Source organism: Sulfitobacter sp. 1A12157 (assembly GCF_043557345.1).
Taxonomy (GTDB): Bacteria; Pseudomonadota; Alphaproteobacteria; order Rhodobacterales; family Rhodobacteraceae; genus Sulfitobacter.
The window spans coordinates 110,273-150,907 of the sequence record NZ_JBIFFV010000010.1; the positions used below are offsets into that span (position 1 = coordinate 110,273).

Annotated in this window: 37 protein-coding genes, 1 tRNA gene and 2 pseudogenes (1 of these 40 running past the window's edge); 24 read left to right on the forward strand and 16 right to left on the reverse strand. The window is 53.6% G+C overall.

What is annotated here, in order from left to right; translation table 11 throughout:
* Positions 1-120, forward strand: partial view of a methylated-DNA--[protein]-cysteine S-methyltransferase gene (locus tag ACGYLC_RS16065; protein ID WP_394423868.1) — the end only. 336 nt of this gene lie to the left of the window's left edge; the window shows 120 of its 456 coding nt (coding positions 337-456); the start codon falls outside the window, past its left edge; the stop codon is at positions 118-120.
* A 15-nt stretch (positions 121-135) separates the two neighbouring features.
* Here ACGYLC_RS16065 and ACGYLC_RS16070 read toward each other — a convergent pair whose 3' ends face one another.
* The gene (locus tag ACGYLC_RS16070; RefSeq protein ID WP_394401360.1) at positions 136-831 is read right to left on the reverse strand and encodes a CDP-alcohol phosphatidyltransferase family protein; all 696 of its coding nucleotides are present in this window, start codon (positions 829-831) and stop codon (positions 136-138) included.
* Between the two features lie 269 nt (positions 832-1,100).
* Between ACGYLC_RS16070 and rpmB the strand changes: the two genes are divergently transcribed.
* A complete protein-coding gene (gene rpmB / locus ACGYLC_RS16075) occupies positions 1,101-1,400 on the forward strand; it encodes a 50S ribosomal protein L28 (RefSeq protein ID WP_067268014.1) in 300 nt (99 codons plus the stop codon).
* Positions 1,401-1,655: 255 nt separating this feature from the next.
* On the forward strand, positions 1,656-3,296 hold the full coding sequence (locus ACGYLC_RS16080; protein WP_394423870.1) for a BCCT family transporter: 1,641 nt from the start codon (positions 1,656-1,658) through the stop codon (positions 3,294-3,296).
* Positions 3,297-3,317: 21 nt separating this feature from the next.
* On the opposite strand, the gene ACGYLC_RS16085 is transcribed toward ACGYLC_RS16080, so the two are convergent.
* Both ACGYLC_RS16085 and ACGYLC_RS16090 read right to left on the reverse strand, forming a co-directional pair.
* Positions 3,318-4,016 (reverse strand): NAD-dependent deacylase, encoded by a 699-nt coding sequence (locus tag ACGYLC_RS16085; protein WP_394423871.1) that lies wholly within the window; start codon positions 4,014-4,016, stop codon positions 3,318-3,320.
* Positions 4,017-4,023: 7 nt separating this feature from the next.
* Complete coding sequence (locus tag ACGYLC_RS16090) at positions 4,024-5,019, reverse strand: LysR family transcriptional regulator (RefSeq protein WP_394423873.1); 996 nt, start codon at positions 5,017-5,019, stop codon at positions 4,024-4,026.
* A gap of 163 nt (positions 5,020-5,182) precedes the next feature.
* On the opposite strand from ACGYLC_RS16090, the gene ACGYLC_RS16095 reads away from it, so the two are divergent.
* The 6 genes from ACGYLC_RS16095 (at position 5,183) to ACGYLC_RS16120 (ending at position 8,435) form a co-directional block, all read left to right on the forward strand.
* Complete coding sequence (locus ACGYLC_RS16095) at positions 5,183-6,058, forward strand: carbon-nitrogen hydrolase family protein (protein WP_394423874.1); 876 nt, start codon at positions 5,183-5,185, stop codon at positions 6,056-6,058.
* A gap of 81 nt (positions 6,059-6,139) precedes the next feature.
* Positions 6,140-6,358: a translation initiation factor IF-1 gene (infA, locus tag ACGYLC_RS16100; RefSeq protein WP_005978431.1), complete on the forward strand. Its 219-nt coding sequence runs from the start codon at positions 6,140-6,142 to the stop codon at positions 6,356-6,358.
* A gap of 89 nt (positions 6,359-6,447) precedes the next feature.
* A complete protein-coding gene (locus ACGYLC_RS16105; RefSeq protein ID WP_394401344.1) occupies positions 6,448-7,026 on the forward strand; it encodes a Maf family protein in 579 nt (192 codons plus the stop codon).
* Entirely contained in the window at positions 7,023-8,057 is a 1,035-nt protein-coding gene (locus tag ACGYLC_RS16110; protein ID WP_394423876.1) for a ribonuclease E/G, read from the forward strand. Before ACGYLC_RS16105 ends, ACGYLC_RS16110 begins: the two co-directional genes overlap by 4 nt.
* On the forward strand, positions 8,054-8,245 hold the full coding sequence (locus ACGYLC_RS16115) for a DNA gyrase inhibitor YacG (protein ID WP_394401340.1): 192 nt from the start codon (positions 8,054-8,056) through the stop codon (positions 8,243-8,245). Before ACGYLC_RS16110 ends, ACGYLC_RS16115 begins: the two co-directional genes overlap by 4 nt.
* A gap of 115 nt (positions 8,246-8,360) precedes the next feature.
* Positions 8,361-8,435 (forward strand) — tRNA-Phe (locus tag ACGYLC_RS16120).
* A gap of 408 nt (positions 8,436-8,843) precedes the next feature.
* Here ACGYLC_RS16120 and ACGYLC_RS16125 read toward each other — a convergent pair.
* Positions 8,844-9,613 (reverse strand): annotated as a pseudogene (locus ACGYLC_RS16125) (IS3 family transposase); the annotation flags it as partial.
* Positions 9,614-10,134: 521 nt separating this feature from the next.
* On the opposite strand from ACGYLC_RS16125, the gene ACGYLC_RS16130 reads away from it, so the two are divergent.
* From ACGYLC_RS16130 to ACGYLC_RS16145, 4 genes are all read left to right on the forward strand, one after another.
* Positions 10,135-10,542, forward strand: a complete 408-nt coding sequence (locus ACGYLC_RS16130; protein ID WP_394423920.1) for a transposase — start codon at positions 10,135-10,137, stop codon at positions 10,540-10,542.
* Positions 10,536-10,889, forward strand: a complete 354-nt coding sequence (gene tnpB, locus ACGYLC_RS16135) for an IS66 family insertion sequence element accessory protein TnpB (protein WP_394423878.1) — start codon at positions 10,536-10,538, stop codon at positions 10,887-10,889. Before ACGYLC_RS16130 ends, tnpB begins: the two co-directional genes overlap by 7 nt.
* Positions 10,890-10,944: 55 nt before the next feature.
* Positions 10,945-12,537 (forward strand): IS66 family transposase, encoded by a 1,593-nt coding sequence (gene tnpC, locus ACGYLC_RS16140; protein ID WP_394423879.1) that lies wholly within the window; start codon positions 10,945-10,947, stop codon positions 12,535-12,537.
* A gap of 275 nt (positions 12,538-12,812) precedes the next feature.
* Positions 12,813-13,406 carry a hypothetical protein gene (locus tag ACGYLC_RS16145; RefSeq protein WP_394423881.1) on the forward strand — a complete coding sequence of 198 codons (594 nt, stop codon included), beginning with the start codon at positions 12,813-12,815 and terminating at the stop codon, positions 13,404-13,406.
* A 293-nt stretch (positions 13,407-13,699) separates the two neighbouring features.
* On the opposite strand, the gene ACGYLC_RS16150 is transcribed toward ACGYLC_RS16145, so the two are convergent.
* Complete coding sequence (locus ACGYLC_RS16150) at positions 13,700-14,383, reverse strand: DUF2290 domain-containing protein (protein WP_394423883.1); 684 nt, start codon at positions 14,381-14,383, stop codon at positions 13,700-13,702.
* Positions 14,383-16,545 (reverse strand): DEAD/DEAH box helicase, encoded by a 2,163-nt coding sequence (locus ACGYLC_RS16155; RefSeq protein WP_394423884.1) that lies wholly within the window; start codon positions 16,543-16,545, stop codon positions 14,383-14,385. Before ACGYLC_RS16155 ends, ACGYLC_RS16150 begins: the two co-directional genes overlap by 1 nt.
* Positions 16,546-17,054: 509 nt before the next feature.
* Between ACGYLC_RS16155 and ACGYLC_RS16160 the strand changes: the two genes are divergently transcribed.
* Positions 17,055-17,702 (forward strand): hypothetical protein, encoded by a 648-nt coding sequence (locus ACGYLC_RS16160; protein WP_394423886.1) that lies wholly within the window; start codon positions 17,055-17,057, stop codon positions 17,700-17,702.
* Here ACGYLC_RS16160 and ACGYLC_RS16165 read toward each other — a convergent pair.
* Together ACGYLC_RS16165 and ACGYLC_RS16170 are read right to left on the reverse strand one after the other, a co-directional pair.
* Entirely contained in the window at positions 17,699-17,890 is a 192-nt protein-coding gene (locus ACGYLC_RS16165) for an MbcA/ParS/Xre antitoxin family protein (protein WP_394423888.1), read from the reverse strand. The genes ACGYLC_RS16160 and ACGYLC_RS16165 overlap by 4 nt on opposite strands.
* An 86-nt stretch (positions 17,891-17,976) precedes the next feature.
* Entirely contained in the window at positions 17,977-18,327 is a 351-nt protein-coding gene (locus ACGYLC_RS16170) for a hypothetical protein (RefSeq protein WP_394423889.1), read from the reverse strand.
* 121 nt (positions 18,328-18,448) lie between these two features.
* On the opposite strand from ACGYLC_RS16170, the gene ACGYLC_RS16175 reads away from it, so the two are divergent.
* The 4 genes from ACGYLC_RS16175 (at position 18,449) to ACGYLC_RS16190 (ending at position 22,811) form a co-directional block, all read left to right on the forward strand.
* Entirely contained in the window at positions 18,449-18,652 is a 204-nt protein-coding gene (locus tag ACGYLC_RS16175) for a helix-turn-helix domain-containing protein (protein ID WP_394423922.1), read from the forward strand.
* A 262-nt stretch (positions 18,653-18,914) separates the two neighbouring features.
* On the forward strand, positions 18,915-19,325 hold the full coding sequence (locus ACGYLC_RS16180) for a helix-turn-helix domain-containing protein (RefSeq protein WP_394423890.1): 411 nt from the start codon (positions 18,915-18,917) through the stop codon (positions 19,323-19,325).
* Positions 19,326-19,479: 154 nt separating this feature from the next.
* Positions 19,480-21,372, forward strand: coding sequence for a tyrosine-type recombinase/integrase (locus ACGYLC_RS16185; protein WP_394423892.1), 1,893 nt, complete (start codon positions 19,480-19,482; stop codon positions 21,370-21,372).
* On the forward strand, positions 21,372-22,811 hold the full coding sequence (locus ACGYLC_RS16190; RefSeq protein ID WP_394423893.1) for a hypothetical protein: 1,440 nt from the start codon (positions 21,372-21,374) through the stop codon (positions 22,809-22,811). The genes ACGYLC_RS16185 and ACGYLC_RS16190 overlap by 1 nt, the downstream gene beginning before the upstream one ends.
* 183 nt (positions 22,812-22,994) lie before the next feature.
* Here the strand turns inward: ACGYLC_RS16190 and ACGYLC_RS16195 are convergent, their stop codons facing one another.
* Entirely contained in the window at positions 22,995-25,022 is a 2,028-nt protein-coding gene (locus tag ACGYLC_RS16195; protein WP_394423895.1) for a DNA phosphorothioation-associated putative methyltransferase, read from the reverse strand.
* A gap of 72 nt (positions 25,023-25,094) precedes the next feature.
* Positions 25,095-26,237: a cysteine desulfurase family protein gene (locus ACGYLC_RS16200; protein ID WP_394423896.1), complete on the reverse strand. Its 1,143-nt coding sequence runs from the start codon at positions 26,235-26,237 to the stop codon at positions 25,095-25,097.
* Positions 26,238-26,363: 126 nt separating this feature from the next.
* Here ACGYLC_RS16200 and ACGYLC_RS16205 point away from each other — a divergent pair, with 126 nt between their 5' ends.
* The 3 genes from ACGYLC_RS16205 to ACGYLC_RS16215 are packed head-to-tail and all read left to right on the forward strand — an operon-like array spanning position 26,364 to position 31,477.
* On the forward strand, positions 26,364-27,305 hold the full coding sequence (locus tag ACGYLC_RS16205) for a DUF4007 family protein (protein ID WP_394423898.1): 942 nt from the start codon (positions 26,364-26,366) through the stop codon (positions 27,303-27,305).
* Positions 27,295-30,645: a hypothetical protein gene (locus ACGYLC_RS16210; RefSeq protein ID WP_394423899.1), complete on the forward strand. Its 3,351-nt coding sequence runs from the start codon at positions 27,295-27,297 to the stop codon at positions 30,643-30,645. The genes ACGYLC_RS16205 and ACGYLC_RS16210 overlap by 11 nt, the downstream gene beginning before the upstream one ends.
* Positions 30,638-31,477, forward strand: coding sequence for a phosphoadenosine phosphosulfate reductase family protein (locus ACGYLC_RS16215; RefSeq protein WP_394423900.1), 840 nt, complete (start codon positions 30,638-30,640; stop codon positions 31,475-31,477). The genes ACGYLC_RS16210 and ACGYLC_RS16215 overlap by 8 nt, the downstream gene beginning before the upstream one ends.
* A 60-nt stretch (positions 31,478-31,537) precedes the next feature.
* On the opposite strand, the gene ACGYLC_RS16220 is transcribed toward ACGYLC_RS16215, so the two are convergent.
* The 3 genes from ACGYLC_RS16220 to ACGYLC_RS16230 are packed head-to-tail and all read right to left on the reverse strand — an operon-like array spanning position 31,538 to position 36,191.
* Positions 31,538-33,694 (reverse strand): DEAD/DEAH box helicase family protein, encoded by a 2,157-nt coding sequence (locus ACGYLC_RS16220; RefSeq protein ID WP_394423902.1) that lies wholly within the window; start codon positions 33,692-33,694, stop codon positions 31,538-31,540.
* Positions 33,694-34,158, reverse strand: coding sequence for a hypothetical protein (locus ACGYLC_RS16225; protein WP_394423903.1), 465 nt, complete (start codon positions 34,156-34,158; stop codon positions 33,694-33,696). The genes ACGYLC_RS16220 and ACGYLC_RS16225 overlap by 1 nt, the downstream gene beginning before the upstream one ends.
* Positions 34,158-36,191: an AAA family ATPase gene (locus ACGYLC_RS16230; protein WP_394423905.1), complete on the reverse strand. Its 2,034-nt coding sequence runs from the start codon at positions 36,189-36,191 to the stop codon at positions 34,158-34,160. Before ACGYLC_RS16230 ends, ACGYLC_RS16225 begins: the two co-directional genes overlap by 1 nt.
* Positions 36,192-36,531: 340 nt before the next feature.
* Between ACGYLC_RS16230 and ACGYLC_RS16235 the strand changes: the two are divergent.
* Positions 36,532-36,756: pseudogene (locus ACGYLC_RS16235) on the forward strand (integrase core domain-containing protein); the annotation flags it as partial.
* 328 nt (positions 36,757-37,084) lie between these two features.
* Here ACGYLC_RS16235 and ACGYLC_RS16240 read toward each other — a convergent pair.
* Positions 37,085-38,668 carry a DUF6538 domain-containing protein gene (locus ACGYLC_RS16240; protein WP_394423906.1) on the reverse strand — a complete coding sequence of 528 codons (1,584 nt, stop codon included), beginning with the start codon at positions 38,666-38,668 and terminating at the stop codon, positions 37,085-37,087.
* 120 nt (positions 38,669-38,788) lie between these two features.
* On the opposite strand from ACGYLC_RS16240, the gene ACGYLC_RS16245 reads away from it, so the two are divergent.
* Complete coding sequence (locus tag ACGYLC_RS16245; RefSeq protein ID WP_394423908.1) at positions 38,789-38,962, forward strand: CsbD family protein; 174 nt, start codon at positions 38,789-38,791, stop codon at positions 38,960-38,962.
* 61 nt (positions 38,963-39,023) lie between these two features.
* Here the strand turns inward: ACGYLC_RS16245 and ACGYLC_RS16250 are convergent, their stop codons facing one another.
* Complete coding sequence (locus tag ACGYLC_RS16250) at positions 39,024-39,182, reverse strand: YqaE/Pmp3 family membrane protein (RefSeq protein ID WP_394401336.1); 159 nt, start codon at positions 39,180-39,182, stop codon at positions 39,024-39,026.
* 167 nt (positions 39,183-39,349) lie between these two features.
* Between ACGYLC_RS16250 and ACGYLC_RS16255 the strand changes: the two genes are divergently transcribed.
* Positions 39,350-40,228, forward strand: a complete 879-nt coding sequence (locus ACGYLC_RS16255) for a mechanosensitive ion channel family protein (RefSeq protein WP_394423909.1) — start codon at positions 39,350-39,352, stop codon at positions 40,226-40,228.
* Between the two features lie 183 nt (positions 40,229-40,411).
* Here the strand turns inward: ACGYLC_RS16255 and ACGYLC_RS16260 are convergent.
* Positions 40,412-40,635: hypothetical protein (locus ACGYLC_RS16260; RefSeq protein ID WP_394423910.1), on the reverse strand; the 224-nt coding region annotated here is incomplete at its 5' end.

A 40,635-nucleotide genomic window follows, 5' to 3' on the forward strand; every position in this document is an offset into this window, starting at 1 on the left:
CTGATCCCCTGTCACCGCGTCATGGGGGCCAAGGGGCTTACTGGTTTCAGCGGCGCGGGTGGGGTGGAGACCAAGGTCGCCCTGCTGCGCCATGAAGGCGCGGCGGGGCTGTTGATTTGAGAGGTAGAAACGGGTTCAGTCGTCGCCCGACGGGATCAGCTGCTGCGCGGCGCCGGCGCAGATCAGGTAGACAGAGGTGATCACCAGACCCCAATGCGCCCAGCTTTCGGGGTGGAAGTTCACCCAAGCGGACCAGCCCGCAAAGAAGGTCCATGCCAGCGCCATGGGCAGCGTCACGGGGCGCCAACGCTCGGTCCGAACGGGGTGGACGAATTTGATCGGCAGAAACATCGCCGCTGCAAGGATGGTGACCACGATCAGGCTGACCCACCATTGGGGCTGCAAGGCAAAGAGCACCAGCACCAGCATGTTCCAGCAGCCGGGGAAACCTTTAAAGGAATTGTCCTTTGTTTTCATCCGCGTGTCAGAGAAATACATGACGCTGGCGAAGGTAATGATAATGATCATCGCCCAGCCGCTCCAGCCATCCATCAGCCCCGAGGTGAAAAGCGCGAAGGCCGGGATGAAGACGTAAGTCAGATAGTCGATGATCAGATCCATCAAGACGCCATCGAACTCGGGCGCGTTGGTCTTCACGTCATATTTGCGCGCCAATGGCCCGTCGATCCCATCAACGAAAAAGGCGATCACCAGCCACAGGAACATGAGGTCCCATTTCTCTTCCACGGCGGCAAGCATGGCGAGCATCGCCAGCACCGCTCCGGTGGCAGTGAAAAGGTGAACGAAGAGGGCGCGCATCTGTATGGTCATGCGTCTGCATCGCAAATCCGTCGCGGGGATGCAAAGGAAACTCTGGCGTCGATGGCAAAAACCAGCGTAGCGGGGGCAGGGCGTGGCAGCTGCGCTTGACGCAATCGGTGGCGGGTGCAGGAAATATGGCCAAGTCCCGCGCACCGGGTTGACGGCTACCGCGATTCCCCTTAAAGCCAGCGAACCAATTCAGGGTCGGCTCTGCGCGGCCCCCACGTTATGTGTGTTTCCGGATCGCTGGAAAGACACAACAGCAAAAGGATGAACCCATGTCGCGCCGTTGCGAATTGACCGGAAAAGGCCCGATGACGGGCAACAACGTAAGCCACGCCAACAACCGTACACGCCGTCGGTTCCTGCCGAACCTCAACGACGTGTCGTTGCAGTCCGAAGCACTGGGCCGCGCGTTCAAGCTGCGCATCTCTGCCGCAGCTCTGCGCAGCGTTGACCACCGCGGTGGTCTGGACAAGTTCTTGGCGAAAGCCAAGGACGTTGAACTGTCCGACAACGCGTTGAAAATCAAAAAGGCCATCGCGAAATCCAGCGCGACCGCCGATGTGCTGAGCTAAGGCTTACCGCATAGAGATTGGGGCCTCGATCCGAAAGGATCGGGGCCTTTTTCGTTTTGGGCTTAGGGATTTGTTAGGGTTTTCTGCTTATCGGAAGATGGGGCCGTGGCGGCCCGGGGTAATTTTCTTGCGTAGGGGCATGTTTTTATTCGGGAAACCTCGGAGCGGCGCGCTAATTGATCTTCCGACAATCGTTGTTTTGGCCATGCTACCTGCCGAGCGGGGGTCAGACAGTGCATCAAGAGCGGAGGATTCATGACTGACCCCACACCCGGCACGCCCAGTTCCACTACGCCACCCGACACGAACGAGATCGAGACGGACTTTGAGGTTGGCCAAGACAATATCGACGGCACCCTAGGGCCCTTGGGTTTTGACATTCACAACCCGGTTTTCATGGTCTCCGGCCTGACGGCGGTGGCCTTTGTGCTGCTGACCATGCTCTTTCCCGGTCAGGCCGGGGTGGTCTTCCTCGCGGTTCGTGATTTTGCCACCACCAAGCTGGATTGGCTGTTCATGATCATCGTGAACATCTTCGTTCTGTTCTGCATCGCGCTGATTTTCCTGCCGATTTCGAAGGTCCGGCTTGGCGGGCAAGAGGCCGTGCCGGAGTATTCCTATCTGGCGTGGTTCGCCATGCTTTTTGCCGCGGGCATGGGCATCGGCCTGTTGTTCTTTGGCGTGCTCGAACCGGTGTATCATATGAACGTCTCCGGCCCGCTGGGGGTGCCCCTGCCGATTGCAGAGGATGGCTCGATCATTCCCGAGAATGTAGAGGCCGCCCGCGCCATGGGCCTTGCGGCGACCTTTTATCACTGGGGTCTGCACGGTTGGGCGGTCTATGCGATCATGGCGCTGGCCTTGGCGCTCTTCACCTACAACAAGGGGCTGCCCTTTTCGATCCGGTCCTGTTTCTACCCGCTGCTGGGTGACCGGGTCTGGGGCTGGCCGGGGCATATCATTGATATTCTGGCGGTTTTCGCGACGCTCTTTGGTCTTGCCACATCGCTTGGCCTTGGTGCGCAGCAGGCCAATGCGGGGTTCAACTTCGCCTTCGGGCTTGAGATTTCGACCAATGTGCAGGTGATCATCATCCTTTTGGTGACCGCCGTGGCGCTGGTGTCGGTCTGGCGCGGGCTGGATGGCGGGGTGAAGATCCTGTCGGAGGTGAATATGATCGTGGCGGTCCTGTTCTTCCTCTTCGTGCTCTTCGTCGGGCCTACACTGGTGGGGCTGGACGGGTTCTGGACCGGACTGCTGGCCTATACGCAAGAGATCATCCCGCTCTCCAATCCCTTCGGTCGCGAGGATGATTCCTACCGCGAAGGGTGGACCGCGTTCTATTGGGCGTGGTGGGTCTCTTGGGCGCCTTTCGTTGGCATGTTCATCGCGCGCGTCTCGCGCGGGCGCACGGTGCGGGAGTTCATCATCTGCGTGTTGTTGATCCCGTCGCTGATCATCTTCATCTGGATGGGCGTCTTTGGCGGCATCGCAATCGATCAGATCCTTGCCAGCCCCGAGACATCGCTGGTCAAAGCCAATGTGATCGACAGCTATTCGCCGGAACTCTCGCTGTTCGGAATGCTGAATGAGCTTCCCTTTACCAAGATCGCGTCGACCATCGCGATTCTTCTGGCGCTGGTGTTCTTCGTCACCTCCTCGGATTCGGGGTCGCTGGTTGTCGATACGATCACAGCAGGGGGCAAGATCGACGCCCCGGTGCCGCAGCGCATCTTCTGGTGCATCGTCGAAGGGTTGATCGCCATCGTGCTGCTGATCGGCGGCGGGCTGTCGGCGCTGCAGGCCGGGGTCACCGCGACGGGGGTGCCCTTCGCGATCCTGATGCTGGTGATGTGTTACACGATCTACAAAGGGCTGCGCAGCGAACCGCGCTGACAGCCCGTGGCGCGCCGGTGATTAGCGGCGCGCCCCAAGCACCTCGGCCACCCATTCCGGCACGGTCTGGCTGGCTGGCCCGATGCGATGTTCGGCGAACTGATTGCCCACGGCGGAACGTTCGAGGTTGAACTCAATCGTATGCGCCCCGGCGCGGCGGGCCTCAGCGACGAAACCGGCGGCGGGATAGACATTGCCCGAGGTGCCGATGGCGGCAAAGATATCCGCCTCGGCCAGGTGATCGAAAAGCGCATCCATCTCATAGGGCATCTCACCGAACCAGACGATATCGGGCCGCGCGGCGGGGGCGCCGCAGGCGGGGCAGGGATCACCCGGGGCCATGACCATGGGCGCGGGCCAACGATGATCGCAAGCGGCGCAAAGCGCGCCTTTGAGCGCGCCATGCATATGCATGACCTTTTGCGAGCCGCCCTGTTCGTGCAGATCGTCGACGTTTTGGGTAATCACCACCACCTCGCCGTCCAATTCGGCCTCCAGCCGGGCGAGGGCGCGATGCGCGGCGTTGGGGGCCACTTCGGCGGCCTGCGCGCGGCGGGCGTTGTAGAAGTCGACCACCAGTTTGGGGTTGCGGGCGAAACCTTCGGGCGTGGCCACATCTTCGACCCGGTGCTGCGCCCAGAGGCCATCGGAGGCGCGGAAGGTCTCAAGCCCGCTTTCGGCAGAGATGCCCGCGCCGGTGAGGATCACGATCTTGGTCATGGGGGGATTATTCTCCGATCGGGGCCGTGTCTTCAAGCAGGTGAAAGCCCTCGGCCAGCCAGGGCAATTGCGCGATGGCGGGGGCGATCATATGGGTCTGCATCAACTGCCGCAGGGTTTGAGCAATGTCGCGCGGCACCGGGCCGGACCATTCAGCCCCCGCAAAGAGCGAGATGGTGCGCGCAGGCGGTTGGGCCTGTGCCGCTGCGGGCAGGGGATGCGCGGCGAGGCGTTCGTGGAAGCGCGCGGCGCGCATATAGCCCAAGGGCGTGGTCACCGCCCAGCCGATGCCGCGCGCCACCATGGCCATCAGCGCCAGATGGCTGCCAATCTCAAAACGGGCGGGCAGGTCGTGGCCCTCGGATGCAAGATGCGCCTCGATCTGCCGCGCGATCAACTGATCGGCGGCATAGCGCAGGAAGGGCAGGTCGGTATCGCCGCGCAGCAGGGCGTCGGGGTCGGCGGAGGTGCCCGCGGGGGTGATGAGGATAAAGGGATCGCGGGCCAGCGGGTATTCCAAAACCCCCGCCATCGGCCCGTCGATCTGCGCCGATAGCGCCATATGCAGGCTTTTGTCGCGCAGCGCCTTGGCCAATTCATTGCTGCCTGCGGTGATCATCCGAAAGCGGCATCCGGTCAGGCTGTCGCCAAGGATCGTGGCTAGGCGCGGGGTCAGGTCATCGTCGAAATCGTCGATCACACCAAGGTTCAGCGCCTCCAAATGGGCCAGATCCATCACCGTGACTTCGCTCTGCGCTAGGCGCAATTCGCCGAGCGCCTGCTCGGCGCGGCGCAGAAACATCTGCCCGGCTGGGGTCAGCCGCATGGGGCGGCGGGTGTGGTCGACCAGTTCCGCGCCGATGGCGGATTCGAGGTTGCGCATCTGCTGGCTGACGGCGGGCTGGCTGAGCCCCGTGGCCTCGGCCGCCTGCGCCACCGACCCGCTTCGCGCCAACGCTTCAAACACTTCGATGCCCCGCAGGGTGATGCCCTTGTTCAGCATATGGTCCCATCTCTTTCGGAACTTGTGAAACCATGGACAGGTCAGGTCAAGCCTTTGCCCAAGCGAGCGGCAGCCTCTCGGGCGTTTTCATGAAAGCGGTGCTGCTTGTCTTGAAGCCAGCGGCAAAGCTGCGCAGACTGCGCGGAAACTAGGAGCCATTCAAATGAAGATCGCCACAGCCGCCTATCCGCTCGATGTTCTGACATCATGGGCGCAATACGAAGACAAACTGGCCCATTGGGTCGCCGAGGCGGCGGTGCAGGGGGCGGAACTGCTGGTTTTTCCTGAATACGCCGCGATGGAACTGGCCACGCTCGACGGGGCCGAGGTGGCGGGCGATTTGGAACGGTCGCTTTTTGCGGTGTCGGACAAGCTTGAGGAGGCGGACCGGCTGCATGTTAAGCTCGCCGCCGAGCATAACGTGCATATCGTGGCAGGCTCCGGCCCCGCCGCGACCGAGAGCCGACCCGTGAACCGCGCCCGGCTGATCACGCCCGCGGGGCAGGTCGGGGTGCAGGACAAGCAGATCATGACCCGTTTTGAGCGTGAGGAATGGGGCGTGATCGGGGGCAATGCGCTTCAGGTCTTTGACACGGCGATCGGCAAGATTGGGATTCTCATCTGCTATGACAGCGAGTTTCCCCTGCTGGGCCGCGCGCTGGCAGAATGCGATGTGATTTGCGTGCCCAGTGTAACCGAAACGCTCGCGGGCTATTGGCGGGTGCGCATCGGCTCCATGGCGCGGGCGCTTGAGAATCAGTGCATTACCGCCATGTCATCGGTCGTCGGCAAGGCCGATTGGTCCAACGCTCTTGGCCAATCCTATGGCGCGGGCGGGATTTTCTGCCCCCCGGATCGGGGCTTCCCGCCCACGGGGATTTTGGGCCTGCGCGAGGTCAACGCCCCCGGCTGGACCGTGGCCGACGCCGATTTGGCGCAGGTCGCCGAGGTGCGCGCGGATGGCATCGTGCTCAACCGAAGGGACTGGCAAGACCAGATTGGCCGCGACGGAAAGGCGATAAACGTCGCTTTGCGCTGAATCCCCCTTGAAAAAGCGCGAAAATGCGCCCATTTAAGCCTGCGCCCTCGTTTTGGAGGGTTTTGTGCTCAAGGAGAGACCATGGCCAAGGAAGATACGCTCGAATTTCCCGGTGTCGTGAAGGAACTCCTGCCTAACGCGACGTTTCGGGTCGAGCTGGAAAACGGCCATGAGATCATCGCGCATACGGCAGGCAAGATGCGGAAAAACCGCATCCGTGTTCTGGCTGGCGACAAGGTTCAGGTGGAAATGACACCCTATGATTTGACCAAGGGTCGGATCAACTATCGCTTCAAGTAAGCGGCACCGCGTTCGCGCGTTGCGCGGCGCAGGCGGGGCCGTGCGCGGCCCCGACCGGGCCGCCGGCCTCAGGCAAAGAGGCCCATAAGATGCAATTCATTCTTGGATCAGGATCGCCGCGCCGGCTGGAGCTTTTGGCCCAGATCGGCGTGACCCCCGATGCCATTCGCGCCCCCGACATTGACGAGACGCCCCATAAGGCCGAACTGCCACGCCCCTATTGCGCCCGTATGGCGCGCGAGAAAGTGGCGGCGGTGCCCGCGGGTGCGGATGACATCGTGCTCTGCGCCGATACCACTGTGGCGCTTGGCCGGCGCATCCTTGGCAAGCCCGAGGATGAGGCCGAGGCCGAAGCCTTTTTGCGGCTGATGTCGGGCCGTCGGCATAAGGTGGTCACCGCCGTCGCCGTCAAGCGCGGCGAGAAGTTGTGGCAGCGGGATGTGCAAAGCAGCGTGAAGATGAAATCCCTGTCCGAGCCTGAGATTCGCCGCTACCTCGCTACCGGCGATTGGCGCGGCAAGGCGGGCGGCTACGGCATTCAGGGCCCCGCGGGCGCGTTGATCCCTTGGATCAGCGGGTCATTCACTGCAATCGTCGGCCTGCCATTGGCTGAGGCTGCGAACCTGCTGCAAGCGGCAGGCTACCCATTTGACGGAAGGACGCCATGAAGGGCCGTACGATCATTCTCGACCATCTCGGTGATATCGAAGCCGCCGCCCTGATGGTGGACGGCAAACTTGACGATTTTCTGATCGACAGCCACGGGCCGCGTGTCGGCACCGTGTACCGCGCGGTTGCGGATCGTCCGGTGAAGGGGCAGGGGGGCATGTTCCTCAAGACCCCCGATGGCGCGGCGTTTCTGCGCCAGATCAAGGGGCTGGCCCCCGGGCAGACGATTCTCGTGCAGGTCTCGGGCCATGCCGAGCCGGGCAAGGCGATCCCGGTGACCAATAAGCTGCTCTTCAAATCGCGCTATGCCATCGTGACGCCGGATGCGCCGGGGCTGAACATCTCGCGCTCGATCAAGGACGAGGAAGAGCGCGACCGGCTGCTGGAAATCGCCCATGAGGTTGCGGGCGGCGCCGATCTGGGCCTGATCCTGCGGTCCTCCTGCGCTGGTGCCGATGCCGAGGATATCGCCGAGGATATCGCCAATATGCTGAGCTTGGCGGATACCGTGGCCAATGATGACGGGCAGCGGATGGAGGTGCTGAGCGAAGGTGACGGTCCGCATCTGCTTGCCTGGCGCGACTGGACCGCGCCGGCCGAGGTGGTGACCGAGGCTGGCGGCTTTGACGACCACGGCATTCTGGAAGAGCTCGACCGTGTGGCCTTGGCGCAGGTGCCGCTGGGGGGCGGCGCGTCGATCTTTGTGGAGCCGACGCGCGCGCTGGTGGCCGTTGATGTAAATACCGGCAACGATGCCTCGCTCGCCGCCGGGGTGAAGGCGAATATGGCCTGCGCCAAAGCGCTGCCACGTGCCCTGCGCCTGCGCGGGCTGGGCGGGCAGATCACGCTTGACCTAGCGCCGATGCCCAAGAAGGATCGCCGGACGTTTGAAAGCGCCCTGCGCGCCGCTTTCCGCGCCGACGATGTGGATACGACGCTGGTCGGCTGGACCCCACTGGGCCATTACGAGTTGCAACGCAAACGCGCCCGCCCGGTTCTGGCGGAGGTGCTGGCAGGGGCAGGCCAATGAGCTGCCCGATCTGCAAAGCCGAAACCGTCAAGGCGCATCGCCCCTTCTGCTCGCGCCGCTGCGCCGACATTGATCTGGGCCGCTGGTTCAACGGCAGCTACGCCGTCCCCTCGCGTGACCCCGAAGACGTGGAAGCCGCCATCGACGCCGCCGAAGCGGCACAAGACCACCCCGCAAAGCCCCATTAATACAGGGAAATTTGCGTTTTTTGAAAAGAAGTGGGTTTCAGGGCAAAATGGGGCTGGACACCCCGCGCCACAGGTCCTAGAACCCGCTCACCCGACCTCGAAAGAGGTGACCCGTGCCCGGGTAGCTCAGGGGTAGAGCAGTGGATTGAAAATCCTCGTGTCGGTGGTTCGATTCCGCCCCCGGGCACCATTTTGCGATATATGAAAGTTGTTAAGTGGTTGGGAAAAAACCTATTTTTGCGTTTCTCTGCTCTTACTGTCTCATTTTTTGTATCACATTTTGTATCACATTTGTTCCGTCAACGCTCTTGGGATGTTGCTACCGAGAGCAAGAATTGCACTTCTTGCATCTGTGACAACCCCTAGCTGTCAGCGCCTATGTGAGAGATTAGTGGGGGCTCCAAGAATCTATGAAAACCCCAATAGAATAGGGATTGGAGGGTACCACATTCTGCCGAACGCAGGGCAATGCGCTCAATGAGTTGCAACAGAAGTGTACCACGGGAGACAGGATCCTGGTGGGTGAGCTCAGCTATTTTTTGCCTGGTGCTGAGATCTATGTGTTAGCTGGGGGTGCGGACAAAAACTTGGACTGTTTTCACGGTGTAAGGCCGAGGCTCTTACTGTATTCGATCGGGCTTCTACCACCAAGGGACAACTTGATGCGTGTTTCGTTGTACCAGCGGATGTGGGCATCAACCTCGTCAATAAACTGGGCCACGGTGAAGGCTTGCCAATCGCGATTATAGAAGAACTCAGTCTTCAGGCTTCCGAAGAAGCCTTCACATGCGGCATTGTCCCGCTAACTCGCCTTTCTTGACATCGAACGAACGAGCTTTGCTGCCTCGATACGTTCCAGCCAGCCCGGCCAGCGATAGTGCCTCCGCGATCGCTGTGGACGATGGGCCGCACTTCGCTGTCAGCGATGGTCTCTACCGCTGCATCAAGCATTGTGTTTACGAGATCGGCATCCAGTCTGGTCCCTATGGTCCAACTTAAGACCAGGCCGTCGAAGCAATCAATGATTGGGGAAAGATAGACTTTTCCCGCTCGGATGTGGAACTCGGTGATATCGGTCAGCCACTTCTCGTTTGGCGCTGCCGCCTGGAATTTTCGGTTGATGATATTCTCCGGCGCAGGACTAATCTCACCCAGATATGAGCTGTAACGTCGGCGCTTCGGCTTTGGGACGATCAAAGCTTCCTGCTTCATCAGGCGCCGCACCACTTTTTCGGAGATCGAGATAGAGTCCCGCGTCATATATGCTTTGAGGCGACGGTAGCCGTAGCAGCGATGGTTGCTTTCGAAAGCCTCCTTCATGGCCTGTCGAATGGGAAGATACTTATCTCCCTGTTTCATACGAGCTCTCTCTTCCTGAAGTACGACGCGGTGATGCACGAAGTGCGCAATCACCGTGCCACAGTGAGATTGCTTACGCAGAATAGCGAAGCGCGCCCAATTGCAGAGTTTGGATTTTTTGATTCTGAGAAAGGCATCCCCCTGAGCCTAAGCGCAACCGGACTGGGTTGATCCAGCATTTATTGCGCGCATTACTAACGTCTAATATGGCCCGATCATGCAGACGTACTCAACACTAACCACCATTCCGGGAAGCCCGTTTTTAAGTATAGCAGCCCTTGGCTAATCCGCAGCCAAAGTCTGCAATCGCCCCTCTATACGGGAGCTGTAGAGGGCGAACGACGTTTGCGGACACCTTCGCTTTGAGCTAGGCCATACGCCAAGTCCCGCAACTTCTTGCCAGGACAAGATCTGCTTGCTGCGCGGCAGCGAGCCCAGTTTGACCGTAAGCGTTGGCCCGGGGTCACGTTGTAGGGTGTGATCCGGGCTGCGAGAACGAACGCATTTTATGACGGGGAGTGCGTTTCGCAATGTGCGCTACAAATTCGTTTCTCAGATCGCTTGGCGTCGAGATTTATGCGTCCGGCCATCGCCGTTGGTCGGATACCGCAAAGGCCCAGGCGGTGGCGGAGACGCTTGAGGTCGGTGCAACGGTGAACGCTGTTGCTAAGCGATATGGCATCCTTCCGAACCAACTATCGGCCTGGCGTCGACAGGCCAAGCAAGGAAAGCTGTTGCTACCCGCGCCGGATGCCGACGCGCCGCTCTTCGCTCCACTGGTGGTCTCTGCTGGGCCGGAAGAGGCCACAGAAGCTCTGACTGTTCCGAATGAGGCGATCAGATTGATCTTTGGAGAGATCGCCATCGAGCTGCCGCTGCAGACATCTGCCTCTCGGATTGTAGAGATCGCCCACGCGCTTGATGCTTCTTCATGCTGATGCCATCGCAAGGCGTTCGGATATTGGTTGCGACGCGGCCGGTGGACTTCCGTAAAGGACGCGATGGATTGGCTTCGATGGTGCAGTCGGCATTGGCCCAAGACCCCTTTACCGGAACAGTCTTTGTATTCCGCGCCAAACGGGCCGACAGGATGAAGATTTTGTTCTGGGACGGCAGCGGGCTCGTGATGACCTACAAGCGACTTGAGGAGAACAGCTTCATTTGGCCCGCCATTCGAGATGGCGTGATCACCTTGAACCGCCCCCAATTCGAGGCGCTTTTTGCAGGGCTGGACTGGCGCCGGGTGCGCTCTTTAGAACCCCGCAGACCGGCTGCGGCAGAGTGACTCGGAGGCGCAAAAGGCCTGCCCATTTGGGCGTAAATCAAGCTATACTCCGGGCATGTCCGACCTGCCGCCCATCGATATATCTGCCATCCCCGAGAGCCAGCGTGAAGCTGTCTTGGCGGTGCTGCGCGAGAACAAATCGCTGAAGCAAGAGACGACCGGGCTACAAACCAAAACATCTGAGCTGGAAGTTTTGGTTAAGCGTCTGGAGCACCTCATTGCCGAGCTCAAGAACGCCACACATGGCAAGCGCTCGGAGAAGTTAAGCGAGGATGAACGGCAGCTGGCTTTTGAAGACCTTGAAGTTGCCGTCGCTGAAGTTGAGACTCAGCAAGCTGAGCAGACCTCCTCAGAGGCACGGCCTCGCAAAGCTGCCCGGCGCAATCGTGGCAATCTTCCCGTAGGCCTCCCGCGGGTTGAGCGGGTGGTCGAGCCTCAGAGTTTGAACTGCCCCTGCGGGTGTGGCGAGATGCACCGTATAGGTGAAGACCGCACCGAGCGGCTGGATATCATTCCAGCGCAGCTACGTGTCATCGTCACTGTTCGCCCCAAATATGCTTGCCGTTCCTGCGCCGAAGGTATCACGCAGGCCCCGGCTCTTGCGCATCTGATCGAAGGCGGGTTGCCGACTGAGGGCGCCATCGCACATGTGCTTGTCAGCAAATTCTCAGACCACTTGCCGTTGTATCGTCAAAGCCAAATCCTTGCCCGCTCCGGCATCGATATCCACCGCAGCACTTTGGCCGATTGGGTGGGCACAGCGGCTTTCCATCTGAGCCCTGTCGTGGACCGCTTGGCTGAGCATGTAAAGAAGTCCGGCAAGCTATTTATGGATGAGACAACGGTCCCCGTTCTGGACCCGGGTCGAGGCCGCACGAAGACAGGATACCTTTGGGCACTGGCGCGCGATGACCGAGGATGGGGTGGAGATGATCCGCCAGGCGTTGTCTTCACCTATGCCCCGGGTCGTGCAGGGCAGAATGCAGAGCAGATATTGCAGGGCTTTGACGGCACTCTGCAACTGGACGGCTATGCTGGCTACAACCGACTGACGCGCCCGTCGCGGAAAGGTGGCGCGCCGATCACTGTCGCGTATTGTTGGGCACACGCACGCCGCAAGCTGAAAGAGGTCTTTGATCGAGACGGCTCAGAGATCGCCGCAGAAGGGCTGCGTCGGATCGCAGAGTTCTACCGCATTGAAAGCGAGATCCGTGGGATGGGTCCGGGTCAGCGCCTCTCGGCACGTCAGACCCGCACGGCACCATTGATGGCAGAGTTCGGCGAGTGGCTTCAGAGCCAACGGCGCCGGATCTCCTCGAAGTCCCGCCTCGGCGAGAAGTTGACCTATATCCATCGGCAATGGAGCGGGCTGCAGACCTTCCTGCACGACGGCCGGGTCGAGATCGACTCCAATGCAGTCGAGAACCTGATCCGCCCAATTGCATTAACGCGAAAGAATGCGCTTTTTGCCGGTCACGACGAAGGTGGCCACGCCTGGGGCCGCATCGCATCTCTCATAGCGACTGCGAAGGTCAATGATGTCGAACCGTTCGCATACCTCAAAGCGACCCTTGAAGCGATTGCGTCAGGTTATCGGGCCAATCGCATCGATGATCTTCTTCCGTGGAATTTCCAGCCGTCAAGCTGATCCTAAGTGCTGCGTAGCCGCCGCTTACGTTTGACCGATGCTGCGACATACACGAACGGCAGCTCTGCGCAGATAGCGACCTTTGCAAAGTCTTCGGATCTGGCAGCATGGCGAGCACTCTCTGCCGCAGGCGCAAAGGGAAAAGCTGCCCTTCGCCGCACGTGCAGCCGCCGAACACCTTTAGATGTCGGCTGTGCGGACAAAGGCGACATCCCATTCCAATCTATTGTTGACGTCAAACTTGACAACTGGATCTCAGTTAAGAACAAGACCTCATGGATCTATTTGTGAAATTACCTAATTTTGCCCTCAGTATTCTGGTCACTATATTGCTCTTGATCACAGTCGTGGGCGGATCGGCACAAGACAGCTTATCAAATGGGGAGCCCACACTCTTATGGCATGGACAGACTCTAAGCGAGCGCAAGGATACACTACGCGAAGGTGAGTTTTCTCGATATCAAGATGCGTTTGAAGAATTCCCTACCGTTGAAAACTGCATGGAGGAGAAGGCGGACAATACTGAGCTTGAGGACAGAAAATTTGTTTGGAACCAGATGCCTACACAAGAGATGGTGGAATGGTGTGTGTTCCTAATTGCAGTAGAGTTGCAAAGCGTAGAAAAGTTGACCGAGTGGTTCATTCGGAATGATTTGAAGCTGCTGAAAATTGAGAAAGATCAACGCAGAATGCAGATTTACCGGTATAACGGTCCAGGTGTTGTGTTCTCCGCCTCGCATAACCTTGAAGGTCCTAATAGCCCGCTTGGGTGGTGGTCACGATTTATGGCATACGGCCTTTCTATTGTGGTCGCTACGACAACCGATGGAGTGCCGCTATCGGTGGGGTCTACTTTGCTCATACTTTGATTGCATCGTAAGAAACGGAAGTTTGGGCTCGAAGCCGACTTGCGGCAGCGCCGCACCAGGTCACTGGGATACCGCATCTGGTCTTCGCCTCCAGATGACCCCAGCCAGCCCGAAGCGGACAAGAGGGCGCATCCGGCTCTGACAAAAGCGGACCTTCGCAGGGATGTCACCTACGACAGGTGGGCGGGACAGAGCAGACATTTTCCAAGGTTGCGAAAACCCTCAACTTGTGGCCATTTTCTTTGCACGAGTGGCGACAGACTGACTTGAAGCGAAGGACAGGAAGCCTGAACTTATGTGTCCACTGCGAAGGTCATATGCAATTCATAGGCATCGGGTTCCGTGATGGCTCTAACTCGATAGGGCGCGGGGTGCTTGAGGAGACCTTCTACGACCGGTAGCTGGTCTGGATAAAAATTTTTGAAGATGAAACGAGAAAACGAATTCCAACACATCGAAAGGGCTACGGGGATCCGTGATGATGACGGGCCAATATGGACATGGTTCGTGGGGTGACCGTCTCCAGCATTTCTGGGATCGAGTTCAAATCTGAAAGGGGCTCGAATACACAGGCGAGCCTTTAGTTCGGCCGATGGAAGCTCCTCAATGAAATCTTCTAAAGGATATAGCTCCTCACCAACTTCGAGTTCTGACTTTTCGAACCGGACTGGGCATGGAATGTAGTAGAAGCGACTCTCTATGATCTCGGATCCGTCGAACTGCGCAGAAACTTGAATTAGCCCACCATCCATAAGCAGTATTGAAAAATCGTTGCAGCGAAGGCACTCAAGATACTCCTGCAGGTCTAGATCGTTAACCCGTCTATAAGTCCGCACGCGACTGGTGGCCCAGTTGACAGAAAAGTGGTTATTCCCTAGAGGGCGAGCGACATGGGAAGATATGTTAAGGGCAATACCTTCTTGGAGGCAATGCGCGCAAAAATCATCTAAACATCTGGAAAATGTTGTCGCACTCATCAATCGCCTCTAGGTACAATTTTTGAAAGCGCACTCAGAAAATCTTCCGGGAGGGCATCAGTGGAAAGTTCCCCCTTATTGATCTGTTCAATAATGCTAGAGAAATCGGATACGCTTTTATTGATTTCCTTTTGCTCGGCTTCAGATCGATCCCGATGAATTCTTCGCATTTTCTTGATTTCTTCGGCGTTCGGGTAACTGAACTTCAGATGGAAACCTTCGGCAGCAATTTTTTCGAACTCAGCACTTAGCTTTTCGCTGGCGGCTCCAACACCATATACTCTTACCCAAGCGCGGGACCGAGTTATAGCCGTGAATAGCGTATTTCTCTTCTTAGCCAACTCAAGTCCAGCAAAGCACTCGTGTGAATTTAGTACATAGACCATGGCCGCCTCATTTCCCTTTGCTCGGTAAATGTGGGAAACGGCTATACTATCATCAACAAATATTTCATCTCGGCTGGAATTGACACCCGCCAGATGTGACTGAATACCTCTGTTCATGAGCTCGCGAAAAACTACGGAAAATTGACTTTTTGAGGTGTAGGCATTAGGTAGAATGATCAAAATATCTCGGGCGAGAAGTTCATCTTCTAGAAGGTTTTTTTCAATATCAGCGGCAACCGATTCAGCTTGTTTTTGCGCGCTTTCAAAGCTCCGAAACTGAACTGCGTCCTCTGGAGAGATAAGTGCCCTTTCAGGATCGGAGAAAAATGCAGGCGAGCACTCTGGTTTGCGCTTCAATGAAACGCCTTTTCCAAGGGCAAGTTCGCCTTTTGCCGTCTCATAACCGATCTCCTGCCAAAGTGCCGGTTCGTCAAAGATTTGAACCAAACTTGGTGTCGATTCTGATGGGGCTTCGCGTGCAATTCCGAACCCAAGACCATGTGCAACAGTCAAAGCCCATGGTGTATTTCTGTAGCAGACAGGAAGCACGATATCTTGAGGTGGTCGATTTGGGTCCTTTCTCAACTGCACCAAAGGCTGACCTTCGCTGTCGTTGCCAAAGAGTGCTTCAGGAGAGGGCATGCTGTATTCGCCGAGGTTCTGCAGCTCGTCGTATGCCCAAACAATCCGTTTGGGTGCTTTGCATACTGAGTAGGCCATTCTAAAGAACGAAACCGGTAAGTCTTGCGCTTCATCGATCAGTATTGCGTCAAAAAGCTCGGTAGGATTGTCGAACTTCTTTAGGGCGGTCAACAACTCGGTACAGGCCCCGTCAAAGCTCTCCTTTCCATATTTTCGATCTGCGGCACTCCATGTCAGCGGCTCAACATCATGAGCTCGTGCTGCTTGAGAATAAAATCCCGGCTCGGATCGACTGCCCCAGCAATGGAAAATATGAATTTTTGACCAGTCTGGTTCATCTTTCTTCGTCTCATACATAAAGCGACGAACTAGATCTTTGAACTGTTGCTGTAGAGCGCGGCTATAATAAGTGACGGCAATATCCCAGTCTGGATGACGCGCGTGTAGGTAAGCGGCCTTCAAGGCTAGAACAATAGTCTTGCCTGATCCAGCTAGACCACGAATCCGCTGTGGGCCTTCTGGGTATGCAATTGCAGACTTCTTCTGCCACGAATCTAGGTTTGCTACACCTGCTTCGATTTTCTTTAAAACTGCTCCGCGTGAATCATCCCTGCCAACGTTGAGCCTTTTGTTATTAGGTTTGATAGTCGTTACGCGTTGAATCGTGGCATTAAGAGACGCCTCATGATCCTCGTTTAGACCCGGAAATGCCTTGATGATTTCAAGTAAATTTTCGGGAGATGCATGCAGAACGTCTTCATCATCTACTTTGATATCGTCGGAGAAATAAGTGATTATCTGAGGTTTCAGAACTAATTCGCGACGTTTAACTAGGTTTTTATTATCGAAGAGCTTTGAGTTGATGTTCCGAAAAATTTCGTCTTGACGGTCAAGCAGTTCCTCAACCCACTCGTAGTGGTTGGAAATCCCCTGTATCGGTGCTGTCAGGTCAAACAACACGAGTCCATGTTCACGAGTTACAAGCAGAGCGTCAGCGCTGACTTGCCCATCTGCGCTATCGAATAGAGGGTAGGCAAAGTATAGTGTCCCTTCTAGGTCGGCTTTCGAAAGCACATCGCGAAGGCTTGTTTCGGCAACTGTTTGACCAGCGGAACCAAATACAATGTCGAGCATCACTTTCCCCTCAGACACATCAAGACAGTCGTCCTGATGCTGTTAGCCTATGATGTTAAAACCGCAGTCAGCGTAGGCTGCATGTCTTCTTCTAACGATATTGGGCGCTTACGGCCAGTACGCTACAATCAGAATTTGAGGCATCGAGCAAGCGCTGAAGCCCGTTCGTCCCCGTACAACCTCGTTACCGAGCAAACAACGGTATTGGCTCAGGCAGCAAATGCGGCACCAGCGAAAGACTGAGAGGTGACCGACGGCCGCAATGGACTCCAAAGCAACCGACCTCAATGTCTATCTGGATGTCCGCTTCGGTGATTGCGCGAGGCTTTGCAAAGCCCGCTTCCTGCGCTTCGCTGACATCTGTTTAGGATGCAGCATCGCCTGGCCCTACTGAGCAGATTTGAAGGTCCGCTTTCGGGAAGCCTTTCGCGCATGCAGCGTCCCCTTCGCTGCGCTTTGCATGAATGTCGTGGTTGGGCTGGAAGGAGACATTGGTACAGTGTCTGACTGTGGCAGAATTGTCCGCAGTGCGAACCTTGGATTGTTGCGCCGCAAACGTCCGGAGTAAACCCAAATTGACGATGGCTTGCTGGCAGCGCATTGTCACCGATCAAAACCAAGATGGTGAAGGGGTTGGGTTGAAAATGGTGGCTCGATACTTTCTTGTTTTCGCAATCCCTCTTCTGGCTTCATGGCTCCTGTTCTATGGCAGCTTCCCTCTCAGGGCAGAGGCGGATCAGCTCTCCCACGAGTTTCTGAGCCTGGCGCTGTCCTCAAACGAGGAGGACAAAGAAGCTGCATTTACGGCCCTTGATAAAGGTGAACAGACGAAAGTTATCAGGATGGTTGAGTATTTGGCTATTCTCACCCTCCTGCTCACCAGTTTTATTTGTGCCTTGGTTGTCCATCCTAATCTCCCTTCTAAACGGAAACTAAATTTGCTTACAGCGACGGTGGTGGGGCTCAGTGCTGCAAAGTTAACAATCGGTTTCGGGTTCCTGAACTGGCTGGATTTTGGAAAGGCGTCGGCGGCCGGACTGGTTCTCGCAGGCGCAGTAGTCTGGTTGCGATCTGCTGTTATGCACCAGGCGAACCGCTGCTACGGACGGGAGCTTCGTCCGCATAGCGAACCAACACGGTCTGCGGACACCTCCTAGATATAAATGCCGCCTTGCACACGCCTCAGAAGCAACTCAATAGTATTTCTACCTTCTTGGGTATCCATAAGGTCAAGGGGCCGCTTTCCGGCCAAAGCGGGAGCTTTTCCAATCATCCAGTTGATAGCCAGCTCTGCTTCGCCGCTCATTACCCTTACGCAGAATGCCATTAGCTCCGCTTGATCCATAGTTCTTCTCCCTAGTATTCAAGTTGCAATTATCGTCTTCAGGCAAGAACTTCTCTTTAACCTTTGGCTAGGAGCGCGGAGGACTGTTATTCTTCGCGCGAAGCCTTCCAAGTATCGGCCATCGGGGCCTTGTTGTATACGTAGGCCCGCTCTTCTGTAACGTGTCCGAATTTTTCTAATAGATAAGCAAAAACGCGCGGCGCATCAGCTGACTCCATGTTTAAGAGGACCTCGACTTCGCGCCGCCCGCGCCTTGTCAACTGCGCAGTCCGAACCGGGGTCGCAAGACCTGAGACGTTTTGCAAGACGATTAGTCGCTTCCGCAATGCGATGGCGCCTTGTCGTTTCGATAGCCGACCAAACCAGACTAAATGGAAGGGCAGGACGAGGCTTGAGCGCGCGTTCTGTCTCGTTAGCAAGATTATCGGTTCAGTCATGAATCACTCCTATTTTGGGAGTGATTCATGACTCGGTTAAGGGTGCTTGTCGAGTGGAATCGGAGTAAGTTTTTTGGCAGGTGCAGTCCATACCGAAGCATACGGGTTTCTCCGGGGGGAGTTGGTCAAGCTTCGACGTGCGGCCGGGCTGTCTCAGGCAAATCTCGCGGAAAAGCTCGGTAAGCCAGCTTCGTATGTCGCTAAATATGAGCTAGGAGAGCGTCGCCTTGATGCTGTCGAGCTGTGTATTATCCTCAAGGCGATTAGTTCAGAACCAGAGATGTTCTTCGGTATGCTTCTCAGTGTGACGCCCAGTAAGCTATGACCCTAGGGAAGTGGCTTGTAGTTTATCGGCAGATTTAGTGGTCTCGAGACTACCGAACTGTAGTGGAGCAATGTAATAAATTCGCATCTCGGGCTTGAGTTGTTCCCTTGCGAGACATTTGACCTGAGAAAGATTTTCTAGTTGTCGGATTCAGTCAGCGCCCATATGTTTTTTTCTCGATATTGGTTTCACCAGTTTCTTTAGCGCTAATTTAAATTTACTACTTTAGCAGTGTTCTCATAAATTAAGTGAGAATACAGTTTTGAACAAATCGATATTTAACAATTCCTCAAACTTGGACCGACATCAAAGTCTCTTTGCGGTAATGCTTTTGTCCCGCATTGATCTAATAACGAGATGGCGATGTGGTAGTACTGCCTTTTTTCAACGTGCTGAAACCGACGGGCTCCTAGTTAGTCGCCGTAATACCGGGCGTGTCGGGTACCGCTGGGAAGATGTTTGGACCTTCGAAGGCGGCCTCCCACCGCAGGAGCTGGAAGACGAGTATCGCGCGGATTTAATTACTCCTGACGAACTCGCGGAGGTCTGCCCGCTCAAAGCCAAGACGCTGATCCGCAAAGCCGCTGCGGGCGAGATTCCGCACCGCCGGATCGGACGCTTTATCCGCTTTGTGCCCGCCGAGGCCGCCGCCTGGCTGAGGAACTGGTCATGAGCGGTTCCAGCGCTGAACGGCGCTCATCTTGGATGTGCTTGAAAAAAAGCAGTCTGAATGAAACGGCCCCGCAGCTTTTTGGTCCAAATCTCCACACCCGTTCCGTTCAGAATGTCTGAACGAGCAGTAAAACTTTAGATGACGAGTAAAATACATGAATGAACAAAACGTGAATCGAGTGAACACTTTGAGGGACGTGGCCTTGCTGTTGCCGCAGATCTACTCGGAGAGCTCCGCCAAAGCCTACCAGGCTGCATTCCACCGCGTCGAGAAACTCACCGGACAGCGGCTTGCGCACCTGCCTGCCGACGAGAAGTCCTGGTCTGACCTATCTGCAAAAATCGTGTGGGCGGGGACCTTCAAAGGCCGGACCCAGCAGGCCGCAGAGCGTGCGTTCGAAACGTGGCGCGGTAAAATCTCGGCTGCGATCAAACGGGCGAAAGCACAGACAGGCGAGATCCCCGAAAATCAACTAGATGCTGCTCAAGCTTGGGATGTAATCCTCGGCTACGTCAAGAGCGTCCAGAACACCTTCAACGCTGAAGATGAACGTATTCTGCCGAACATGTCCTCCCTGTCGATTTCCAATCTACGCGCGCGTTTTAACACACATGCGCCAGCCAATCTGAGCACTGAAATCGCTGAAACCACCTTGCTTGCGCTGCCCGCCGACAAGGCTGCGACCTTCCGGCGCTCAATTCGCTTCTTCGACCGTCTGATCGCCGAACGCGACCAGCATAGCCCGATTGCAGCGCTGCTTCCCGGGGCACCTCTGGGGCCGCTGCGCAGTCTGCGCGATAGGCCGATTGTGTGGGGACGGTTTCCGGATAGCTTTCGGATTTCTCTTCAGCATATGATCAAGGTTGCCATTCGTGGCCACGCGCCACGGCGTGATCCACTGGCAGACCAGCTTGGTGAGGATCCTCTCGCCATTCGAAGAGCCGCCCGAAAAGATCGCCGCAAACCGGTCAAAAATGCTGAAGTTGCCGAGAAAAGTTACAAGGCCGCACTCTCTTGGCTCGCACGACACGCTTATGTGGATCGCAGATCTGTCTATGAGTTGGCCGATGTTAGGGGATTACTCACAGCGGAAGCCATTGATCGGGCCACCGCGCGTTATGTTAGTCGCGCTGAGGGCGATCCCGCCCTCATGAAAGTTCAGACTACATCATCCCTCAGTTCATATCTTGCTGTGCTTTCAACGCTCGCGCGCACCAATCAATGCGACGAGTCCGTTCTGCATGCGATCGAAGACGCCAGATGGGATAGGGGGAATTGGTCTCCGTACTCGAACGAAATGTCGGGGGTGCGTGAGGCTTTTGTAAAGAAGATCGATCGGGACCCTGAGATCGTACGCAACATTCTGAAGGGGCCGCGCACGCTGATCCAAGAGGCGCAGCGTGACTTTCAAAACTGGAATCAGCTCTCTTCTCACGCACGCTCACGGACTTTGCACATCAGTATGTCAGCCGCGATCTTGGCCCTCCAACTGGCGCGCCCACTTCGAACCAAGAACATCAACCAACTCACGATTTCCGGCGCTACGCCGGACCTGACCGCGCCCCGGGGAAAAGACAAGCCAGCCTGGCTCGACATCAGCCGTGTTGCTGTGAAAAATCACCGCAACATTGAATGCCCTCTTCCAGGCTCGACCTGGAGCGTTCTAAATTTCTGGATCGTTAATGGTCGGTCGCAGTGGCTTGAGATGCATGCCGACAGTCAGGTCTCCAATGACGTACATCTATTTCCGGGAAGCAAAAATGGGCGGCCGATCTGCCGACAGACATTAAATACCGCTTGGAACCGTGGGATTGCCCGGCTGGGTCTCACCGGCATGACCCCACATATGATGCGGCATGTGGCAGCAACGATCTTTCTGACCCAGTACCCCGGGCAATACGGCGCTGTCGCTGACCTGCTGGGTGACCGCCGAGAGACCGTTGAAGCCTTCTATGCGCGTGGGGCAGGCCAGGCCGCCGCCCGGTTGTTCGCGGAGGTGCTCGAAGAGCTGGAGCCGTCCCTTAAGCTCGGTCGGAAGGCGCGCTGATGACTGGACCCCTAAAATCCCGACAGGATCGGGCGCTGGTCCTACTAAGCCGTATGCCGCATGTGCCCAAAACCGTGAAAGGCCGTTTCCAAGAGGCCTTTCTCCAAGCCGATCCCAGCCCCCGTGGCATGCCAAGAGCCCTCGAGCGCTTTTACGCGCATCTGGAAGCGGTAGGCCGAAGGCCAGAACAGGTAATATCAGAAGATTTCAAAACACTGTCATCGTCGCGGACAGCCCACCGCACGCTGCTCGCCGCGTTGCGTAAATTCGCTCCGGAGGTGCCGCTTGCCGCTGCACGTTCCACTTCCCAACGCTGGGATCACTGGCTGAATAGCCGGTACAATCAGAAACCAAAGAAGCCGACGAAATCGAGCCGGATCGCGCTCATTCAGGAAGACTGGCCCATGACATGGAAATCAGCGATACCTACGCTTGATAAAGTAGTCCGGATCGACGGACAGCGGTTTCGTAAGTTGGCGTCTAAAACACGAGATTCTGTGACCCAAGCCGTCGGCATGCTGGGCGCCGCCCGGATTTGGGCCCGAGAACGCGGTGTGGATCTGGATGCGTCCTACTCGGCGGAGCTGTTTGAAGCTTTCACGCGGTTCATGCTGCTTGAACGTGAAGCCAGCGCACGGACCGTTGCGGACTATTTAGAACGCATTCGGATGTTCGCTGCGCGAGGTGGTTTACTTACCGTTCCCGGCAGCGTTGCGATGTCTGAACTGATCGGTGCTCTGCGGGATGAAGCGGCAGAAGAAGAACCAACTAAGCGCGCCAAGGTCCGAAGCTTCAGGGAGCGATTTACTTTGGCGGATGTGCTGTCTCGTGCGCTCGAATTGTCAGTTGAAGCGGACGCTGCCCCGGACGGCAGTGCCGAAGCCGAGCGCAAACGCCGCAATGCTCTCATTCTCGCGCTTTTGGTGAATACCGGCGACAGGCAAGGTGACCTCTCCCATCTGGCAATAGGAGCGCATGTGACCCGCACAGAGGGCGGTCTGTGGTCCATTCGAGTGCGTCAGGCTAAGACGAGACGTATTAAAGACCTAGGGGTTCTCTGGCCCCTCACAAGCGCTCTTATAGATGACCATATCTTGGCCGGGCGTCCCAAGTGGCAGATCGAAGACCAAGTGCGCGTCTTTACCGGTCGCAATCTTCTGAGTCTGTCGGCGGAACCGTTTCATACTTATTACTCTACACAAGTGCTGCGGGAAGAATTCGGGATATCAGGTCATCTCGTGCGTACGCTGATCACCGACCTTCTGCGAAACGAACGCCCTGACGCAGCTTGGGCAGCGCAAGAACTGCTAGGACATTCGAACCAAAGGATGCAAGCTACCTATCAGAGCGATTTTCGTGTTACTGCATCCGTCCATAAATGGCAGGGGATCGCTAACGCCTACCTGAAATCGATGCGAAAATCGGAACGTGACTCTTAGCGATTTTAAGCTAAGGCGGAAGTGGTCCTGCTTTTACATTAATCCACCGGACCAAACTAGTGTAGTGTAGGGCAGGTCAAACCATTGATGGCCAGTACCTCTGTTTTCACGCCGCCCCGCATGAATATGCGCAGTTGGAGTGGTTAAGAGCATTTTGTAGCGACTTACCCAAATGGGCTTCATTTAGCTAGGAATCTTTACACCCCCCTTTCGAAGGGTCCGGGCGAACTCCCGAAAATTCGGTCCCTCATTGTTGAAATTGAGAGTATTGAGGTCCAAGATTTCCTGGTCGAACGCTTTCTGTGCCTCTCGCCGAGGATCAGCATCTGACATGTAGCGTGATTTTAAATACAGAAGTCGAACATCATTTTCTGCCGAATGGTCTATGATAGAAGTATCGAAGGTGTCGAATTCGACTTTGACCCGGGTCATCAATCGCGGCAGAAATGATGTCTCAAAATCGGCATAGGTTAGGGCGGTCAGCTTGCGACTGTTTATGTGTATTTTAAGAAGAGTTGCTTCGGACAGATCACCCGCCAGTCTCTCCGCGAGTGCCACATACCCCCGAAGCCCGACGGATAGTTCCTGGCGCCTATGGGCTAGGAATTGAAATCTGCCTTGTTCTAAATACCCAACTCCTGCAGCGGCTGCCGCAGCCGCATCTTCTAGCAGAAGATCTTGGTTTCCGATTGAATAGAGGAGCTCTTGTCCAGCTTCCTGCGCTCTCTTGTGGCTGCCAAAAAAAGCCCGAATATCGCGCCTCAGTTCTGGAGGAAATGAGCCATACGATCTTCTTTGCGAGAATGCGTGCATTGCGAAGTGGAGGGTTAGGTCTTCAGTTCTGGTAGCAACGATTTCTTCAAGTTCTTCATGACCTATGTCTGCAATTGCTTGACCTGCCGCATACTGAAGGCCCTGTTTCGAGCGCGAAAGCTTTGTCACAAGGCTTTTGGGAAGTTCTGAGATGTCGGGCTGGCGGCCAAGGCCCCTGATCTCAGCAGCCAGGTCTCTTATTATTGTTTTGTTAAGGGTTTCGGTGGGTTTATTTGGGATGCCTTTGTGCGTCGCACTTGGTTTTGGGACGGAGCGGTACTCACGCCCCTTGAAACCTATTTGACGTCTTAGCAGATATCTCTGCTCTTCTAACTCGTCCCGAAAGACCAAAAATATGCCTTGGCCTACAGCCATGGGTTCGACATTCAAAACGTTTCTGATGAACTCTCTGAGTTCAGCCTGGGTATAGTACTTTTGGAATGTCTGTCGGGACGTCAAATATCCGTCACGGTAGGGCCGCGCGCCAGTCAGGTCAGCCTTGCCGTACAGCATGACGGATACGGCTAAGCAAAGATCTGTTAGGCTGAAGGCGCGCTTAAGTGCCTCCGAACGCTCTTCAGGATCTTCAATAACGTTAAGAACAAACCCAAGATTGGTCACTTGGCTCTTTTTTAGGGTACTAGGATCGGGTTGATAGTGGGGGTCCCAACCTTCGACGGTATAGCCATCAGACTGTAGGGCTCGGATGTCATCACCTTGACCGCATCCATAGTCCAAAACGGTTCTATCGTGACGGATCAGACCACTTGTAAACAGCAGGTACATTGGCGCAGAGAGCGCAGCTCGCGTAATCGCCGTTTTGTGGCGCTCAACAATGTTTCTCTCTAGGCCATTCATGACATCGGTTGATGTCTTGGCGGCCTCTTTTGAGATAGAACCGCTCTGCACGATGTTTGGACCCTCGACGGTCAATCCGGCTTCAGCCAGTGTCTTCATCCAAATCCGCCGCGTTCCCTTGTTTGCCATGTCCTTAAAGAGCCCCTTGCCCTCTAAGGACTGCGTCACCTTTGCAAAGTCATCTCTTAGCGGATGATCCGGGGCTAGGAGTAGCTCCTTTCTGTGGAGAATGGGTGGGTTTGCGTCAGAATATTTTCTTAGTTTTGCGCCTTCTTCTGCGAGGTTGACGAGTAGGCTGGCCCGCAGCTCTGGAAAAGCCACTGCGTTGAAGTCTTGATAGTCCAAAAACGAGAAGGTCTGTTCGCTTTCCCCCGAGATCTTGAGCACTGACCATTGGAAATCGTCCGGAACCCTCTGCAGAGCAAGGCTCAGCTTATCCTTCGTGCTCGTCTGAAGGTGGTAAACCGCGCTACGATGCACGTAGATCGCCTGGCCTACCTTTTTTCCAACCGCACTTTGAAGAGATTCTTTATTTTGCAAGTTTCACCTCTCGTGTCTGGATCTTTCTAAAAGTTCTTTTGAAACATCCTACCTGACCAAGAGGCGATCGAGCTAGAGTACTGCAATTATGGCTTCGGCAGCTTCTAAAGCTTCATCCGATGTATTGGTGTGCCCAAAACTAAAGCGTATGGAGGCTTGTGCTTCATCTGAAGTGAGCCCGACTGCACGGAGTACGTAGCTTGGTTCCGGAATTCCCGAAGAGCAGGCCGAACCTGTAGAAGCTGACACGATGGGTTGTAATCGTTGAAGTATTTCTCCGGCATCGCGTCCTTCGAACCTTAGATTCGCATTGCCAGGATGGCGCGAGCAAAGCTTATCTCCATTTAATCCAATATAGTCGCGATTCGATTGCAATTTGTGTACGAAGAGATTTCGTAGACCTGCGACCCGCGCTCTCAAAGCAGTACCGGCTTCAGAGGCATAAAACTCCGCCGCTGAGCCAAGACCAACACACAAGGGAAGGGGCAGTGTTCCAGACCGAAACCCACCCTCTTGCCCACCTCCGTGAAACAGAGGTTCAATCCGGTCCTTCAACTCACGGCTCACATAGAGTGCGCCCACCCCCATTGGCCCACCAAATTTATGCCCCGATAAACTAACCATGTCAGCCAAATCTGAATATTCTTGGAGATTGACTGCGCTTGGTGCCTGAGCGAAGTCGGAATGGAGGATTGCGCCCATCTCGCGGCAAAGTGCTGATATTGAGCCAAGATCTTGGATGGTCCCAATCTCATTGTTGACCAATGCCACGCTTACCAGAAGAACATTCTCGCTTAGCATGTCTTGCAGTTTGTCGAGGTTAACGTGGCCTTTCCCGTTGACCGGAATCTCTCGAGCCGTAAATCCCTTCGTCTGAGCTACACTGGCTGCACTTTCCAATACGCACTTATGCTCCGTAGCGGAAACAAGGATAGTCGTGCGCTTACCTTGCCGTTGTTTCGGAGTGCTCAGACCCTTAATGGCAAGATTGTTCGCCTCTGTAGCGCCGGATGTAAAAATAATCTCATCCGGATCGACTCCAAGGAGGTTGGCCACTTTGGCCCTTGCAGTCTCGGTAGCCCTATTTGCAGTCCACCCTATGGAATGTTCGGAGGAGTGCGGATTGCCATGGAACTCAGCCCAAAACGGCTGCATTGCGGCCCGAACTGTTGGCAGCATCGGAGTGCTTGCTTGATGGTCAAGGTATATCGTCAAAGGGTTTTCCTGCCAAATCGAGGGTTATCTGTAGACCAAGCTTGATCCTGGGGTCAAGCACCAGGTGATCGTTGACGTTCCCCTTCGAGGATCTCTATAACCACCACTAAGCGGGGTAGCAGATTAATGAAAAAGCAAACAACATTCACACAGGACTACAAGCCGCAGTTCTCCGGCCACGAGACCTTTCCGTTGCGCTACGGATGGTTGGAAAAGGCTTTTGAAGCCGTTGATGCTAGCGGCCTAAATAACAAAAGAATTTTTTCAGAGAGCGAGGCGATCGCGCATTTTGGCGTGGGAAAGAACATGGTGGCGGCAATTCGATTTTGGGCACAGGTCGCAGGGATTCTTACTACGGATGGTAAAGATGTAAGGACGACCGAGTTTGCTCAGAAATTATTTGGGCCCAATGGTTGCGATCCATACCTCGAAAGCGCTTCGTCTCTTTGGAAGATACACTGGGATATCGCCTCTAATCCTAAGCATACAGCCACCTATTGGTTGTTCAATGTTTTCAGTGAACCCAACTTTGATCGCGATACTGTTCTGCGAAGACTGATGGAATTTATTGGTCAGCGTGGTTGGAAATTGCCGACAGAGAAAACGCTATCAAACGATATCGGCGTATTATTGGCTAACTACGTGCCTAGCGTTCCAAAGCGGGGCCCAAGCGAAGAGGCATTCAATTCTCCGCTGGCCGAGCTGGGACTAATACGGCGGCGTTCTAATGGAAAATTTAGTATGAATCTGGGGCGAAAGCCAAACTTGTCTGACGGCGTTTTCCTCTATGCGGTGTGCGATTTTTGGGAGCGAACGTCGTCCGCAAATACACTTAGCGTCCAGACAATGCTATTGGAGCCCGGGTCTCCTGGAAGGGTTTTCGCACTTGAAGAGTCGGAGCTGATTGATCGATTGGCCGATGTAGCTGATATGACCGACGGATTGATCTCTTGGTCGGAGACAGCTGGATTGAAGCAGCTCCTCAGGTCTGGGGAATTTTCCACAGATTTTGTAGAGAACCTATGGTCCACGGACATTTCCGCACTGAGGGGGTTAAATGCCGCTTAACGAAATTGTTTCGGTGAATGGACGCTTCCTGCGATCTGTTCGAATTGATCAAGATGATCGCAATGAAGCCCTCGATGGCTTTGTCTTTTCATCATCAGTACGGGAAATTCTCGGAAACTTTTCACACCAACAATTTGAGAGCGGGCAAGGTGCGTTCACCTGGACCGGTCCATATGGTAGCGGTAAGTCGAGCCTTGCCCTTGCCCTCTCTGCGTTGTTGAGCGGAAGTAAGCAAGAGCGGGCTATGGCTGCCCGGAAAACTGACCCAGTGTTCGCAAAGGAGCTATGGAGGTTGCTCCCTCCGAAGCGAGATGGCTGGAAGTGTGTGTCGATCGTAGGGCGTAGCGCGGAACCATTCCAGCTGATTGGTGATGGTATCAAGGATGCAGGACTTGCAGCGCGCCATAGGAAGTTTGATACGCCTCACAAAGTCATTGAGTACTTACAGTATCTTGCCTCTGCGGAAAGTAAAAATTCGGGTGGTCTGATCCTCTTTTTGGATGAAATGGGGAAGCTCCTTGAACACGCCGCCTCGTCATCAGGAGATGCATATTTTTTCCAGCTGCTTGGTGAAGCGGCTTCGAGAAGCAGCGGCCGCCTCATCGTTGTCGGTATCCTGCATCAGTCATTCCAAGAATATGCAAGCCGTTTGGCGCGCGATATTAAAGACGAGTGGGGAAAGATCCAAGGTCGCTTTATTGACATTCCGGTCAACGTAACTGGCGATGAACAGATTGAACTGGTGAGCAAGGCTATCATAGCTCGAGATCGGCCGGGCAGCGCTAGACAAAATGCGGAGGCCGCTGTCGAACTACTTGTCGAAGCTCGGCGGGGCGCACCTGCGGTTTTGAAAGAGTTACTCACAAACGCTTGGCCTCTTAACCCGCTTGTTACATTGGTGCTCGGACCTGCATCCCGACGGAGTTACGGGCAAAACCAGCGTAGCATTTTTAGCTTTCTAGGGTCATCCGAGCTGTTTGGCTTTCAGGACTACCTTAAGAAGGTGCCCATAGAGGAGTCGAAAGATTACGGATTGGCGGATCTTTGGGATTATCTCGATTTCAATCTGCAAGCTGCAATTGCCGTGTCTTTGGATAGCCATCACTTCGCAAACGCGAGGGATGCAATTGCGCGGTGGGAAGCGAAAGATGGTGGTGAGTTCGGTGTGCAACTGCTTAAGTCGTTAGCCATATTAGAGCTAACACAAAAGCAAACCGGAGTAGGCGCGACGTTGGACGCACTTTGCTTGTCAATAAACCAAACAAGGACTGTAGTTGAGGAAATTTTGTCAGAACTTGAGGCAGCGTCAATTGTTGTTTTCCGAAAGTTCAGGGGCACTTACTCTCTCTTTGATGGCAGCGACTTTGATATTGAAGTGGCGCTGGATGAGGCATTGAGAGAAAGATCGAGCACCGATCTCAGCTCAGTTTCAAAGGTTTTGTCTTCATCAAATATCGTGGCGAAACGCCACTATCGTGAAACTGGTGCTCTGCGCTGGTGCGAACTCAAGGTAATGCTCGAGAGCCAGGTAGAGAGCTACGCTACCAGCTTTGTGCCTACAAATGGATGCTTCGGCGCAATTATCATTGCACTGGATGATGCGACGCCAAATATTGTTGAAGATTTCGAAGAGTATGGGTGGGCGGGCGACTTTGCGGTAATGCGGTCTGAAAAGTCGAAGAATCTCGTGGCACTCGCACGAGAGCACTCTGCTTTGAGAGATATCTTGGCATCGAATGCCGAGATACATCGGGACAAAATTGCGCGCAGAGAGCTTAACGATCGTATCGAGGCGATCGGGGGCAGAATTGAGCACGAAGTCTGGCAAGTGATCGCAAGCGCCGAATGGCAAACTGCAATTGCTGATCTTCCGGCTCCAGCGCGTCGAAACCTTTCAGCTTTGGTGTCAGAGATGGCAGACCGCCGTTTTCCGATGTCGCCAAAGTTAAATAACGAATTGCTAAACCGGACCAAGCCATCCGCATCTGCCAATTCGGCTCTCAAGTTGTTGTTGCACGCCTCTGTCCTAAAAGAAGGCACTCCTGGACTGGGGTTTAAAAAGTTCCCAGCAGAAAAAGCTCTGTTCGTATCGCTTGTGGAGGCTAATGGACTGTACCTAGAAGAAGGCAACGAATGGCAGTTTGTGCCACCATCCGGAGAGGACCCCGCAAATCTGTTACCCATTTGGAAAGCAACCAGAGCCTTCTTGAAGAAGCGGGGTAACCGCAACGTACAACTTACCGACGTTTATGACCTATGGCGGGCACCTCCATTTGGATTGAAAGACGGATTGATGCCGTTTCTTGCTGTAATGTTCATGCTAGCTGAACGACGAAACCTATCGAACTATCGGGAAGGTATTTTTCTGTCGACTATTTCGGATGTGGACGTGGACTATGTTCTGAAAGCGCCGCAAATGGTCCAGCTACGCTGGATCGAAATGAACCGAACGACCAAGAAGCTACTTACTGAGCTGGCAAACGCGGTCGGTGAAGTAGTGGACAAACCAATATCAAATCTAAGTCCGCTAGAAGTTGGACGGGCGCTCATTGCTGCTTACGAAACTTCAGCACCTTGGGTTCAACGAACCGCGCGTCTTCCTGAGCACGCAAAGAAAGTTAGAGCGCTCTTCAAGCGTTCTAATGACCCACAGAAATTTGCCTTTGACGACATTCCTGCCCTCTATGGACAGGACGTCGACATCCTCACAGATAAAGGTATCTCTGAGATCGCGCAAAACATCAAAGAAGGTCTCATTGAAATCCGCGCGGCTTACCCTGCGATGCTCACAAGAATGCGCGAACACATTCTGAATGAGTTACAAGTTCACGGGCGCACTGCGAAGGCGTACCGAGAGCTGAATGAACGCGCGAAAAATATCCGAGATGTTGCAGGGGACTTGCGGCTTCGATCTTTCATCACCCAACTCACAAGCTTCGGAGATGACCTACAGTCGATGGAGGCACTCGCGGGGCTGGGCATCAACAAGCCTGCTAAAGCTTGGATCGATAGCGACATAGACCGGGCATTTGTTCAACTCACTTTGCTTGCGCAACAGTTCAACCAGCACGAATCTGTCGCGCGTGTGGCCGGGCGGAAGGACAAGCGATCGGCAATGGCTTTGATTGTCAGCGTTGATAATCGGCCTACGCCCATGATGGAGGAATTTGATGTCTTGGAGACCGAAGATGAGGAAGTGAACAAACTTAGTAACAAAATTGAAGAGGTATTGCAGCAGGCTGCGGAAGGCACCGGTAGAAATGTAATCCTGGCTGCTTTGGCGAAAGTCGGTGCTGCGAGGATCAAACAGTTAGGCGAAAGTGAGGAAGTAGATGGCTGACAAAGTAAAACATGTTCTAGGTTTGTCTGGGGGCAAAGACAGTTCAGCCCTCGCGATCTACATGAGCCAGGCTCACCCAGAACTCGATATCGAGTATTTCTTCACTGACACGGGCGAAGAACTGGAAGAGGTGTATGAGTATCTAGCAATGCTTGAGGGTTTCCTTGGCAAGAAGATCCGGTACCTAGACCCAGGGCGAGATTTTAAGTTTTACCTAGCTCAGTATAATCAATTCCTTCCGTCCGCTCAGACCCGTTGGTGTACGAAAGACCTAAAGATTAAACCTTTTGAAAAGTGGGTCAGATCGGAATTTACCGAGGCGGGATACACTGTTTACAGTTATGTCGCAATCCGTGCTGATGAAGATTTTCGGCAAGGCCTGAACTCGAAGAATGGAAATTTGATTACCAAACTGCCTTTCAAAGATGATGGGATCGACAAAGCAGGTGTTTTGGAAATTCTTGAGAACTCGGGGCTTGGTCTTCCAGCATACTATGATTGGCGTTCCAGGAGTGGCTGCACGTTTTGTTTCTTTCAACAAAAAATTGAGTGGGTTGGGCTAAAAGAGCGTCACCCTGAAGCCTTCGAGAGGGCTAAGCAAATGGAGAAGACCTCTCTAGACCACGGGTCACCGTTTTCATGGAGCGAAGGGGAGACTCTGCTCGAGTTGGAAAAGCCTGAACGCATTGCTCAAATTCGCGCAGACCATGAAAAGCGCGTCGAGAGAGCTAAGGCGAAAAGGAAGGTTGATCCTTTACGGCCGGAACAAGGCGCTGTTGACCTAGATGATATCTATGGCCAACAGAAGGTATGTTTGGCGTGCCACAAGTGAGTCAAACTACCAGCGGGACGAACAAGTCCGGGTAAGGACCATCCCGTTAGGAGAGGCGCTCTAAACAGCCATGTGTTCCAAATCGTACTTCCGAAGCCATGGAACGAGAGGTTCGATTGAACTGGCTGGAAACAATGAGTTGCGTGCAAAATCTGCGACGCGACCAAGTTCATTACGCAAAAAGTCGACTGCTCTATTTTCGGCAGATATGTGGCCCTCGGGCATTACAACTACCAGATCATAGATCGTCGCTCTTTCCTTATCTGGTGATCTTCGAAGTATTCTTCCTCGGCGTTGAATAAATTGCCGTGGGTTGCGAGAACTTGCGACCAAGTATGCCGTTTGACATGCTGGAACGTCAATACCTTCGTCGAGGCATCGTATGGCCACCAATGCTTCAGTTTCACCGTCCTTGAATTTGCTAAGTATTTCTCGTCTTTGCTGACGGTTTTCCTCGGAGGTGAACGGGGATACACTTACACCCTTTTGCATCAACAGCTTGGCAACTGCATGCCGCTGCTTCAACTCTACTGAACTCGCCTCGAAACCTAACTCATCATCATCAGTCATCAATGTCTTTCCGTCGCTACAGTAGAAAAGCGAATGTGTTTTCACAGGATTCCTATCAAGTAAACGCTCTAGCTCAGAGATTTTGTTTTCGGCAGCTCCTACAAGGCGAGCTCTCCGCATCAATAGCGACTTTAATCTCTTTTCTCCTTTGCCTTCATCGGCGCTTGTTGTGGAAGCAAACATCCTGGCAATCTGATCACTCATTTCTATGTAGTCTTCTGCTTCCTCAAGCGTCAGCTCAACGGGTATCGGTATGTACTCATATGGTGTAAGTACGTTGTCGCGGACTGCGTCTGCGAGGTCATATTTAAAGACAGAACGATCGTAAATGGTTCGAAGCCGTTCGTTCGCTTCATCGTCGAGATAATGAAAAGGCGTCGCAGAGAGCCCAATACGAAACCGTGCCCCAGGGAGCAACTTATCAACAAAACCTCTTGAGCCATGGTGATGACATTCATCACCAATAAAGAAAGTGCGCGACAAATCAAGTTGGCTAGCAAACGATTGAAAATGCGTGGATTTTAGTGTCTTATTCACTACCACGATAGCAATGAATTCACTCTGCACTCCACGATTACGCCGAAGATAACTGTTTACCAATGGCTCCCAAGCTGATCTCGAGCCGTAGCATTGAATAGCATTGATGTTGAACATGCGGAGTTCTTCACACCATTGGTCAGCGAGGTCTTGGTAGGGGACAGCAATAACTAGAGCAATTCCTTCATTTGCTTCGATTGTCTTAGTGGCTCCGTATATTGCCGTGATGGTTTTACCAGCACCGGTCGCTAACTCAAGAATGCCGTTGTAGTCATTTCCGCTCCAAGCTCTAAGCGCTTCAAGTTGGTGTAGGCGCATAGAGAATTTTCTCCCGTGTATCTTTTCAGGAACCGATGGCTTTAAACGCTTTTCTGCTCCTCTATTTTCGAAGAATACTCTAACGCGCTCGTTCTCTACTTCAGTTGTCGGTTTATCTGGAAATCTCTCTGATACGAAGTTCAACCCCTCCTTGATAGCTTCTGGCAAGGTGCAAACGACTGTCGAGCTTTCTGTCTCACCGGACCACAATTTTGCGAAACGATCTTGGTGTCGCAGAACGTAATTTCGTTGCCCACCATTCCATGAACGAAAGACTGTTATTTCTTCGGAGTTATAGCGTGGGTCTAGAGCACTCATGGTCTCATTCATCGAGCCACTGAAGCTGATCAAGTCTCCATAGCCATCTTCCATTATGCCAATCTTTTTGTGAAATAGACCCTTTGGACGCAGCGCGACCTTCATTTCCAGGCGTCCGGCTGAGAAAAGCCATGCCAATAGACGAATGCGATACTCTAGCAAGCTGTTTGAGTTTTGCTCGATAATGCTACGAAAATCAGGAAAGACGTCAGTTGTGAAAGGTTCCGCCAAACCTTTTCGAATCGCTTCAAAATCTTCAGGCGCTACAAGCTTTCCAAAGATCAGTCTGATGCTACCTTCGTTCTCCACAATTCGCGACATCGCCTCAGGCGCTTTTAGCAAGACACCTAATGAAAAATAGCCAACAGCCCTATCATAGTTGATCGCATCGCGAAGGGATGGGAGGAAAAACTCAGAGTAAATGTTATCCACTTCAGAATCGTATTCATCTTTAAGATTCAATTTTCGGAACATTAAAATTCTGGCTCAATTATATCTGTCTCTCGATCGTTAGTTCTCGGTGGTCTCACTCCAATAGAATTGAGCCCGCGCCAAACACTGTCCTGAACATCGAGGTCAGCGTGGCGCTCTATCCATGACTGTACAAGCTCCAATCCTCCGTTCGCATATTCTTCATATGTCTGAATACAGTCCTTTTCGCGTTCAGGCCTGAGAATGTCGGAAGAACCGCTATCAGCCAAAGCTAGTGCAAAAACAACGTCTACTGCTTCATTTAACTGATACTGAGCCCCTGCAATATCCTCGGTGCCCACATGTGGATCAAGTGGTAATTTGCGGCGCTCCTTATATCCAAGTATTGCACAGAAGGTTAATGCTTCCCTTAGTGTCGGAAACATCGATGCGTCTCTCCCGCCCAAGAGCTGTAATGTGGCTTCAAATTTCTTACTACGCTTTACAGGCAAATGAATAATACGCATCAGCCTGTCACCTCCACAATGCAGGTACCTTCGATTTCACTATTATATTTCGTGAGATCATAGCTTTTGCCACGGATCTCAAGTGTCTCAGATACCTTGTTTTTCTGTTCACTGCGATTGTGCCTTGTGAGAACATACTCGCTCCCTATTTTCTTGCCCAGTGACGCCATCACTGCATCCGATGCCTGTGATGTCGAAACTAGCAAAATCACTTGAGACGCCAATTTCGGAAGAAACTCGGCAACACTACCTCGATACAATGGATCCAAATGGCCAAAAGGAGAGTCGACCACGAGCGGCGCTACGGTACCTGGCAACAAAATGTCGTCATTGTCATTTTCTCGCTCTTTGGCATATTTTGCGATTGCTCCTGTGAAAGCCAAACCAAGCAGTTGGTTTTCACCCGTACTCTTTGCTACCTCTGTCTGTCGTTCATCAAGTAGAAGGAGCTGATAGTTGCGGTCCAGCGAAACCTTTGCTGGCTTCCGCATGAACTTCTGTACAATCTCGTCAATTTCCCTCTCGATTGCTGATCTTGCATTCTCTTCTTCGCGCTTAAGCCTCTCTTCAAGGCGGTTTGTGAGTGCAGCTGAAAGTTGCGCCCTTTTGACGTAGCGCCGCGCAGCCTCCGATTTTTCAGTAAGTTGGTTGAGCTGGAGTTTTAGATTATTCTTTTGAGTTTCGTAACTATTTATCGCAGTTTTCAACTCAATTGTTCTTGCTTCTGCCTGACGCTTTTGCGTAATAGCTCGAGAGCGCGCGGCTTCCTTTTCCGATATATCCGTCAGAGGGTTTTCGGAAAGTTCCTTTGAGATTTCCAATAAATCAGAATCAAGGCGTGCAACCTCGCCCGTTAGAGTTTTTAATTCTTCATTGTTTCGCTCATAATCCACCCAGGCATTTTCTGCCTTTGCACTGAGATTTCCAAGTGCAGACGTCGTAGACATCACCCGAGACATAACTGCTTGATCTCCGGCAGTGTCTAAAAGTGACTTAATTTTTTCGAATTCAATGCTTCCTTTTTCGAAAGGTCGACCGCAAATACAGTTTTCGTCCTCTAAGATTTCATCGACAAACTTTTGATCATATGGGGCTGGGAGTTTCCCTCTGGTGTCTTCTTGTGAGATCACTTTATTAGCTTCACGGACTAGTTCCTCCGCGAGAATGGCGGTCGAATATCGTTGAAACCATTTTTGAGATCGGTCTTCTGCCTTGCTCTTATGCGTTTCCTTTAACTTGATCTGCGCTTCTAGACCGGCTCGTATTTTCTGTGCCTTTTTAGTTGGCTCAGCGCCAGCTAGTTCTTGATTTAGCCTCTCTATGCGGCTGTCCGCTGCTGAAATCTCTGTTTCTAGCTTTCCCAGTTGTTCCTCTGCACTCGCGATTCGTCCGTCGACAGTCACTATTTGGCTTTCAATATCTTGGGCTTGAGACCCAGTATTGTCCGCAGCTTGCTTGTTATAGTCTCTAAAGGCTTTCTGGAGGTCCCCAAGCGCCATCCGGGCGACAGTTGAGCCGAGAATTCCTTTTACAGCCTCACCAAATTTTTTGGCTCCTGATGAGCCTGTATAGCGACTAGTAGCCTCACCGTAGAAGAAGAAATGCGGAGCCATCTCTCGCGGAATGACTGAATTGATGAACCGGTCAGGTCTTGCTTTTGATGTCGGAACTTCACCACCGTCGAGAATTTCGCTCAATGCAAGAGGGTTTGTGGTTTCTGTTCTTTGATCATAGGTTCTGGATGCTCGGTATGTCCTTCCATCATGAATGAAATCAATTTGCACTTGTGCTTTAGACGCTCCATCTGCCTCTATGGAAAATTCATTAACGAGTTTCGTTGGGTTTTCGAACTCGTTCTCACTGGGCAAGATGCCAAAGAAGCACCAGTTTATCGCAGCCAACAGGCTCGTCTTTCCAACGCCGTTTTCCGCCCGAATAAGCGTAACATTCTTTAGAGGGTCAGTTGAAACCCACAAGTCGTTTTCACCATAAAAGCTACGCCAGTTTTTTATTCTAATAAATTCAAGTATCATTATTACACTCGATCAATATTGGCTTCGATAATTTTTTTAACTTCCGACGGAATTCCCCTCGCGGTCTCGCCATTCTCAAAATAATTGAGGCGGACCTTGTCGACGACTTGTCGTATAATTTTGTCCATCTCTTGTGCATTGAACGGATGGTCTCCTGTTGAGGTCATATTTTAAGTCTCCATTCTTGACCGCTCTTATGCTGACCGTAAGAGCTTTACCAAAGAGCTTGTTACGACAAAATAAAGTTGCTTGATGTGATCTTTGAACGCAACCCCTTGGTCGATCTCGACTTGCACTTTCTGATCCGCCGTATGAAACGCTGGGATGCCCCCGCTGGAGTTCTCGATACGGAAAGCCTACGGGCAATGCCTTCATCGAAGGGTTTAACGACAGGTTCCGTGCAGAGCGGCTGAACGCGCACTGGTTCATAGGCTATGAAGGTACGGTCGAAACATTGAAGGCTTGGCGTAGGTATTACAACGGAGAACGACCGCACGGCGCAATCGGAAACAAAGTCCCGGTGGCGCTGACGAACTTGCTAGACGCAACCAGGCCGTCTGCCTGATAAAAATGCGGAAAATGCAGTCCTGATTGAGTGCGCTTTGGGTAGCACAGCATTACCTGAAATAGCGGAGTTTAAGGTGGGCAGGTTGGCGCCTTTAAATCGTGTTTTAAGCTGCCTGTGATAATTTATGCCCATAGAATGGGTGTAGGCAGATGATTGATAGAGAAGGGGCGATCGAAGCTGGATTGAAGTATATTGCCAAAGCGATAGTGACACGCGCTGATGGACACATGTATGTTCCTATTTTCGAACGCTTGGAAGAGGAATTGCAGCGCATACGATCGGAGAGTAGTTTGAAGAGCCGCATACGCAAGATTGCAGATATAGACTAAAGCGATGATGAACTAATCCGGTGTCCTTCGTCCTCAAGTATCCTGTCAATCAATGCATGTATTTGGTCTGGGGGGCGTGGATGCCACGTCGCCGTTGGAAAAACGACTAGCTCTGCTAAAAGCGCTTGGATTTCTAGCTTCGTTCTGTTCCCATATACTTCGCGGCCGCGAATCTTCTTTATCGAATGGCCCATCATGAACCCGCGCTCTTCGTTATCTATCCGAGCTCTTCGCATCCTTGTTTCGTAGCTGTGCCGGAGGCCCGAAAGTTGGTGGTCCATTGTTGGCAGCAGATGGTTCTCTTTGAAATACTTAGCTACGGTATTGCTAAAACTTCCTTTACCACGATACGCGGGAAAGCCGAAAGGGTTTCTTCTCATCGCGTCGAGAGCGGCCCCGACGAGCGGTACTTTTCTTGTGGAGGCCCTAGTTTTGATCTCTCGCTTGTGGTCTCCGGATGTCTCTAATTTAATGTCGAGGTGTGGTACGTTTTCAGAAAGTTTAATCGATGACTTTGGCAGGTCGTAAATTTCAGTTTGTCTACATCCGGTCTCAGCACAAATGATTAGGATATCTCTGGCCTGCTGGTTCAAGCCTGCAAGTTTCTCACCAGTCAGTATCGTTTCTTTGATCCATTTGGGGGTGAACTCCGGTTTTTGATATTCTTCGGATAGTTTTTCCCAGTTGGGCTTCTCGATGGGGTTCAAATCCTTGAAAGGATTGATGTACTCATCAATCTCAAAGTTGGTGTAGAATGCGTCTACCAATGAACGAAGATACCCAATGTGTTTTTGTGCGTACGTTGTAGCGATTTCTTCCGTATACACACGGTTCACCCAGTAGCGCCTCACTAAGTACGCATCGTCTCGGGTCACATTGGCGATAGGTTTATCTTGAACGGCTGCTACAAACGCTGCGGCTGCGCGTTTATATTTATTGGCCCAAGTTCTTTTTTGACGCGCATTCTTATTTTGCACGTGCGTTGGAAGGTACTGGGCCATATTCTCGGCGGCTTCAGTTATCAAAGTTTGCGGTAACTCGAATCCTCCAAGCGTCGCCGCAAAAAGTGCGCTTTGTGCAGCTGGATCTCGGGTCTGTAGTTGCAATAACCTACCGAGGAGTGCTTCGAGGCTGCCGTTTGCAAGTTCGTTTGCGGTAGTGGGCCGCAGGCCTTCACTGTTAGCTAGCTCTACCATAGCTTTGAAAGCATCTGCCGAACTGTTGAAGGCTTTCCCCGAAGCTCGAGCTTTGAGCTCAATGAGCCATCTTTGTTTGACCTGCGGCGATAGGGCCTCTGCCTCCATCCTGCTGTCAGTCCGTAAGGACTCGGTTATGTAGGTTGAGCTGAAGACGTGCTCGTATCGTTTGGGGCGTCGCATGCGAAACCAAAATACGTTCCCGCGTTTAACCAAGTGTTTCATGTGCATTGCCAGTTCTGTATCACAAAATGTATCACAAAGCCTAGCTATGCGGTTCGCTTCCGACTGTCTATCCATCATATAATAGGTAATAAAAACAAATCGTTGGACTTTTGTTCGTTTTTGTGTGATGGCGTAAAGTGTTCCGCCCCCGGGCACCATTTTACCAAATCAGACAGGCCACACCCCTCGCCCCTCGAAGCGCGTGATTTCCCTCACCCGCAACGGAACAGGCGCGTCTTTCCCAGCGTTGTCCCGCTACCTAGTTAGAGGAGAGCAACCATGGCAAATGACGACCAAGCTAAAGGCAAGGCGAAAGACATTGGTGGCAAGCTGAAAGAAGAAGCCGGCGATGCCACAGGCAACGAAGACCTGAAGCACGAAGGTCAGGCCGATCAGGCCGAGGGCAAGGTGCAAAAGGGCCTCGGCGACGCCAAGGAAAAACTATCCGACTGATCCGCAAAAGCGCGCCTCTTCGCGGAGGCGCGCTTTTTCTATTTGGTGTGCTGCCGCGCGATCATCTTTTGATGATGATATAGAGCGCGTGGATGATCCCGGGCAAATAGCCCAGCAAAGTCAGAAGAATATTGATCCAGAAATGCTTTCCCAGACCTTCCTGCAAAAACACCCCAAGAGGGGGCAGTAGGATCGCGATGATGATGCGAATGATGTCCATGGTGTCACGCCGCCGGCTGTGCCGAGCTCCTTTATAGGTGGATTACGCCTCGCCCTAAGCTAGCTTTCTGTCATCCGAGGGCCAGCGAACCCCGGGCCGAATGACGCGCAATTAACACTCGCCGCAGCTTTTTGCGGCAATCTAGCAAAAGCCAGAGGAGGGGCAGGGTGGAGCCAGTCAAAATCATGTGGCGCCAGATCATGGAGATGGCGCGGGATACGATCGCGCTTTTGCCGCAGATCGCTGTCGCAACCCTCGTATTGATATTGACCTGGGCCATTGCCGCGCTTGGCCGGTCGCTGGTCAGTAGAACACTGTCGCGTACCAAGCTACGCCCAAGCCTTCAGGATCTCTTTACCCTACTCACGTCGATTCTCATCTGGGTCTTTGGCGTCATGGTCGCGGCCGTGATCGTCTTTCCCGGCCTCACGCCTGCCAGCATTCTGGCGGGCCTCGGCATCGGGTCGGTCGCCATCGGTTTCGCGTTCAAGGATGTCTTCGAGAATTTCCTCGCCGGGATCATCATCCTCTTTCGTCGGCAGATGCGCATGGGGGATCATATCGAATGCGAGGGGATCGAGGGCAAGGTCACCCATATTGCCATCAGGGAAAGCCATATCCGCCAGACGGACGGGCAGCTGGTGATCGTCCCCAATGCGATGCTCTTCAAGAACCCCGTCTATGTGCGCACGGATCAAAAGCACCGTCGGCAAACCGTGATCTGCGGGGTGGCCTATGATGTCGATCTGGGTGAGGCGCGGGCGGTGATCTCCGAGGCCGTCGCGCGCTGCGAGACGGTAGAGCAGGGGGAGCATCCGATTCAGGTTTTTGCGCAGGAGTTCGGGGAGTCCTCGATCAACTTCGAGGTGACCTGGTGGACGGGCTCGGCCCCGGTCGAACAGCGCCGGTCTCGGGATGAGGTGGTGACCTCGGTGAAGCGGGCGCTGGATGAAGCAGGGCTGGAAATTCCCTTCCCCTATCGCACGCTCACCTTCAAAGAGCCGCTTCCGCTCAGGCGGGCGGAGGAGGATGCAGGGGAGGGGTAGGGTGTGCGCTGCGAGTCGGCGATTTTGCCTTGTGATCCCGTGAATCGCGGTCGTCTTAGGGGCTCGGGGTGAAAGTATCGGATTTGATAGGGCAGGGGAACCCGACTTTGGCGTGCTAGTTGCGGAAAATTAGCACGCCATTCCAGCAACTTGCCGAAAGGTTCCCCGAAATATCATCTTTTCTCAAATTTCTGCTTGCGGCTTTGCGCCACTCGCCTTAGAACCCCCTTCACCGGCGGCGCTGAGGCGCACGGCGGGGCGCCAGACGGGGCGGACGGCAGCGGAGACGCGGATGTTCGGATCACGAGGTGGATAAGAATTCGAGGTTATCGAGGCGGGGCGCGCCGATAAGTTAGGGCGCATCTCAGTTTCTTTTGTCTCAACGCTGTTTGAAAATTTGATATCTG

Bases quoted from the DNA above. Each gene is read 5' to 3' on its own strand.
- ACGYLC_RS16185 (WP_394423892.1), top strand. From the start codon at position 19,480: ATGAATGAACAAAACGTGAATCGAGTGAACACTTTGAGGGACGTGGCC.
- infA (WP_005978431.1), top strand. From the start codon at position 6,140: ATGGCCAAGGAAGATACGCTCGAATTTCCCGGTGTCGTGAAGGAACTC.
- ACGYLC_RS16245 (WP_394423908.1), top strand. From the start codon at position 38,789: ATGGCAAATGACGACCAAGCTAAAGGCAAGGCGAAAGACATTGGTGGC.
- ACGYLC_RS16165 (WP_394423888.1), bottom strand. From the start codon at position 17,890: ATGGATCAAGCGGAGCTAATGGCATTCTGCGTAAGGGTAATGAGCGGC.
- ACGYLC_RS16150 (WP_394423883.1), bottom strand. From the start codon at position 14,383: ATGAGTGCGACAACATTTTCCAGATGTTTAGATGATTTTTGCGCGCAT.
- tnpB (WP_394423878.1), top strand. From the start codon at position 10,536: ATGCTGATGCCATCGCAAGGCGTTCGGATATTGGTTGCGACGCGGCCG.
- ACGYLC_RS16110 (WP_394423876.1), top strand. From the start codon at position 7,023: ATGAAGGGCCGTACGATCATTCTCGACCATCTCGGTGATATCGAAGCC.
- rpmB (WP_067268014.1), top strand. From the start codon at position 1,101: ATGTCGCGCCGTTGCGAATTGACCGGAAAAGGCCCGATGACGGGCAAC.
- ACGYLC_RS16070 (WP_394401360.1), bottom strand. From the start codon at position 831: ATGACCATACAGATGCGCGCCCTCTTCGTTCACCTTTTCACTGCCACC.
- ACGYLC_RS16220 (WP_394423902.1), bottom strand. From the start codon at position 33,694: ATGTTCCGAAAATTGAATCTTAAAGATGAATACGATTCTGAAGTGGAT.
- ACGYLC_RS16170 (WP_394423889.1), bottom strand. From the start codon at position 18,327: ATGACTGAACCGATAATCTTGCTAACGAGACAGAACGCGCGCTCAAGC.
- ACGYLC_RS16080 (WP_394423870.1), top strand. From the start codon at position 1,656: ATGACTGACCCCACACCCGGCACGCCCAGTTCCACTACGCCACCCGAC.
- ACGYLC_RS16145 (WP_394423881.1), top strand. From the start codon at position 12,813: ATGGATCTATTTGTGAAATTACCTAATTTTGCCCTCAGTATTCTGGTC.
- ACGYLC_RS16205 (WP_394423898.1), top strand. From the start codon at position 26,364: ATGAAAAAGCAAACAACATTCACACAGGACTACAAGCCGCAGTTCTCC.
- ACGYLC_RS16215 (WP_394423900.1), top strand. From the start codon at position 30,638: ATGGCTGACAAAGTAAAACATGTTCTAGGTTTGTCTGGGGGCAAAGAC.
- ACGYLC_RS16115 (WP_394401340.1), top strand. From the start codon at position 8,054: ATGAGCTGCCCGATCTGCAAAGCCGAAACCGTCAAGGCGCATCGCCCC.
- ACGYLC_RS16225 (WP_394423903.1), bottom strand. From the start codon at position 34,158: ATGCGTATTATTCATTTGCCTGTAAAGCGTAGTAAGAAATTTGAAGCC.
- ACGYLC_RS16210 (WP_394423899.1), top strand. From the start codon at position 27,295: ATGCCGCTTAACGAAATTGTTTCGGTGAATGGACGCTTCCTGCGATCT.
- ACGYLC_RS16240 (WP_394423906.1), bottom strand. From the start codon at position 38,668: ATGGTGCCCGGGGGCGGAACACTTTACGCCATCACACAAAAACGAACA.
- tnpC (WP_394423879.1), top strand. From the start codon at position 10,945: ATGTCCGACCTGCCGCCCATCGATATATCTGCCATCCCCGAGAGCCAG.
- ACGYLC_RS16155 (WP_394423884.1), bottom strand. From the start codon at position 16,545: ATGCTCGACATTGTATTTGGTTCCGCTGGTCAAACAGTTGCCGAAACA.
- ACGYLC_RS16085 (WP_394423871.1), bottom strand. From the start codon at position 4,016: ATGACCAAGATCGTGATCCTCACCGGCGCGGGCATCTCTGCCGAAAGC.
- ACGYLC_RS16250 (WP_394401336.1), bottom strand. From the start codon at position 39,182: ATGGACATCATTCGCATCATCATCGCGATCCTACTGCCCCCTCTTGGG.
- ACGYLC_RS16190 (WP_394423893.1), top strand. From the start codon at position 21,372: ATGACTGGACCCCTAAAATCCCGACAGGATCGGGCGCTGGTCCTACTA.
- ACGYLC_RS16095 (WP_394423874.1), top strand. From the start codon at position 5,183: ATGAAGATCGCCACAGCCGCCTATCCGCTCGATGTTCTGACATCATGG.
- ACGYLC_RS16130 (WP_394423920.1), top strand. From the start codon at position 10,135: ATGTGCGCTACAAATTCGTTTCTCAGATCGCTTGGCGTCGAGATTTAT.
- ACGYLC_RS16105 (WP_394401344.1), top strand. From the start codon at position 6,448: ATGCAATTCATTCTTGGATCAGGATCGCCGCGCCGGCTGGAGCTTTTG.
- ACGYLC_RS16090 (WP_394423873.1), bottom strand. From the start codon at position 5,019: ATGCTGAACAAGGGCATCACCCTGCGGGGCATCGAAGTGTTTGAAGCG.
- ACGYLC_RS16230 (WP_394423905.1), bottom strand. From the start codon at position 36,191: ATGATACTTGAATTTATTAGAATAAAAAACTGGCGTAGCTTTTATGGT.